Below are 57,671 nucleotides of genomic sequence, written 5' to 3'. Positions count from 1 at the left end.
TGACTCCTAGTTCTTGTTCTTCTGCTAGTAAAGACTCAACCGAATCTTCCATCGCAGCTTTGGGTTCGATATACAACCGCAAAGAACCACCATGAATTTTAGTTCTCTCAATCCGATTGAGATATAGTGAATGACGGCGAAATAATTTGTCTAAAGCTGTAACCGAAAAGTAGCATAAGTGCTGGTGATAGATAGTATCAAACTCACAATGCCGAACTAGATCGACCACGTAAGGAGCTTCAATTACTGCTACGCCACTATCTTTGAGTAAAATAGCAATTCCTGCTACAAAACCGTTAAGGTCTGGTACGTGAGCCAAAACATTATTAGCTAAAAATAGATCTGCTTGCTTGCCCTCGGTTTTGAGTTTGAGTGCTAAATCTTTACCAAAAAAAGTACATAGAGTATCAATTCCTTTATCCAGAGCCACTTTTACTGGTTCGGGAGCGGGATCGATCCCCAATACCCGAATGCCGCGATCGCTAAAGTTTTGTAGCATATAGCCATCGTTACTAGCTGCTTCGACAACCAAGCTGTTATGGTCTAACTTTCTAGTTTCAATTAGATTTCGCGCACTGTTGCCAAAATGCTCTAGCAAAGAGGCGGAAACAGAAGAGAAATAAGGATAATCTTGCCCGAACAGAATCTCTGGCGGCACTATTTCAGTAATTTGTACCAGCGAACAGTTAGGACAAAAAGCTAGATCTAGGGGAGCGGTATATTCTGGCAAACTCAGTTGTTCTTGAGTAAGTAAATTGTCTGCTAGAGGAGTATACCCAAAGGAAATAATATTTTCTAATGCTGCATATCCGCAGGAAAGACAGGTAGCGCGATCGCTATTCATAGTATTTTGTTTACAAGTTATAAAATAGCCAGGTACGGTTTGAGTAGGCTGAAATTAATAGATATAAATAGATATATTTTAACCAGCCTACTTGGCTGTATTTAAGCAATCGTAGTTAAAGTTTCGTGTTGCCAGCGTAAATTGTTATCTAGTAGACCACTACCAATTAAATATTTAATATGTGCGATTCTTTGATACTTAAAACCTTCAAACTCTTCCAAACTCAAACCGACACGTTTATACGCTTGATATAGCTCTTCTGCTCCTTTTCGAGCATCCCATTGAGGTTGAAAGTTTAAAGTATCGGCGATTTTGCTACAGTCAACTCGATAACAGCGTTTATCTGGTCCTGCATTAGGGGCATATTCTACACGGCAGTTAGAAACTGTATTTCTAACAATTTCGGCTAACTCCCGAATCTGATAATTATCTTCATTGCGTCCCACATTAAAAGCTTCATTGTGAATCAGTTCTCGTGGTGCTTCAAGAGCAGCAATAAAAGCTCTAGATATGTCTTCTATATGTACGATCGGTCGCCAGGGGGTACCATCGCTCTTAATATATACCAAACCTTTAGTAAAAGCCCAGGCAACTAAATTGTTGAGTACTAAATCGAAACGCAGTCGAGGCGAAACTCCAAAGGCAGTTGCATTACGCAGAAAAGTAGGACTGAAATTATCGTCAGCTAGCTGGCTGACATCTCGTTCTACATTGACTTTGGAAACACCATAGGGAGTAACGGGATTAAACTCAGAATTTTCGTCAAGCCAGTCTGCGCCACCCGCACCATAATTGCTGCAAGAAGAAGAAAAAATAAAGCGGCTAACACCCGCTTGTTTTGCTAGTTGTGCCAATCTTACCGAAGCTTGATGGTTGATTTCGTGAGTTAATTGGGCATTGAGATTTCCTAAAGGATCGTTAGACAGCCCTGCTAAATGCAGTATCGCTTCAAACCCTGTTAGATCGTCAAGTTCGATATCTCTAATGTCTTTTTTCAATTCGGGAATATCTTTAATTCCCTCACCAAAAGTGCTGCGCTCGTAAAGGTCGCTATCTAAACCGACAACCTCATACTTTCTGTCCATCAACATTGGCACCAGAATCGTGCCGATGTAACCCTTGTGTCCAGTTAATAGTACCTTCATATTTGCTATCCTCCCATGTTTTCCAAGGTGCTTTGCCGCTCGCCCATAAAGCTTCCAAACGTTTTTTGTCTCGCAAGGTATCCATACATTGCCAGAAAGAATTATGCTTGTATGCCATCAATTGACCATCTCTAGCTAATCTTTCTAGAGGTTGTTTTTCCCATTGAGTTTCATCGTCGTCGATGTAGTCGAAAACTTCAGGTTCTAGCACGAAAAAAGCACCATTAATCCAACCTTCTTTAGTTTGAGGCTTCTCCGAAAATTCGACGATTTGTTCGCCGTCAAGTTCCAGGTGTCCGAAGCGTGCTGGAGGGCGAACAGCAGTTAGGGTGGCTAACTTACCATGAGCGCGGTGGAAAGCCAGCAATTCATGCAGATTAATATCGGAAACTCCGTCACCCCAAGTCAGCATAAAAGTTTCATTGCCCAGATAAGGAGCTAGACGCTTAATTCTTCCGCCCGTATTAGTCATCGCTCCCGTATCTATTAAATCTACCGTCCAATCTAGTTGATAACCGCCATGAGTTTTGACTTTGCCGTTACGCAATCCTACTGTCAGGTTACTGTTGAGGGCGCAATAATCTACCATGTATTTTTTAATTACCGCACCTTTATAGCCCAAAGCAATACAAAAATCTTGAAAACCATATTGATAGTAATGCATCATAATGTGCCACAGAATTGGCTGACCGCCAATTTCTACCATTGGTTTGGGTTTATTTTCTGTTTCTTCAGCAATACGAGTTCCCAAACCACCAGCAAGAATAGCTACTTTCATAATTTTCCTTCCCTCAGGAGCATTAATAGCTTGAGTAATTTTACTGACAAATTGTCAAAAATTCATCAGTACTTTATATATTGTAGTTATTAAAGATAGTTTCTAATTTAAAGATTTAATGAAGCAAATTCGCCTGTGTTTGTCGAATACAATGCTTGTCAAAAGAGACAATGTAAGCACAAATAAATGTCTATTTTGCACTATAAAGATAATTATTTTTTTTACAAACTTTAAAAAAAATGTAAAGCGACCTCTTGAATTTTTATCAATTGTTTTAACTTTGCCAAAAAAAAGTCAAATATTACTATAATAATTAGTGGAAGTAGGCGGAAGCAAGAGTGCCAACTCTTATACTGGCACTAGTGTGAGTTTATTGCTTTTTATATGTTTTTAGCATTCGCTAACACGATTAGTGTATAGTATACGTCCTCTGACTTGGATGGAAATATTTTTTTATTAGCAATTGCAAACTGTCGCTTTAAAGCTTGCTTACTAAAGTTATATATAATTTAATGCTAATTAAATAGGTGTTAGCGTATTAGTATAACTAAAAACATCATTTTTTCTTTTTTGAAAAAGCCAAATTAAAATAGCTGTCGTCACTTTTCGATCGAGTTTGCTTAGTATGTCGGTTAATTTCTCTTTAAATCCCAATCGCAAATCGCGCATTTTAGTAGTTTCAGTTCGCGGTTTTCGCTTTCAGGCAGCTAACTGCTGTATTTACGAGCTTGAAGATTTGCTGGTCGAACTAGAAGGGGCAGATTTGTATGCACCCGTGAGAGAATTTGCTTTACCGAGAAAAATTTATCGTACGACTAAATATCTGAGTGTTTCGGATCGTTGGGCTGGAGCGATCGCGCCTTTTCCTAAAGAGCTAACTTTAAACCGAGAATACGATCTTTTGTTTGCCGTTCTCGATAACCCCTGGCAAATGCACTTACTAGATGCGATCGCCAATTGGCGAGAAAAATGTCGTTATTCTGCTTGTTATATTGCCGAGATGTGGCAGCCAGATTTAAACAACTGGCGATTACTTAAAGAACCCTGGCAAAACTTCGATCGTATTTTTCTGGGGGTTACTCACTTAACCAGGCAACTGAGTAAACTTATCGCTCGTCCCGTAACCTATGTGCCTCCTGCTGTAGACACTCTGGCATTTTCACCATATCCAAATCCTCCCCAAAGGGCGATCGATGTTTGTTATGTCGGCAGGCGATCGCCACAAATACATGCTTCTTTATATCGGCATTCACGGGAAAACAACTTTTTTTACTACTACGACACGGTTAAAAAACAGCAGCTATTTATCGAACATTCTCAAGAACATCGGGCTAAGTTAATAAGTCTGTTTAAAAGAAGCCGCTATAACATTACTTACTACGCTAAATTTAACTCTAGCCAGGAAACTGGAGGGACTCAAGAAATTGGCTATCGTTTTTTTGAAGGTGCGGCAGCAGGAACGGTAATGGTAGGAATGCCACCTGCTGGAGAGGCTTTTCCCCGTTATTTTGACTGGGAAGATGCCATAGTTAGAGTCGATCTTTCTGAGCGCGACATTGTAGATGCGCTTGCCGAGCTCGATCGCCAGCCCGAACGACTGGATAAAATTCGCCGTCAAAATGTAGCTAATTCTCTGCTCAAACATGACTGGATGTACCGCTGGCGAGATATGATTGCTACTTTCGATCTCAAACCCACCTCGGCAATGCTGGCAAGAGAAAAATATCTGCAACAGTTAGCAAAAGATATTTTAGCTGAAGTTACTGTTTAATCTGTATTAATAACAGCGTGATTTTTCAGCATTTGAATAAATAATATTTAATTTTAATAAAAAAAATAAGTCCTAAAACTAAGCTTTTGGGCTTATTTTTAGACGTTGTCCCGATTTATTCTCGATTGCATCCCGACTTGTTCTCGCTCGCCGCATAAATTACAAGTCAAGTCGATCTGTATAGGCAAAATTAATTATGGTACGAGTATTAGAATCAAAAAAAAATTTAGACTATCAAACTATTGCTGCCGAAGTTTCTCAAGCCCTAGCTGTTAATGCTTTAGAGCGCGATCGCCTGGGTGGAATTCCTCAAGAGGAAATCGAGCTATTAAAAAAATCGGGACTGCTGTTGCTTTCAGTTCCTCAAGAGTATGGTGGCATTGGTGCAACGTGGACGGAAACATACAAAGTTGTTCAAACCCTGTCCAAAGCGGATGGTTCTTTAGGGCAACTTTATACCAATCACGTTACGTTAGCTGTTTTGGGAGAGGTAATTGGTAGAGCAGGACAAGCAGAAAAGTTCTATCGACTTACTAGCGAACAAAATTTGTTTTGGGCTAATGCCCTTAATGGTCGAGATGCTCGTCTCAAGATTACTCCCGATGGCAATAACTATCTAGTTAACGGGATTAAAAGTTTTGGTACGGGAGTAGCGATAGGCGATCTTAACGTCATTGCTGCCATCCGAGAAGGTGTTGAAGCTCCGATTATATTTGTGCTGCCCAAAGACAGAACGGGTACTACCTACAATTATGATTGGCACAATATGGGACAGCGAAGAACCGTTAGTGGTAGCTATACGTTTAATAATGTCAGTGTCGCTCCAGAAGAGATCTTAGGTCCGCCACTAGCACCAGAAAGTGCCTTCCCAACGCTAATTTTTTTGGTAGCGCAGCTTTCTAAGACTTTTGTTTATCTGGGTATTGCTGAAGGTGCTTTAGAAGCGGCTAGAAAATATACTTTAACTAATACCCGTCCTTGGATGAGTTCTGGAGTCGATAAAGCTGCTAACGATCCTTTTATCCTACATCACTATGGAGAGTTGTGGACGGAACTTCAGGCGGCGATCGCACTAGCCGAACGAGCGGCACAAAAAATCGATCGCGGATGGCAAAAAAGCATTAAATTGACTTTTGAGGAAAGAGGGGAAATTGCGATCGCCGTTTCTGCTGCTAAAGCTTTTGCCGCTAAAGCAGGTTTAGAGGTAACTAATCGTATCTTTGAAGTTACGGGAGCTAGAGCTACTGCGGAGCGTTATGGATTCGATCGCTACTGGCGCGATTTACGTACCTTTACTCTCCACGATCCTGTAGATTACAAACTTCGCGATGTTGGTAACTGGTTGCTCAATGATATTTTTCCCACTCCTTCGCAATATTCGTAGGTATTTTAGCTAAACAGCAATACTTCTTATTTGACGATTCAATTCGATTTATGAAGAATGGGAAAAGGAAAAAGGTAAGGGGTAAAGGTATTAAGTATATTCTTTATTCGTTTTACCGTACACCTTTTCTTTACTAACAATCTCGATTAATTTGCTTATCCAAGAAGTATTGAGCTAAACAGTTAAGTACTTATGCACTAAAGAATCGGTTAGCTCGCTAGTATCGCCCCTAGCCATAATTGCGCCTTTATCCATGATGAAGAACTTTTGAGCTAACTGACGGGCAAAATCGATTTTCTGTTCGACGACGATGACGGTAATGCCCTTTTCGCGGTTAATTCTTAGTAAAGTTTCCTCAATTTCCTGTACGATTGAAGGCTGAATTCCCTCTGTAGGCTCATCAAGTAACATCACCTGGGGATTGCACATCAGTCCTCTGGCGATCGCTAGTTGCTGCTGTTGTCCGCCGCTAAGTAGACCTCCCTGTCGCTTGAGATGTTCTTTGAGCATGGGGAAAAATTCAAAGATCTCTGAAGGAATTCGCTTGCTGCTCTTACCGCTAGCACTAAAGCCTAACTTTAGGTTGTCTAAAACCGAAAGATAGGGAATAATTTCTCTACCCTGGGGAATATAGGCAATACCGTAACGCGCTCTTTTATAAGTAGGTTCTTTAGCAATATTTTTGTCTTTAAAAAACAGGCTACCCTGAGTCAACTTGTTTAGTCCGATGATGCTACGTAACAATGTAGTTTTACCAACACCATTACGACCCAACAAACAAACCATATCACCCTTATTGACAATCATATTGACATCGAACAATACAGGTGTTTGACCGTAGCCAGCAGTAACGTTTTTAAGTTCAAGCAGCGACATCGATTTTTTCTCTTCCTAAATAAACTTTAATTACTTCGGGGTTGTTTTGGATTTCCGTTACCGTACCTTCAGCTAATTTTGCTCCCTGATGCAGCACGATAATACGTTCGGCAATTTGTTTGACAAATTCCATATCGTGTTCGATGACGATAACCGCATGATGATGGGCAATATCGCGAATAATTTCTCCTGTAGCTCTAGTTTCTTCGGGAGTCATACCTGCGGTGGGTTCGTCTAATAAGACCACGGCAGGATCTTGAGCGATAGTCATCCCAATTTCGATCCACTGTTTTTGTCCGTGAGAAAGAGAGCCGACTTTGTTTCCAGCATATTCTAGTAACCTGATGCGATCGAGAATATCGATAATGCGGTCTTTTTTGGCTTTGGTTAATTTGGCAGTAATTGAGGATAAAATACCATGACTGCCTTTGAGAGCCAGTAGGATATTTTCAAAGACGGTCAATTCGTTATAGACGTTGGGGTTTTGAAATTTGCGACCGATACCCATACGGGCAATTTCATAGGGTGTTTTATTAGTGATGTCTTTACCCTGATAGTAAACGTGTCCCGCAGCGACGGGAGATTTAGAGACGATCGCATCGAGAAGAGTACTTTTGCCAGCACCGTTAGGACCGATAATCGTGACAATTTCGCGATCGCTTACTTCTAAGTTGACACCTTTTAGAGCTTTGAAACCCGAAAAGACTACCTGTAAATCTTTAACCGAGAGAATAGAGTTCATAGTTAGTACCTATTGTGCTTATTTTGCTCTAGCAGACTTGCGATCGAACAAGTTAACGATTGAGCCAACCAGACCATCGGGAATAAATAACACTACGATCAACAACAGTATTCCCACAATTAACTGCCAATCTTGAGTAACCTGTTCGGCAGAATTTTGAATTTGTCCCAATAAAATTGCCGCCACTAAAGGTCCAATTAGAGTCCCCCTACCGCCAATTGCTACCCAAATAACTACCTGGGTACCAAAGGCTACGGCTAAATAAACGGGGGAAATAAATCTGTTGAGAGGCACGAATAAACCCCCAGTAATCCCTGCAATTCCTGCCGATAGCGTCCAGATAAAAATTTTGAAGCTAGCAACGTCGTAGCCTAAAAAAGAAATCCGATTTTCGTTTTCTTTAATCGATCGCAAAATTAAGCCAAAGTTAGATTGAGTCAACCACCAGCTACCGATTAACACCGCAGTGGTAAAAATGAGAATCATCCAATACAAGCCAATTAAAGGAATATTGGCACCAAAAATACTCAGTTCGGAAACGTCGGTAATACCGTTGGTACCGCCCGTGTATGCTTGCTGACTGACAAAAAAGGTAGTTAACGCTGAAGAAATCGCCAGGGTAATAATTGTAATGTAAACGCCGCTTACTTTAGAGCGAAAAATAAACCAACCAATTAAATAAGCAAATATAGCAGGAACTGCCACCATAGCGATCGCGGCAACGATAAAATACTGTAAGGGAGCGATAAACCAGGGTAGTTTCTCCAAGCCATTCCAAACCATAAAATCTGGTAACGCCACGCCGTAAGTATTAGCCTCGGCAGAGAGATTTAGCTTGAGATAATAAGCCATAGCGTAGCCACCCAGGGTAAAAAATACCCCGTGAGCAAAACTTAGAATTCCCGTAAAGCCCCAAACCAGATCGAGAGATACTGCTAGAGTACCGAATAGTAATAGCTTAGAGAGTAAAGAAGTTTGAAAATTACCGATAAAAAACGGCAAAATCGCCATAATAATAAAAATAATTGCCGTAACTATGGCTAGCTTGGTAGGGGTTTTAGATTTTTGGGCAACACCGATAGTTTGGGTCATAGTTTCTCTAATAAAAAATTATTTATGGGCAATTCGTAGGGGACGTTTCGCGAAACGCACCCTACAAATAAAAAATTATCCTCGCTTCTGAATGGAAAATAAGCCTTCTGGCTTGTAGCGAATTAAAATAATTACGGCAAAAAGCACGATAACTCTGGCAGTAGGATCGTTGAGCAGATAGGCAATAGTTGCATTCGATTCGCCAATCAGAAAAGCACCTGCTAATACTCCAACCAGACGGTCTACACCTCCTGTTACCACTGTCATCCAGGCATCGACGAGGTAATCTTGTCCCATTGGCGGCGCAACGCTTTTTAAAGAAGAAATAACCGCCCCTGCAACACCTGCCAAACCACAGCCATAAGCAAAGGTAGCCATATCGACCAAACTGGTATTTACACCCAGACATTGCGCCATACTGCGATTTTGAGTCACGGCTCTTACCTGACGACCCAAGTTGGTTCTGTATAGTAAATAACCCGTTAGAGCCAGCAAAGCGAGAGCTACGATTACGATAAATAGGCGGTAATAAGAAATGGCAACGGTAGGAGTACCTTGAGCATCTTTAAGTAAGGTCAAGTTACCCGAAATATAGGAAGGCGATCTAACGTATTTAAGTTGAGCGGTAAAAATTAATTTGATTACCCCTTGTAAAACGATACTCAAACCCCAGGTTGCTAACAAAGTTTCTAAGGGACGACCGTACAAACGCCTGATAATGCTTATTTCTACTAAAGCACCGATCGCCGCAGTAATAATAAAGGCAAAAGGAATTGTCAGCAGCAAATCCAGATTAAAAGCCGACTGCAAGACAAAGGTAGTATACGCTCCCAGCATGATAAATTCGCCGTGTGCCAGGTTAATAATTCGCATTACCCCAAAGGTAATTGCCAAACCCAAACCAGTCAGCAACAAAATACCGACAATACCAATACCGTTAACCAACTGATTGGCTAATGCGACAACGCTAAACCCCTCTGCTGCTTCTTGTGCCAGGTAGTAAACAGGGGATAAATAGAAGTACATATTTTTGAATTATCGATTACTTGGTAAACAATTATTAGTTGTAAGTTTTAAAAAATCGGTTATCAGCAAACATTTTTTCACGGTCGAAGATGTATGGCATTTTTAAGTAATAAATTGCCGATAACCGAAATATTCTAGGTTTTCTCTAGATATTTAGTTTCTAAATCTTTACCCGTTTCCTTAATGGGATTTTCACGACCGTCGGGAGAGCCGTGAACGCAGGTACGACCTTTGTAGAGAACTTGACTCCAGGGAATTGGTTTGACTGCCGCTGGTGTAGAAAAAACAATCTCGGCTTGTCCGTCGGAACCCCACTTTCCGATACGAGAATAGAGATAGGTGTGATAGTTTTCGGGGTCAATTTTTACCAGACCTTGAGGTGCGTTAAAGGTTTGTCCTCTAGTTGCCTCTCTTAAAGTTTTGGTGTTGATTTCTCCGCCCTCTTTGAGAATTTTCTGCATTGCCTGTGCCATAAAGAAGGTTTGCAGATAAGCAGCTTCCATTACCCCGTTGGTAACGCGGCTATCACCAAATTTTTCTTTAAACTGTTGTACAAAAGCTTTATTTTCTGGGGTATCTACAGTTTGGAAATAGTTAAAGCTAGTATAGTGTCCTTCTGCATATTCGGGTCCCATTGCCTGAATCTCTTCTTCGGTAGTGGGATAAGCCATGATGGGAATCTGGTCGGCAGTAATCCCCGCATCTTTATACTGGCGGTAAAAAGCAGGAATACTATCACCTACCAGGTTACTGAGGACAAAATCTGGTTTGGCTTGCTTGATTTTGTTGATGATGGTGATAAATTCGGTAGTTCCCAAAGCTGCATATTCGTCTCCAACTACGGTACCACCTGCGGTTTCTAGTTCTGCTTTAGCGATACGGTTACTTTCTTTAGGATAGATATAGTCCGAACCGATAAAGAATCCTCTAGGACCAAAGTTTTCGTAGCAGTAGGGAATCGAGTCGGTAATTTGCTGGTTTGGCGCGGCACCAGTATAGAAGACGTTGGAGCTACATTCGTTACCCTCGTAATATACGGGATAGTATAAAATTGAATCTTTTTCTTCAAAAACTGGCAATACTGACTTACGGCTGGCAGAAGTATAACAGCCTAAAACGCACACTACCTGATCTTCGTCAATCAGGCGTTTGGACATTTGGTTGTATAAATCCCAGTTGGAGTCTGGATTTACCACTACCTTCTGAATCTTTCTGCCTTCGATTCCTTCACCATTACCTTCCCAGGGACCAGTGTTAGTATTAATTTGTTCTAGTGCGAGGAAAGTGGCATCCTGTAAAGATTTTTCCACAATGGCGATCGTGCCAGTAGTCGAGTACATTACCCCTACTTTAATCGGATTTTCGCCTAAGTCTTCGTCTCCCGTACTGGTAGCACCTCCAGAACAGGCAGCAAGAATACCAGTACCTACCGCTAAAGAACCATATTTAATAAATTTACGACGACTGTAACCGCCAAATATTGGAGAGCGATTTGGTTTGTTCATGAATTTAACTGTTTAAAAAATTAATGATGTTGCGATTGAATAGATGTTAGTTATAAATGTCAAATGTTTGAGTAATTATGGCGATCGCGACTAGCGACTTTATAGATAAGCTAATAGTCACTAACTATGCCTTAATTGACTTTGGTAGAGTTAAAATACGATCGAACTGCATAGATTACACCTCTTTTAAAACACTTGCATCGCAAAATTAGAGACAATTATCTATCTCTAGACAGACAGAATATACTTGCAGCGTTCTTCATTTTGTAACTTTTAATACAAAAAACTCATTTTTATAAGGTCTTTTTTTATGATAATTCTGTTACCAAAGTTTACCTGTATTTAAGGATTACAGTCGATAATAAGCTATTTAACTATTATTTTTGGCTAAAAGTTTGGTTGACGAAGAATTTTGTAGCTATTTTTACTTTTTATTTTCTCAAAAAGAGAAACTATATGTTTTTAAAAGTAATACTGTTGCTCAAAGCTTAAAAAATATTTTTACAATAATAGAGTTAAATTATTAATCTAAATGCAAATTTAATTGTATTTAAGATAAAAGCAACTGTAATTTAGTAAAATGTTATTGATAGAGTGCTATTTTGTACTCAAAAATATTGCTTTAGCAGCTCGATAAACCTACAACAGCAAGTGTCAAAATATGCCAGAAACTCTCTTCAAAGTAGACTTAACCAAACCAATGGCAGAGCAGGATGTTCCAGGACACAATCGCTGGCATCCCGACATTCCCGCAGTAGTTTCAGTCAAACCAGGAGATGTCTTTCGGATTGAGTGCAAGGACTGGACAGACGGGCAGATTGCCAATAATGACGATCCTGGCGACATCGAAAAAGTAGATTTAAACATAGTCCACGTTCTCAGTGGTCCGATTCGCGTCGAAGGTGCAGAACCAGGAGATATTTTAGTTGTAGATTTACTAGATATCGGCGCGTTACCTGGGGATGAGTGGGGTTTTACAGGCATTTTTTCTAGAGAGAACGGCGGCGGGTTTTTAACCGACCACTTCCCCCAAGCTGCTAAAGCCTGCTGGGATCTTCAGGGTATATACACTAGTTCGCGTCATATTCCAGGAGTGCAGTTTGCAGGAATTACCCATCCAGGCTTAATTGGCTGCGCCCCGTCAATGGAATTGTTGCAGACATGGAACAAACGGGAAAAAGCTTTAGTAGACAAAGGTAACGAAGGCGTACCACCTTGGAAACCGCAAATTCCGCCTCTAGCCGCCCTACCAAACCCAGAACAAGCCGTTTTAGGTACCCTTAAAAGTTCGGAATTCGATCGCGTCGCTGCCGAAGCTGCCCGTACAGTCCCTCCTAGAGAACACGGCGGTAACTGCGATATTAAAAATCTGTCTAAGGGTTCTAAAATTTACTTCCCCGTATATGTAGACGGTGCTAACTTGTCAATGGGAGACATTCACTTTTCTCAGGGTGATGGCGAGATTTCTTTCTGTGGCGCGATCGAAATGTCTGGTTATATCGACCTGCACGTAGATATTATCAAAGGCGGTGTGGAAAAATACGGCATGGTTAACCCTATTTTTAAACCAGGTCCCGTAGAACCGCAATACTCAGAATATTTGATTTTTGAAGGCATCTCCGTAGATGAATTTAGTGGCGAACAGTATTATCTCGACGCACACGTTTCCTATCGTCGCGCTTGCTTAAATGCGATCGAATATCTGAAAAAGTTTGGCTTTACTGGAGAACAAGCTTATCTGTTACTCAGTTGTGCGCCAGTAGAAGGAAGGGTTAGCGGTATAGTAGACATTCCCAACGCCTGCTGTACCCTAGCTTTACCTACGGCAATCTTCGATAAGAATATTTTACCGACCTAAATTTTTAGTACGGGCAAGGCACTGCTTTGCCCAACCGACTGCCAATATTAATTAAAAAATATGCCGATATATGAATTTCGCTGTAATAACTGCGGAGAATTTGAGGCTTTACGCAGTTTAGCCGAATATAATTCACCCATAGACTGTCCCAACTGTGGCAAAGCCGCATCTAAAATTTTTTCCGTACCTAACGTCAATCTCAACTCTGGTAGTCTGTCGTCAATTGGAAAATCTAAAGAACCAAGATTAGTCAAACAAGAAGCTAGAGAACCAGCAAAACCCCGTTTGCAGAGTGCGGCTAGCAGTAGACCTTGGATGGTTTCACATTAGTAAAATTACAAGATATTAGTAAGACTTTGTATCATTTCTCTCAGTTCTTTATCCAAATCTACTCTTTATATTAATCTTCGCCAATTATCGTTGCTAATGAATAAGGTCTGCTTTTAGGAAAACGATCGCGTAATTCCGTTTTTTTAATTGCACCCTTTAAAGCTCTGCTGTAGATATAGTCGAGGCGATCGCCCAACGCTTTGGTTAGATTGGTAGTCAGTTTATTGCTTAGTTGAAATTGAAAATTAACTATTTCAGATCGCCAGTGACGGCGGTTCCACTCAGATTCCTCGATCCAGTAATCGATTAACAGTAAATGTAAAATTATTTGGTAGGTAAAGCTTTCTACCGCTGCTTTATCTCCCCTTACCAACTCTTCTAGTTCCTCAATTAAATTTTCTACATCTAATGTATTGAAGGAGCGCGATCGCAAAGCAGCAATCTGCATTTCCAGCCATTCATCGCGCTCAATTTTTATCTTCATCGCTGTTATCTTTAAACAAGTTCGGTCGGCTATGTTTTAAAAAATTAATTTCAATTTACTATAGTTGTATTTGTAAATCTCTAATTAAAATTTGTCGCTGCGCTTCGTTATTTTCGCGATCGCGATCGACGTTATTTTTTAAAGCGACTACAGCCTTGGTCAATAGTTTGAGTTCTTTTTGTGTACATATTATACCAAATTACCTACTCTATCTTTCTTCGCTGACATTAATAAGCTGACATTAATAAATAGGAATAAAAACTACAGCAATCCAAGATCTTGTAAACAGAGTCGAGTAACTTCTATCCTGGCTGCGGGGTCGATTTCCGATTTCATATCTAGATTAGTAGCAAAGAAATAAACGTTATCATCTTGTTCTAAGTAACCTACATACCAACCTACGTTACTTGCCCATCCCGTTTTGCCTCGAAGTGTGTAATTAGGTGTTTGTTCGACAATTGCAATATCTTTAACTATATCTATAGTCCTCTGAGAAAAAGGCAAATTATTTTGATATAGACGACGCAGAAAATCAATTTGCTGCTTGGGAGTAATTCGTAATTCTCCCTCTAGCCAAAAGCGATCGATATCTTCTGGGCTACCAATATTTTGATTGCCGTATTCTATTTGATTGACAAAATTCTGCATTCTTTGATGTCCGATTTTACGTGCTAGCACTTGATAAAACCAGACAGCAGAATATTGAAAAGCCAAACGAATATTTAAATCTTGATTCCATTCTTCTATAAAGGAACCATTAAAACCTCTTTCTATGCCATCCCAAGTAAGAACAGCCACATCGTCTTTTATTACTCCCGTTTCTAAGGCAATTAAAGAATTGGGAATTTTGTAGGTAGATGCAGGTAGAAAAGCAGAATTGTTGCGGTTGGGGTTGTGTTCGTAGACAAAATCGCCATTAAGGTCATAAATAATAATCGAACCATCAATCCCTAATTGCTGGAAATGTCGCCTAAAATTAACCATTTGTTGCAGTTCGGGTTCTTGAGAATAAACTCGATGTTCTGTTACCAACCAACTGCCTAATATAGCCAAGATTGCCAATAATAAAAGACTCAACAGTTTTTTCATAGTTACTCCTCCAATTGAAATAATCTATAAATTTATTTGGGTATTTTGACAAGCTTATCTATTGTGTAGAACAATAAATATTTGTCCTCTGCAACAGATTAACGCGATCGCCATGACTCAACTATCATTTAATGCCATAGCAGCAACTTCTCTCGCTGGCGAATTAATCGATCGCGCCACTGCCAAGGCTATTTTACAGGCACCCGATACGGTGTTGTTAGAACAGTTAGCTGCCGCTTATCAGGTTCGGCATCATTATTGGGGCGATCGCGTCAGACTGCATTTCTTACTTAATGCTCAAAGTGGCTTGTGTCAGGAAGACTGCAACTATTGTTCTCAGTCAAAAATTTCTGGTGCCGAGATTGATAAATATCCTTTACTAGCTAAAGAAAAAATCGTCAAAGCCGCAGATCGCGCAGCCGAACTAAAAGCGGGAACGTTTTGTATGGCGATTTCGGGGCGATCGCCTTCTGAAACGGTATTTGCTAATGTATTAGAGGCATTTAAAGCCGTTAAAGCCAAACATGATTTAAAAATTTGTGCCTGTTTGGGACTATTGAGCGAGTCACAAACGCAGCGTTTGGCAGCAGTAGGAGTAGATCGAGTCAACCATAACCTCAACACCTCCGAAAATCATCACGATAATATTTGCAGCACTCATACCTATCGCGATCGCGTCGCCACGATTAAAAACGTGCAAGCCGCAGGTATTACTACCTGTTCTGGCGGTATTGTCGGCATGAACGAAGCTGACGACGATATTATAGATTTGGCGTATGCCCTCAGAGAGTTAAACGTCACCAGTGTACCGATCAATTTCTTAATTCCCATTGCAGGAACTCCCCTAGCCGATGTCAACCAATTAAATCCCCGTCGCTGTTTGCGAATTTTATGCCTGTTCCGCTTTATTCTGCCCTCTCAGGAAATTAGAATTGCTGGGGGTAGAGAAGTTCACTTGCGATCGCTCCAGCCTTTAGGACTGTATCCAGCCAACTCTATTTTTGTCGGTGACTATCTAACCACCGCAGGACAAGCAGCACGCGCAGACCTAGAAATGATTCACGATGCGGGATTTGTCTTAGAAGCACCAGATGGATCTGTTTTAGAAGAGTATGTTTCGGTAGCAGGTTAAATATTTTTTTAGCGATCGCTAGCTAAAAAACATGGTAATAGGGTGGCTTCAATGTCAGAAAATAAGTATGTCTTTACCGATACTCAACTTAACTCCGAACTAGAACGGCTCAGGTTGCTAGAGAAAGTTTGCGATCCTCTTAGTAAGCGTCTAATTTTAGCTACAGGTATTACAACAGGTTGGCAGTGCTTGGAAGTAGGTGCGGGTGCGGGATCGATAGTTAGATCGATGTCAGAAATTGTTGGCTCGTCTGGTAGAGTTATTGCCGTAGATATCGACACTCGCTTTATAGAAGATATATCACTACCTAATGTAGAAATTATTAGAGATGATATTCGCAATCCAAATTTATCTTTAACTAAAAATTCATTCGATCTAATTCATGTCCGCAACGTTTTAATTCACCTCGCAGATTTTCGGGTAGCTTTATCGAGAATATTAAATTTACTAAAACCTGGAGGTTGGTTAGTAGTTGAAGAACCAGATTTTTCCGCTACCAGAGCGATTTACGGTAATAAGCAAGACTGTCAGGCTGTAGATAGGGTGAATCAAGCTATTCGTCAAATGTTTAGCGATCGCGACTTAAATTATTCTCTAGGTGTTCTATTACCTTCTATGTTTCAGCAACTCGGCTTGCAGATACATACAGTAGAAAATGACGTTCCTATAGTCAATGGTGGTTCTAACGTAGCAACAATGATGAACATGTCGGCAACGCAATTGAGAGAAAAATATCTTGCTACTGGCAAAGCTAGCGAAGAAGATATAAAAAACTATTGTCAATTTGCAGAAGATTCTAGTTTTTGGGCTATTTATGTTGCTACTGTAGGTGTTGTCGGTCAACACTAATTATTTTTTGTAAGTCCAATCGAATTTTACTAATTCTTCTACTACTTCCATACCTTCGGCAACTATGAAGAATAGTATGCGCTTAATACTAGTACTTGTTTCAGCTTCTATACAGTAAACTATGTCTTCTGGATATAAAGCTATTTGCTTGGAAATGTTTGCAATCTCACTTTCATTTGCCACTCTAAATATTGGATAACTAAAATCAGTAGGTAGGGAAATATAACTTACTTCAAAAAAAGTTACTTTGACTTGGTAATAATAAGCAAAATCAAAACTGCCAGTAAGTATCAAATTAACAGAGTTATATTGCTCAATTCTGAAATCATTAATGTTGGTTTGATTAGCAATTTTGTTTATTCGTTCAAAGTCATTATTCATTTAGTAGTTTTTGTTTATATTATGTGCTTGCACGGCTAATTATTTATCTTTATAGCTTTGCTAACTCAAAAACATGTTTATAAGGTATGAGGTACAAAAATGGCTGAAGCGATCGCCAGAACCGATAAAATACAATCTAAGTAACTATAATATTAATATCCAACGGCAAGATCGAGCTATGGTTACAACTCCTTCTAAACCCATAAGTATAGGCGAGTTTCTAGCATTACCAGAAACTAAACCCGCCAGTGAATATATCGATGGGAAAATTTTTCAAAAACCAATGCCGAAAGGAAAACACAGTACGATTCAGACTGAATTATCGAGTGCCATCAATGTTGCTCTTAAACCTCAGAAAACGGCTCGTGCATTTACCGAACTAAGATGTACCTTCGGTGGACGTTCTACTGTACCCGATGTAACTGTATTTACTTGGGACAGAATACCTCGCGATGATAATGGTGCGATAGCAGATTCGTTTCAAGCTGCACCAGACTGGACAATAGAAATTTTATCTCCCGAACAGAGTCAAACCAGAGTCACTAAAAATATTCTTCATTGTTTAGCTAATGGTACACAATTGGGATGGTTAATCGATCCGAAAGAACAGTCAGTATTGGTTTATTTTCAAGGGCAACAGCCAGTATTCTTTGAGGATGCTAAAGATATTTTATCCGTACCCGACTTTGCTAAAGCTTTTAAATTAACTCTAGATGAATTATTTGGTTGGCTATTGGAGTGATAGAGCAATTACGCTCACACTTAGCTTTATTAGACTAGTTTTCGTCTAATTCTACTCTATAGGTAGAGCCTCCTACCGTAACGCGATCGCCTCAAACAATGACGCAATCAAATTAATATATACTAAAAATATATATTAATTTTGGGTAAATTAATAATGGAAACGGCTAAACTTTTTCAAAATGGCAAAAGCCAAGCGGTTCGGCTGCCGAAAAAATATCGTTTTTCAGGAGACAAGGTTTTAATTAAGCGCGTTGGTAATGCTGTGGTGCTTTTACCTTATGAAAATTCTTGGGAAACTTTGTTTGATAGCTTAGAACAGTTTTCTGATGACTTTATGAGCGATCGGCAGCAGCCAGAAGAACAAGAACGAGAAACTGCTTTTGAATGAAATTTTTACTAGATACCAATATTTGTATTTACATCATTAAGCAAAAGCCACTAGAAGTATTGCAAAAATTTAACGCTTACGATTTAGGAGATATTGGTATATCTTCTATTACCGTTGCCGAATTAGAATTTGGCGTTCAAAAAAGTCAGTTTCCAGAAAAAAACAGGCAAGCATTAACACAATTTTTACTACCGTTGACAGTAGTAGATTTCGATCCTGCTGCTGCTGCGATGTATGGTATGGTTCGAGCAATATTAGAAAAACAAGGAACGACTATCGGTTCTTTAGACACTTTGATTGCCGCTCATGCTCTTAGTTTAGAGTTAACGCTAGTAACTAATAACACTAGAGAATTTAGCCGCGTACCTAATTTAAAGTTAGAAAATTGGGTTAGTTAACATTCGCTTTCGTGAATTTATTTATCGTTTAGTTCTACTCTATAGGTAGAGCCTCCTATCGTAACGCGATCGCCCGTTCTTAATTTTTTGCCGCGTCTAGTTTCAACTTCCCCGTTTACCTCAACTTCTCCTTGCTGAATCATAATTTTTGCTTCGCCACCAGTCATGGTAATTGCCTGCCATTTTAAAAACTGGTCGAGTTTGATGTGAGGTTGGGATTGTAAATTTTTATCGGTCAATTTTTGCTTGCTCATAACATAGTATTTCGTTTTCAATTATTACAATCCTAAATCGACAGCGATCCGATGACCGCAACTCATACCAGAAAAAGCAACGGCATTTAAACCCTGTCCTGGAAAAGTGCTATCGCCGACACAATAAAGTCCTGATATAGCAGTACGGTTAAAAGGCATACCGAGCAAACCAGCTAATTTGCGACTGGGTATGGGTCCATAAGTACCATCCTGTCTATTTAAAAAACGGCGATGGGTACGAGGCGTTCCGATTTCCTGGTAGTCTATAGCTGCTTCTAGTTCGGGAAAAATTGCTTCCAGGCGATGGATTAACTTAGCTGCTGCCGCTTCTTTTTTCTCTCGATATGCTTGGGGGGTTAGTCCTTGCCAGTCCTCGATCCAGCTAGGGGTAAAGGTGTGAATGATATGATGTCCTGCGGGAGCCAAACTAGGATCTAATAAAGTAGGAATCGAAACAAAAATAGTCCCTTCTGCTGTTTCCATGTCTTTCCAGTCTTCGAGTAGAATGTGATGACATTCCGTTCCTGTTGGTAAAACTTCGGCTTTTACACCCAAATGTAAGTTTAAAAAACTAGGAGATTTTTGATATCTCTGCTGCCATCTCTTTTCTTTTTGGGGTATTTGTTCGGGGGAGACAAGTTTGCCAAAGGTATCCCAACGAGTGGCATTAGAAACAATGCGTTTGGCGCGGTATTCTTTGCCGTCGGTTAGTTTTACTCCTACTGCTTTGCTATTCTCAATCAAAATCTCTTTTACTCTGGCTTTATAGCGAATTTGTCCTCCTGCTTTTTTTAAACCCTCAACTAATTTTTGAGCGATTTGCCCCACACCACCTTTAGGATAGTTAATACCTCCATAATGGCGATCGCTAAAAACCATACCTGCGTTGATCGTTGGCGTATGGGATGCAGGAACTACCGACCAGCAATAACACTCCATATCGATAAATTTGAGCAGTTTAAGATCGCTAATATAGCGACGGGCTAAATCGCCAACATTTTGAGGTAAATATTTTACTAAGCCCAAGCAGGCAAAAGGATGCTGAAAGAATACTCGCATCAAATAGCGCGGTTCTTCTAAAGAAAGTAGTTCCATCGCGTTGAGACAGTTAAATACTTGCCAGCATTCATCGTAAAAATGTCGAATTCCTTTGGCTTCGTGGGGGAAAATCGCAATTAACTCTTGTAAAAACTGTTCGTAATCTCGATAAACTTTGAGTTCCAGGTTGTCAGGTAGATGGTAGTGAATTTGAACGGGATCGGGTATGGTTTCGATTTCCATATCCACAGCTTGTAAGGCGCGGGTTAATAAATTAGTCGTGCCGCGATCGCCAAAGCCAAAAATCATCGACGCGCCAACGTCGAAGCGATATCCTTCACGCTCGAAATAACCCGCACTACCACCAGGAATTACATAGCTTTCTAAAACTAATACCTTGGCTCCTTTTGCTGCTAATTGGGTAGCCGTCACCAAACCCCCAATACCAGAACCGATAACTATTACATCTAATTTATTAACAGTAGAAGCTGCTGCGATCGCATTCATAAATAGTTAGTTATTAAAATATTGTTCGAGATAAATTCAGATATATAGTTTATCGTCTTATCGGCGAGTGTATTTTTTTGACCGTATGTTTTACATCATTATGGGCGTAGCTGGTTCTGGTAAATCTACTGTAGGGCGGCTACTTAGCGATCGCACTGACATTCCTTTTTACGATGCGGATGATTTTCATCCTCAAGCCAATATCGACAAAATGAGTCAGGGCATCCCTTTGAACGATAAAGATCGCCGAGCTTGGCTACTAAAGCTTAGAGATTTTATTGCTGAGACTTTAGCTGCCGAGCAACAAGGAATTTTAGCATGTTCGGCATTAAAATCGGATTATCGTCAACTACTTGAGAGCGATCGTGGTTGCGTAAGCAAGTCGTTAGACTCAGCGTACCCTTCGGGTAATCGCGCCAACAAAATTACCTGGATTTATCTGCGTGGTGATTATGAGCGCATCAAACAGAGAATTCGCCAGCGTCACGATCATTTTATGAAAGAAGATATGTTACGCAGCCAATTTGAGGCTTTAGAAGAACCCGAAGCAGCTATAACTATCGATATTTCTTACTCTCCAGAAGTTATCGTGGAGCAAATTATAGCTCGGAGCGATCGCCAGCAAAAAAAATAAATTCAATCGGAAACTATTGCCAGATGAACGATCGCATCACCCTGATTGACTAAGGGATTTTGAGTATAGCTAATTACGATACCATCAACGCTAGCGCGAACGATGACCCTTTCTTCGCCAAAAGCATCGGCTATCGAACCTAACTGCTGTTTTTTGCGTACTTTTGCCCCTAGTTCTACTTCCAGATAAAAAATGCCCGCTCGTGATGCTCTTACCCACTTACTCTGACGAGTTTCCTTTGAGGATGTAACGGCAGGAACAGTCTCGAACCGATACATTTCCAGACAGTCCATTACTCGCATAATTCCTGCTACGCCTACTTCTATTGCCTGTCGATCGAAACGCAAAGCCTCTCCTGCTTCATACAGTAAAACGGGTATACCCTTTTTAGTTGCTGCTTGGCGCAGAGAACCATCTCGCGTCGTAGCGTGCATGATTATTGGCGCGCCAAAAGCTCTAGCACAGCGATAAGTATCCTTATCTTTGAGGTTGGCACGAATTTGAGGTAGATTGATGCGATGTACTGCTGCCGTATGTAAATCGATACCGTGAGTACTGCGATTTACTACTTCTCGCATAAATAAATTTGCCAGGCGAGAAGCTAAAGAGCCAGTTTCCGAGCCTGGAAACGAACGGTTTAAATCTCTTCTGTCGGGAAGATAGCGCGACTGTTCGATAAAACCAAAAACGTTGACGATAGAAACAGCAATAATCGTACCTCGTAATTTATCTGGCTGTATCTTTGCTAAAACCTCGCTAATTATTCTGACCCCATTAAGTTCGTCGCCGTGAATTGCCGCACTCAACCACAGTTTGGGTCCTGGTTCGATACCGTTAATAACGGTCACGGGAAGCGACAACAGAGTCTGAGTAGATAAACGACTTACGGGAATATCCAAGCGTCGCAACTGCCCAGGAGGTATTATTTCTTTAGCTATTTCGATCTCGTTAGCTGTCAATCGGTCAATTCCTTAGTTCAGACTAATATTTTATGCGATCGCGAGTTTTATTTGGGGTAGCATTAGCAGCGACGTATTCGATAATTTTCCCCGCTACATCTACATTAGTTGCTTTTTCGATTCCTTCAAGCCCAGGTGAAGAATTAACTTCCATAATTACGGGACCGTGATTGGAACGCAGCAAATCGACTCCTGCAACTCTCAATCCCATAGCTTTAGCTGCTCGAATTGCAGTACTTCTCTCTTCTGGGGTTAGCTTGACTCTCTCTGCCGAACCACCGCGATGGAGGTTAGAACGAAATTCACCTTCTGCACCCTGGCGTTTCATGGCTGCTATTACTTTGCCACCAATGACAAAACAGCGTAAATCTGCTCCCTTGGCTTCTTTGATAAATTCTTGGACGAGAATATTTGCATCTAAACCGCGAAAGGCTTCAATTACCGATTTGGCTGCTTGTTGAGTTTCGGCTAACACTACCCCAATTCCCTGAGTTCCTTCCAACAGTTTAATTACTAAAGGCGCACCACCCACAGTTTCGATTAAGCCGTCAATGTCCTGGGTAGCGTGGGCAAAGCCAGTAACGGGAAGCCCCAACCCTTCTCTAGCTAAAATTTGCAGACATCGCAATTTATCGCGAGAACGAGAAATAGCCTGAGACTCATTAGCACTAAATACTCCCATTACCTCGAACTGTCTGACCACAGCCGTACCGTAGAAAGTTTTGGAAGCACCGATGCGAGGAATAATAGCATCAAAATTTTCTAAAGGTTTGCCGCTATAAACTACTGTCGGTCGCTGTGAAGTAATATTCATGTAGCAACGCAAGTAATTAATTATTTTTACTTCATGTCCGAGTTTCTCTCCTGCTTCTTTCAAACGATTGGTGGAATAGAGGGAAGAATTTTGAGACAGAATTGCTATTTTCATTATCTAGTTACCGATTGCTGTATATAATTCTATTTTTCTCGATGATGACTGCTTTGAATAAAAGATTTACCTGGGTCTACTAAAAATTGACGGCGCAGTGCTTGTCTTCCAAGTAACATCCGAAAGCCCATAACGTCTCTGTTGGTTAAAGTAAGCTCGATTGTCCAAGTCTTTTCTCCTAGCTTTATCCCTGTCAAAATTACTGGTCTGAGTTGGGCAACTCCCCCCGAATTGCGAACTTCTCTGTATTCTAATAGTTCGGCTTCTGTGGTTATCGTAGTTTTACTGTCACGCTGAAGGGGGTGAACCTGAAAACGTATTATCTTCTTATCGTCACGCTCGAAGTTTTCTAGATGAAAGGCGTGTAAAGCTGAAGAACGCGCTCCCGTATCAATTTTGGCTTTGATCTTACCGATTCCCAATTCTGGCAAAGCAATAATTTCTCTCCAGCCGATAATAGATGGTTGTTTGATACTCGAACGTAGTTGTTTTGGATTGAGATTCACAAAAATTTTAGACTATTGCTAAATACTGAATACCTTCAGTATTATGGCTTACTTGCGGCGGTAGAGCCACAATAGATTTTAGAGCTTACCTTTTGAGCTTCAACAGTTTTTAGTAAATACTTTTTATCATAGATAAAGCGATAGAAATAATTTAACTAATCGATTGGCAATGAATTTACCCCCAAAACTAAATAAATCTGCTCTTTGGCAAAAGTTAACTTGGGTAATCGACCCCGTTAAATATTTAGAAACAGCCGCTAGACAATGTCCAGACTTATACGCGGCTGATATAATCGGCTTTGGTGGCAAGTTTATAATTGTCAATCATCCCGAAGCAATTCAAGAAATTCTAACTAGCAATCGTCAAAAGCTGTTTGCTTCCTCTCAAGATAATGCCTTGTTAAAGCCACTTGTAGGCGATCGCTCGGTAATCTTACTAGAAGGCGATCCCCACAGAAAACGGCGCAAGCTGCTGTTACCTCCTTTTCATGGTGAAAGGATGGAAACTTATAGTCAATCTATTGTCGAACTAACTAATGATGTTTTTGGCAAGTTAAACCCTGGCGAGGAATTTACTGCTAGAGATTTAGCTCAAAGTATTTCTCTACAAACTATCTTGAGAGTAGTTTATGGTTTAGCTGACAGCAATCGCTACCAACAATTAAGAGGCTTGATTTCGGAAATGACAGAAGTGTTTCGTTCGCCTCTAACCTCGGCATTTTTGTTTTTTCCCTGGCTGCAACAGGACTGGGGTGCATGGAGTCCCTGGGGCAATTTCGTGCGTGTGAGAGAGGCTGTAGATAAAATAATTTATGCTGAAATTGCCGAGCGGAGAGAAACCAATAATCTTGACGGAGAGGATATTCTTTCAATGCTAATGTCGGCTCGCGACGAAACAGGTCAACCGATGAGCGACGGCGAACTGCGCGATGAATTGATGAGCTTGATGTTTGCAGGACACGAAACTACGGCTACAGCGATCGCCTGGGCATTATATTGGGTTCATCATTTACCAAAAGTAAAAGCTAAGTTACTCGACGAAATCGCTAGTTTGGGAGAGTCACCAGACCTAATGACGATTTCCCAAGTACCTTACCTCGATGCCGTCTGCAAAGAAACCCTGCGAATTTGTCCCGTAGCTATGCTGACTTTTCCCAGAGTAGTAAAGCAATCGATGCAGTTACTAGACTACGATTTGGAACCTGGAAGCGTTTTGATGGGCAATATATATTCAGTGCATCAACGAGAAGACATTTATCCGCAAGCCAAACAATTTAAACCAGAACGCTTTTTGGAACGTCAGTTTACTTCTGGAGAATTCGTTCCCTTTGGCGGTGGAGCGCGTCGCTGTATTGGTGAAGCTTTGGCTAAATTTGAACTAAAATTAGTTGTGGCTACGGTAGTTGCTAATCATCAATTATCTCTAGCCAGCAATCGACCCGAACGACCTCGTAGACGCGGGGTAACTCTGTCTCCTGCCAACGGCGTAAAAATGATGTATCGAGGCAAAAGAACTTCTAGAGCGATCGCCAAGAGCAATGTTGCTGTTTAACTTTCGGTTAGTAGTTAGTAGTTAAAAAATCAAACTAAAAACTAAAAACTTTTTTAACTAAAACTTTTTGCCAATAAAGGTAATAATAAAGTCACAAAATAATAGACCAAAGGGGCAGTAAAAACGTAGCTATCGGTTCGGTCTAAAATCCCTCCGTGACCTGGAATTAACTGTCCCGAATCTTTTACTCCTGCATCCCGTTTCATCATCGACTCGGTTAAATCTCCTAAAAGACTGGTAACACCGATTAGAATACCCAACAGCAAACCGCTAAACTGCCACGCAGGCAAACAAAAATACCAGGCACCTAACTCGGCAACCAATAAACTACCGCCTATACCAAATAAAGCTCCTTCTACAGTTTTCTTTGGACTGATATTAGATAATTGCGTGCGACCAAAACTTTTACCCATCGTGTACGCACCGATATCTGCTGCCCAGATACAGGCCATAACTAAAAAAGTCAGAGTTAAAGCAGCGGGAAACTGACTGGGATTTGCCCAGGATTCTGGCCAGTAACCGTTTAGTGGTAAATTACTCAAACTGGCACTATTAGGCAAACTTACTCGCAAACGCACCCAATATGTAGGTAAATAGCCGCCATAAAACAAACCTAGAATCGAACTGGCAATGTCGGCAATAGTCGCCATTTTGGGCTGAAAAAGTAAATAAAAACAAATTATCGTTCCCCCCAGGCAAAAGGCTGCATCGGTAATGCCTGGAGTAATAATTGCGCTAATTAATAAGATTTGCGATACTACTAAAGTTGTTTTTCCTGCGGGTTCGATCCCTTTAGCGCGAACTAAACGAAAATACTCTAGCTGTCCTAAAAAAATTATAATACCGATACCGATAGCAAAATACCAGCCTCCAAGAATAATCATTCCCAAAGCTAGGGCGATCGCTACTAAACCACTAATAATACGGGTCAATGACATAATGGGTTGCTGTTTATTTCATAAGAAAAAAGAAAAATAAAAATTCAGGTTAAGATAGCCTTATGAAAGGTTAACAAATAAAAATTACTGAGTAAAGCTATATATAAAGGTATCAAAAATCCAGTTTTCAACTCACTTATACTTTATCAGTCAAATCTTTTCTCCACTAAGAATAAACATTGGGTTGACGGCAGCAAAAGTTTGCTGAATACCTCTGGTTTCTAAACGATTGACGGCAGATTGAACTACTTCTATATTACGTGCCTGTAATTCTGCTAAACCTCGAGAAATAACATATAAGTTTTCTAAGTTATTAACGGTGGCAACAATTCGCCCTCCAGTTTCAAGATATTTCCAAGCTTGTTTGAGTATATCCTCGATTGGCTTGCCTCCTTCTAAACAGACCAAATCGGGTTTGGGATTTAAATCTTGCAGACATTCTGGCGCGCTGCCTTCTACTATCCGCACGTTTTTAACGCCAAAAAGTTCGCAATTACGTTCGATTAAGCTAGCAACTTCTTCGTCTCTTTCGATAGCAATAATTTCACCTTCAGGGCAGAGTAAGCCCATTTCTACAGGAATAGTGCCAGTTCCCGCTCCGATATCCCACAGTACCGAGTTTGGCTTCATTCTTAAAGACGAAATTAGCAAAATACGAACCTCTCTCTTACTCAAAGGAATACCAGGAAGGCGAGCAAATAGTTGGTCTGGAATACCAGGCGTTTTATAAGGCCAAAGCATGATCTTTGATTGATAAACAGCTATCGAAACTTAGCAACCGAACAAATTTTTGGCAAACTACGCAACCCTCTTAAACTTTTTGCACGAATCATTCGATTACTTTAATTGTTTTTAGAGTGGGATCGCTTAAACCTGTTATCATACCTCCTAAACTGGCGATTTGCTGTAAATAATCTATAGTTCTAATGGTAATCTTTTCTCCTGGCATAAGTAAGGGAATTCCTGGAGGATAGGGGCAAATTAGTTCGGTACAGATGCGATCGCTTGCTTGTTCGATAGGAACAGCTTTACTCTCAGCAAAGAAAGCCTCTCTAGGAGAAATTGCGGTGCGGGTAATGGGTAATGGGTAATGGGTAATAGGTAATGGGTAATGGGTAATGGGTAGTTGCAATCGCGAAAGGGTTTGAAAACCAGCAATTAGTTTATCGATATCTTCAGTGGTATTACCAAGAGAAATAATAAAAGTAAGATGATTGATAAGCGGTAATTCACAGGTGACTCCTAACTGCTGGTGTAAAATTTCATCGGCAGCAAAGCCAGTCATACCAAGTTGCGAAACGTTAATTGTCAATCTAGTGCGATCGCACCAGGTAACACCAGGCTGTTTAGCTGGTTGAAATACCGAAATCTTAGGAATCATCTCTAGATGACTGCGGGCTGTTGTTGCTAAGTTTAAAGTCCGCTCCATCAATTCGGTTCCTTGAGTTGCCATTTGCTGTCTGGCTGCATCGAGAGAAGCCAGCAAAATATAATTTGGACTGGTAGATTGGACTAACTGCAAGGCTTGGCTAATTCTTTGGGGTGCGATCCGTTTACTTTGAAGATGAAGCATGGAAGCTTGAGACATAGCACTCAAAACCTTATGAGTAGACTGTACGGTTAAATCGGCTCCAGCACTGAGGGCTGAAGGAGGTAGATCTGGGTGAAAAGCAAAGTGCGCTCCGTGAGCTTCATCGACTAATAAGGGTAAATTATATTGATGGGTAATGTTAGCGATCGCTTCAATGTCGCCACACACACCCTGATAGGTTGGATACAGCATCATTACGGCTTTACTATCGGGATGCTTTTCTAAAGCTGCTTTAACAGCTTCTGGAGTAATGCCGTATGCCAAACCTTCTTGACTATCGTAGGCGGGATTGATGAATATAGGTAACGCACCAGAAAGTACTAAGCCCGAAATTGCTGAAGTGTGAATGTTTCTGGGCAGAATAATTTTGTCATTAGGATTGCAAGTTGCTAAAATTGCTGCCGCAATACCACAGGTAGAACCATTAACTAAAAACCAAGTCTTTTCTGCACCAAACGTCTTAGCTGCTAGTTGCTGCGCTTCATTAATTACACCTAGTGGTGCAAATAAATTATCGAGTTCGGGTAATTCTGGTAAATCTGCGGCAAATACCGAGCGATCGCATAATCTTAAAAGTTCGCTATTTATTCCCATTCCTCTTTTATGACCTGGAGCATAGAAAGCAGCATGAGGTTTGTTTGTAGCCTGTAGCAACGCTTTGATTACAGGGGTTTCACTCCAGAATTTTTTAGAAAACAAAGTCATCACTTATTACTTGTAATCGTTTAAATTGCAACGGTTATAGATTTGCAAATAATCGAAGTTTTCGAGCTTTAAATTTATTTGACCTCAGCTTTATATAATTTAGTTTTTGCTTAAAGATTGAGTAAAAATCAGGTTTCGACATCGTATTATAAGTGAATTTTCTGATATCTTTTAGTGAGTAGTTATTCTTAACTTTATCACCTCTTGATAAATACTTCTGAAAATATTATTAATTACGCAAAAGCTCATGCAATTATTAAAAAAGTCTTGTCAAACAATGGCAAACCAGAATGACAGTAATCAAAAAAAAATTTTATTAGTAGATGACGATTTAGCACTAAGAAGTTTAATTTGCCGCTTTTTAATTTATCACAATTATGAAGTCAAAACTGCATCCGATGCTAAAACGGCACGCCAAATTTTCAAAGATACTCAGCCAGAATTGGTAATTTTAGACATTAATTTACCCGACGATACGGGGTTAAATTTATGCCAAGAAATGCATCAACATAATGCTGCCGTTGTCATGCTAACTTCAATGGAAGATAGTAGCTATATTTTAAAAGCATTTGAAAAAGGAGCAGACGATTACATTACCAAGCCTTTTAACCTGGAAATTCTTAAAGCTAGAGTAGATGCTGTAATTAGAAGAAATAATGGTTCTAGTTTCAGTTTAAACAATGCTAATACGATAATTCACGATAATCTTAAAATAGATCTTAGTCGCAGACTAGTAATAGTAAATAATCAAAAAATAGCCTTAACCGCTCTAGAATTCGATCTGCTATATTTTTTAGCCAGTAATCCCAATCAAGTTTGGGATCGAGCCAAACTAATCTCTGCTATTTGGAACAAAAATGATTACGATGGAGAAGATCGTAAAGTAGATATTCACATCGGTCGTATTCGTAAAAAAATTGACGATCTCGAAGGAAAATTCATTAAAACTATCTGGGGTAGAGGTTATATGTTTGAAATTCCCACTTCAGATACACTAGAATTAGCAGACTGAAGCCGTTAATTAAATAAAACTACTGATGTTAAAAGCTGGAATTGTGGGATTGCCTAACGTCGGCAAATCTACTTTGTTTAATGCCTTGGTTGCTAACGCTAAGGCAGATGCTGCCAATTTTCCTTTTTGTACGATCGAACCCAATGTTGGCGTGGTTTCTGTACCCGACGAGCGTTTGGATGTTTTAGCAAAAATTTCCAGTTCGGAAAAAATCGTACCGACGCGAATTGAATTTGTCGATATTGCTGGTTTGGTAGCGGGTGCGAGTAAGGGAGAAGGATTGGGCAATCAATTTCTGGCTAATATCAGAGAAGTCGATGCGATCGTTCATGTCGTTCGCTGTTTTGACGACGATGATATCATTCACGTCGCAGGTTCGGTCGATCCCGTTCGCGATATCGAAATAATTAATTTGGAATTATCTCTAGCAGATCTCGCTCAAATCGAACGACGTATCGAACGAGTCCGCAAACAGGCAAAAAAAGATGAAGGTGCCAAAACCGAACTGGTAGCTTTAGAAAAGCTTGCTGATTTCCTTAATGAAGGTAAATCTGTCAGACAAGTGCAACTGAACGAAGAAGAGTCGGCAGCGATCGCGCCTTTAGGTTTGTTAACTAATAAACCCGTGATTTACGCTACTAATGTTTCCGAAGACGATCTGGCTGAGGGCAACGACTGGGTACAAGCCGTAAAAGAGTTTGCTGCTACTGAAAATTCCAAAGTAGTGGTAGTTTCGGCACAGGTAGAGTCAGAATTAATCGAACTATCAGAAGCTGAAAAAACTGATTATCTTGCCGCTTTAGGTGTTGCCGAAGGAGGACTCAAATCTCTGATTCAAGCTACCTACGAACTTCTTGGTTTGCGTACCTATTTAACTACAGGAGAGAAAGAAACCCGCGCCTGGACAATTGTAGCAGGGCTTAAAGCTCCCCAAGCTGCGGGGGTAATTCATTCTGATTTTGAAAAAAAATTTATCAAAGCCGAAACTATTAGCTATCAAAATTTAGTAGACTCTGGTTCTAAAGTTGCAGCTAGGGAAAAAGGTTTGATTCGTTTTGAAGGTAAAGATTATGTGGTTGAAGAAGGTGATGTAATTGAGTTTCGGGTAGGAGGCTAGTAGTCTGTCAACTCTATAATTAATAGGTTTAGTTAAGCAAGGGAAGCAGGGGTGCAGAAGGAGCAGGGGGAGAAGCGCAACCTCTAAAATCAATCATTTATTTACCCTTATCAAAAGTTTAAAGATAAAATCTGATATCTAGCGGGAAAATCTCTGAACTCAAGCCGTTACCTCTGCTGGTTTATGAAGTCGAGCCTTAAAGTTTTCGACAAGAAGATTTTGTAGCACTTCTTTAAGTTCGTCACAGGGAACTTTTTTCATAATCTCTTTTCCCAGATGGGCATCTTTACCGACTTTGCCTCCCATCCAGATATCTACTGCTTCGACAGTTTCGCCGTCTTTACGGGCTTTGGTACCAATCAAGCCAATGTCGGCAACTTGCGGTTGACCGCAGGAGTTGGGGCAACCAGTCCAGTGGATACGCACTGGCTTGGGTACTTCTATTTCTGCCTCTAACTCTCGAACTAATTGCAGAGCGCGATTTTTAGTTTCGATAATGGCAAAATTACAAAATTCGCTACCCGTACAAGAAACTAAGGATCGCTGCAAAGGTTCTGGTGCGATCGCAAAACGTTTGCCAATTAGCGGTTCTTCTAAAAAAGTTTCCAAACGCGAATCGGGAATGTAGGGAATAATTAAGTTCTGCTCGACCGTAAGTCGAATTTCGCCATTGCCGTAGACTTCTGCCATTCTCGCCAGATCGAACATTTCTTCGGCATACAAACGTCCGATGGGAACGTGCAGTCCTACATAGTTCAATCCTGGCTGTTTTTGCTGGTAAACTCCAATGTGGTCGCGTTTATCCCAGTCTATTTCATCTTTTTCTGCTGCCGTTTCTAAAGAATGTCCTAACTGTGCTTCGAGTTTTACTCGAAACTTGTCTAACCCCCAATCTTCTATCAGATGCATCAGACGAGACTTCATTCTTTTCGAGCGCGAGGCATTATCTCGATAGACAATTAATGCGGCTTCGGCTAGAGGTACGGCAGTTTCAGGAGCGATCCAGGCATTTAAAGGAACTGCTTCAACATAACTATTTGGAGCAAAATATCCGCCAACGAGAATATTAAATCCGAGTTTGCCATTTTTATAGGCAGGAAGATAAGCCAAATCGTTGATTTCGGCATGAACGGAATTATCGCGGCTTCCAGCGACAGCAATATTAAATTTCCGAGGTAGGTTGCTTAGTTCGAGATTACCTTCACCATTACTGGTAATCATATCTTGAAGATTGCGTACCAAACCCCGCGTATCGATTAATTCAGCAGCATCGATTCCTGCTACTGGAGAACCCGTAATGTTGCGAACGTTATCCATCCCCGACTGCATACTCGTTAGACCAGCTTTTCGCAGTCGGTCGATGATTTCGGGAATATGTTCGAGTCTCATTCCCCGCAGTTGAATATTTTGTCTGGTAGTAATGTCTGCATTGCCTCGATCTTGAAATCCCGAACCAGAACAGTAACGCTGTACGATGTCAGCTAGAGTTCGTATTTGTCCGCTAGTTAAAACTCCGTTAGGAGTCCGCATCCGCAGCATAAACTTGCCTGGTGTTACGGGACGATGAAAAAAGCCAAGCCATTTTAAACCGTGTTGCAGGGCAAATTCGTTTTCTTTTTCTAATGCTTCCCAACCGATTTCAGCAAAATGTTTTAAATCTTGTTTGTATAGTAGAGGATGCTTTTCTGCTTTTGCTTGTTCGACTTTGTTGAGTTTGTTTTTACTCACAATTTTGTTCTCCTATGACAGATAAATTTAGTCATTTGGCAAACAGATTGAGAGGAAAAATATTATTTCCTTGCCTTCGCAAACTATGCGCCTGATTTTAAAGTAGGTAAATCTTTTGTGTTTGCTGTTTAAAGCTTGCTGCTTAAATCTGCTTTATCTACGGTTAGTTTAAAAGAACAGGCAAGATAAATATGTAGAAAATAATACAATTCTTAAATTACTTAAATGTCACAAATAAGTTATTTTTGTTTGCTTCTAGTAATATTAAACATCGCTATTTTTCACATAATAAAGCGAGAGATAGATACTATCCAGCGAAAAATCAGAGCAACTTGCATTCGGCAGGCTACTCTGACTTGTGGATAAAATAAGTTGTGGTAATATTAGTCAAATACAATAAATTCGATCGTTTATTGTTTATCGAGCCGTACCTACTACATTACAGCCTTTAGCGCGTCGGGTCGCGGAGCTTGAATCCGCGACAGGAGACGCAGTGATTTCACTTGCCGACTCTGTTGCCGCAGAATCAGTATAGCTTAAGTAGATATGCTCGGTTGTTTTGTCTCCGTAGGTACGCTTGGTCAAACTCCAGCCAGGATTGAGATCGATCTTTAGAGAACCATCAGCTAAACCGTGAGTTTTACCAATAATTAGTTCTGGTTGTTCGGGATCTCTGTGGGTGCCAATTAGATTTAACTCGCCATCTTTTTCTATTACACTCAATAAATAATCCATGCCATAATCCTCACCGTCGAGGCGAATCGAATAGCTGTTGCTATCCGAACTTCTTTTGCAGGCATTGGTGAAATCAAAATTGAGCAATAAAGGGTCGATTATCGTAGGATTAGCTCCTACTTCTTCCCAACACTTTTTTTGATCGGGAATTTGCTCGACGATCATCAAGTTATGACCGTGTCGATAGGGTGCTGCCACAATGGCAAACTTACTCGAATCTACTTCACGTTCGCCAAAAGATACGGCACGGACGGCTTTTGTAGGAACAAAATTGGCAATAGCTGCCGCAACAATAAATAGTTGCAATACTGGTGAAAGCTTCATGAATCTCCTTGAATCTCAATTTTGGGTTCTTAGGAGACGCAAATAACCATTCACTCCTCTCACAAAAAAAAATTTTTAGGTAATTATTACCAAAGTTTAATTACTACTAATTAAACTCGATGACTACTACTGCAATATAGTCTGAATAATTGTCGATCGCGATCGGTAAATTTACTGTTTTTTGGATTTTTAATAAAGTTAAATTGCCGAAGTTTTGCTTAATGTAGCTGTTTTAAGGCTACTTACTACTTTTTACTTAAAGTAAAAATATTTAATATCCGAAAATTACCCAGATAAATTTGTCAGTAGTTGCTAATATTCGATCGCATTATTACTGAAGACAAATCTATGCAATGAGTATAAAAGATAGTTAAATCCCGTTCGCTTGGAAAACTGTAGTTTTATTTTTAATATCCACTCTCTTTAAAAACTCAACTACGTAACTCAAGAGGCAAAATTTTGGCAGTTGGCATTTTAAGATTACTCGATTGAAAATAGTTTTAAGATTTAACTAGCAAGTATTCGATAAATTAGAAGTAGTCGATCACATTTGGTTTAGTTAACGGTAATCACTCCCTAAATAATGCCTTTATTTCGCCTACTGTCTCTATTTTTGGGTCTTAGTGTAATTCTGGGGCTATCGATCTGGCTGGTAACATCTCTGTACAGACTTTATATCCAAATTTCTTTTACCGCGCCGCTGTTGGCAAATTTACTGCTGCTGCTGCTAATTTTGCTAATTGGTTTGTTAATTGCTGGCTTTATCTACTATTTAAATCGATATACTACTAAAAGCCCTAGAAGAAAGAAACGCAAACGCCGCCCCCAGGTTAGAATACCCGAACAAAAAACCCAAGTCGCTGCCGCAAATCTCAAGGCTTTAAGAAAACAAGTCGGGCAAATACAAGATACCATCGCTCAAAAAGCTTTATTAAGCAAATCGCAGCAAATAGAAGCTGACTTACAACGAGGTGAGGTAAAAGTAGTTGTTTTTGGGACGGGATCGGCAGGCAAAACATCTTTAGTCAATTCATTGATTGGCGAAATAGTTGGGGATGTAAATTCGACGATGGGAACTACTACCAAAGGCGAAACTTACAGCCTGAAGTTAAACGGCGTAGCTAGAGAAATTTTAATTACCGACACTCCTGGGATTTTAGAAGCAGGAATAGCAGGAACCGAACGAGGAGAATTAGCCCGGCAGCTAGCAACAGAAGCAGACTTACTGGTGTTTACCGTCGATAACGATTTGCGCTCGTCCGAATACGAACCCTTAAAAACTCTAGCCGAAATTGGCAAGCGATCGCTCTTGGTATTTAATAAAGTCGATCTCTATGCCGATGAAGATAAAGAGATTATCCTGGCGCGACTCCAAGAAAGAGTAAAATCTTTTATCGCTCCTGTTGACGTGATTGCGATCGCTGCTAACCCCCAACCAGTTCAATTACCAACGGGAGAAATAATCGAACCCGAAGCTGAAATCGTGCCTCTAATCAAAAGACTGGTAGCTGTTTTGAGGGCAGAAGGAGAAGATTTAATCGCCGATAACATTCTCTTGCAGTCTCATCGTTTGGGAGAAGAAGCCAGAAAAATTATCGATCGCCAAAGACGTAGAGAAGCCGAAAAGATAATCGTTCGCTATCAGTGGATTGGAGCGGGAGTAATTGCCGTTACACCCTTACCAGTTGTAGATATGTTGGCAACGGCAGCAGTAAACGCTCAAATGGTGGTCGAAATTGGCAGAATTTATGGTGTGGAATTAGATACCGAACGAGGTAAAGAATTAGCCCTGTCTTTGGGAAAAACTTTAGTTAGTTTAGGAGTAGTTAAAGGTGCAGTGGATTTATTAGCTAAAGCCCTACAGTTTCATGTCGCAACCTATGTAGTAGGCAAAGCTATTCAGGCAGTTTCAGCAGCCTATCTAACCCGTATTGCTGGCAAAAGCTTTGTAGAATACTTTAAACGCGATCTTGATTGGGGGGATGGCGGTATAAGTGAAGTCGTACAGCGACAGTTTCAATTGAGTCGCCGCGATGAATTTATTAAATCGTTCGTCAAAGATGCCATTTCTAAAGTAGTTCAGCCAATGTCCGAAGCCTGGGGAGATGAAGAAGATGATGAATTGGCAGAAGAAGAGATAGAAGTTGAAGAAATGCAGGCAGAATTGGCAGATGATTGGGAGTAGTTAATTCAGTTAAGCAGTGAAAGCAGTAAAAGCAAGGAAGCAGGGAGCAGGGAGCAGGGAGCAGGGAGATTTTTTTGTCCGACTTGTTTTATCCTTGTCCTAAGTATCCTGCTCCAATTCTTTAAAGCCTAGTGCCTGGTACCTAGTTCTTAGTACCTAACTTATAAATTATTTCAAAAGTACTGGTTGTGCATTAACTGCAATACGAAACAGGCTATAGGGTTTTCTTCTTAGATCTTTGCCATTGTGAAAACCAGGCTGTCTGTGTAGCTGATTGGCGGTGAAATAAAGATAGCCATCAGTTGCTAGAGATAGAGTATCTGCCCAAAGTACGTGAGGATCGTACACTAAAGTTTCATCACTACCAGCCATTGCCTGGGGCGATCGCCGACGAATAGCATTATGTTCGTAGTCGGTAATATAAATGCGTCCTTGTGAGTCTGACTCTAAACCATCAGAAGCACCTTTTGCACCCAAGTCTTCCACAGTAGCAGCAACTTTTTTATCACCGAAATTTTTATTAGCTAAAGCGTCTAGACTAACGCTATAAAGATGTCTACCAGAGAGAACGCTATAGTAAAGCTTACTCCCATCATTGGCAATTGCAATACCGTCGGCACCAATTGTCATATAGCTGGGTTCGCCATCAGCAGGTCGATTTAGTAACGGTTTGCCTTCTACTATCGGTACAAAATTTGGTTCGGCTAAAGTCGAAGGATGTTTATTTAGCTTTCGCCAGCTTTTACCAGAGGCGAGATCGACGACAATAATTCCATTTGTGCCTTCAGGAGAAGAATCGGTAATAAACGCCATTCCTTCCTTTCCGCGAGTAAGGTCAAAACGTACATCATTAAGATAGGTTGTGGGTAAAGCTACATCTTTTGGAAACAAAATAGTTTTAAAGACGCTATTGCTTTCTAAATCTACACCAATTAACTTCGCTCCTCCATAAGCAGCAGGTTTAAATAAAGGTCTACCAGTATCTAATATCCATAAGCGATTATCAGGATCTACTACTACGCTTTGCACCGATACTAGATAGTTTTGTAGCTGAGGATTATCGGAATTTATTTCGGCATCAGGATATGGAACTACCCCATTGCCAACAACTTCTCCTACCGTAAAAGGAACATCATCTCCCCAGCGGGGAAAGTTGACAAAAATACGCCCTTGCTGAGATACGGTTACACCTGTAGGCATTGCCCCCTCAAAAGTTGCTACTATTTCTAATTCACCAACAGTCTGAGACTGCGGCAATTCGCTCAACTGTGCTGCTACATCTTTTCCGAACCAGAATAGAACCGCAGTTACCGAGAGCAAAACTAGAGAACGCCAAAACTTAACCATAAAATCAGCAATTATTTACTATCGGACACAATACCAGATATACAAGCTATCTTGCCATTTGAATTATTGTCTGAAGAAAGATATTTCTTTTTCTTCCTTCAAGAATTAATAAAGGAGTCTTTTTGGCGATCGCCACACATAAAAATCGAATACAAAATAATTTTGTTTGAGTATTTATACCAAAATCTATATATTTATACGGAGAAAAATTCTTAAGGTTTTTTCACATTTTCGTAAAAACACAGAAGTAAAGTATCTAGAGAGAATTAAAAATAAAGTTAATAGTTTATTTTGTAATTGAGCTTAATTAATCATGAATCAAACAAAAGCATTTGACCTACGCAATCGTTCCGATTGGGATCTTTTTGTAAACCTGTTCAGTGGTTTTGCAGGAGTAGGTATTGGCGTAGTTATTGGTAGTCTATTGGGATGGATTTGAATTTTGCCAGTTACTACTCAAAAAACAAAATTAGACAAAAAAAAGAGATGACACCTCTTTTTTTTTGTCTTTTTTGAAGTTTAAGAATGTATTTATAAGCTGTAAATTATTTTTGAGAATCTTCTGATTTTTGCTTAGAAAACATATCGATTACAAATTCTGGTACGAGGTCGGGCATTAACTTAGTTTCAATCAAAGAACCCAAACCGTGATGGTCTGGAGCTTCGGATGGAGGGAGAGAACTACTTTTAGTTTCAGATACATCTTCGGTGCTATCTGCTGGCAACCATTTTAAAAATGGCAGGGGAAGCAAGGTAGAAAGATTGGTAATTATTACCAGTATCCACATATTGGTAAAATTTGTTTCTGTAACTCCCAACCAAGCAGTCAATATCGCTCCAAATTCGTGGGATAGCAGACCCGATAAATTCCAAATCGACATCAGCAAAGCAAACAAAGTTGCCTCTATTCCCTTCGGACAAAGGCGAGCCGACCATACCATCATTGGCATCCAGGTAATTTGTCCCATTACCGTAAGGATTAAACTGTCGCCTAAACTAAACCAGTGGTCGTCTATTCCCAAAGCCCTGTTGGCATGAGTGACTAATAATAAAGTTGTCATGCCCAAACCAGCGGCAATAACCGTACTCCAACCTAAAATAGAGCGAAAAGGAACAGTTTTTAAATAGCGTTGAAAAATAAAAATACCAATCAGAGAAGCAACGCTAGTTACCAAACGCACTCTGCCCAAAAATTCTGGCTCGAAACCCAACTCATTAGTAGTAAAAAAGAAAAACGCCGAATCTGCCGTAGGAGTGGCTTGCCAAATAAACAAGAAAGCGACGGGCAACCAAATAGTTTTTTGCTTCATCGTTTTCCAGAGTTGCCTTACCTGTACTGTAACTACAGACTCTGTTTCTTCTTCATCATTATCATTTGAAACTATTTTTTCTTCTGAAATTAACCAGGCAACTATTGCTACTAGCAAAGGAAAAGTAGCAGTTATTTCAAACACGGCACTGTTACTAAAATGCTGTAACAACCAACCGCTAAGATAGGCAGTAATTAAACCTCCAATTGCCGAAGTTCCCCAGCACAACGACTGCAAAGATCCCGCTCTTCCTAAAGATTCTTTTCTAACCCTTTCTACAACTAAAGAATCGACGATGACATCACCAATTGCTACAGAAAGAGAGGTCAGCAAAATTACTGCGGTTGCTTGCAAACCACTATGAACGAGGTTGGCTAATGCCCACCAGGAAGCACTACCCAACAACCCCGATAAGATGAGATAGGGGCGACGACGATAGCCAAATAAAGGCAAGCCGTCAGATAAAAAACCAAAAACGGGTTTAATTATCCAGGGCAGAGAAGCAATACCAGTAAGGGCAGCAACTTCAGCAGGAGACAAGCCCAAATCGTCTTTAAGAAAAAAGCTGACTGCCAAACGTGCCAAACCTAAAATTCCTTGAACGAAATAAACCGTCAGAATGCCTATCAGTTCGGGAGTTATCTCGTAACCCAGAAAAACTTTTTCTCGTACTAGTTGTTTGAAATCTTTTAACTCAAAGGAAGAGTCGGTCATGTATTTTGTTAAAGTTTTATATCTATTACTTAATAATAGGCAATTGTACTGGTAACGTCTCTCGGCTATAAGTTGGATTTAAGCTTACAGCAGTTTTCAATTGGGTAGACAATATTAGTTTTTTATTAGGGAATAGGGAACGGGGAACAGATTGAATTTATTCCATAGTCTATTCAACTGAAAAGTTCAGTAAAGGTTTAAAATCAAATTTTGTTCGGGCGATCGCAATATGAGCAATCATTGAACAGTGTTTACCGAGCCGTTGCTCATTGCTCATTACTCATTGCTAAATGAAATGACCTATATCTATAACTATCCACCGCTAATTTCTGGCACGCTCATCAAACGCTACAAACGTTTTTTGGCAGATATCGAGCTAGCTACAGGAGAAATCATTACCGCTCACTGCCCAAATACAGGACCAATGACAGGAGTTTGCACTCCTGAAAGTTCGGTTTTGATATCTAAAAGCGACAATCCCAAACGCAAGCTGGCTTATACTTGGGAAGCAATTTTGGTTGACAATACTTGGGTAGGTATTAATACCGCCTTGCCCAATCGCGTAATTAAATCGGCTCTGCAACAACAACTGTTACCCGAACTAGCAGGAAGGTATACTAAAGTACGATCGGAAGTTCCCTATGGTAAAGATAAAAAAAGCCGTATCGATTTTGTACTTACAGGAAATGATGACCAACTGCCTTTATATGTAGAAGTCAAAAACGTTACCCTTTCAGAAGGCAATCTGGCTTTATTCCCCGATACAGTAACTACTCGCGGACAAAGACACTTACAGGAATTAATGGCACTATTACCTGCTGCCAAACCAGTAATGCTTTACTTTATCAATCGTAGCGACTGCGATAAATTTGCGCCAAGCGATCGCTGCGATCCGCAATATGCCCAATTATTAAGACAAGCAGCAGCAATGGGAGTGGAAATATTACCCTATCGCTTTGAAATTACACCACAAGGAATTAATTATTTAGGATTGGCAGAATTGGTTTTAGATAGACCTTCGGAAGTTATTAAATAAGCCCTTTGAATCCTCCAAATATGGGGGATTTAAATTAATTTGTTAGCTATTTATAATTGAGTTATAAGACGCGATTGCAAAATTAATCTACGCGATTTATTTAAAAGCTCATATAACTATGACTCAGCAAAATAATGATTTTTCTGAAGAACATAATCGCTTAATCCAAGAAGCTAGAAAGCAGTTAGAACGACAAAAATACCAGGAAGCCATCGATCATTTAGATTACATTATCAATAATAGCGATCGCGATGGTTATGCTTTTTTCTTAAGAGGAAAAGCTTACTCACAGCTTAAAGAATATAAACCAGCTTTATTCGATTTTGAAACAGCCTTAGAAATTTATCGAGAAACAGACAATAAAAAGTATCAAGTTTATACTTTGATAGAGCTTGCCTTTGTCTATCCCTTTAACGGTAAAGTTCGCGAAGGATTTTTAGCACAGCAGCAAACGTTCAAAATATCTAAAGAACTCGATCTATCAGAGGACGATCCTTTGTACTCTTACGTCTCTGACGCATCTAAAATGTCTGATGATAGTCTAGAAAAAATGGAATCGAGTTTGCAAAGTATGACCTCAATTCCGCCTTGGGATAAATTTGGTTTTATGGGAAGAATGATGGGATATGTGTCTAAAGGTGAAATACAATCCTATCTAGTTTTTACTATCTGGTTGCCGTTTATAATTCTAGTTTTAGTAGGAGCTATCATATTTTCTCCTTTCTGGCTTCCTCAAACAATTTATCAAATATGGAAAAGAAGAAAAAACACTGAATAAAAGTAATTTTAAAAAAAATAAAAATTTAAATAATAATTTCCGACTCAATAATTCAGCAAAATTATTATTCATAATAAAAAATGAATCAAAACACTTACGATAAAGCATTAGGTTGCTTACTAGGAGCATTAGTAGGAGATGCTGCTGGTGCGACTTTAGAATTTTTAGGACGCGCTCCCAATATAGAAGAGGTTACTTGGGCGATGTCGATGCCTGGTGGCGGAGTTATAGGAGTAGCACCAGGACAAATTACTGACGATGGTGAGTTAACTCTTTGTCAGGCAAAGGCTTTAGCTGAAAGTGAAAAATTTAATTTAGAAGCGATCGCTCGTAATTATGCAAAATGGGTCGATTCCAATCCTTTTGATGTCGGTATAACCACCTCTAACTCTCTCGGTTCGTATTCACAACCTCAATGGCGAGAAATATTTCAGCAACAAGGTTACGCTGCGACAATGAAGACGGCAGCAGCGAAGCAATGTATGGGTTCTAAAGCCAACGGTAGCTTAATGCGAATTACGCCACTGGCTATTTGGGGTAAAGATTTAGCTACAGACGAACTAGCTGATTTTGCTCGACAAGATTCGGCTTTGTCTCATCCTAACCCTAGCTGTGGTTATGCTGTTGCCTGTTACTGTATTGCGATCGCACATTTACTAGATTATTCGGGCGATTGCGTTGGGGCTTTTGAAAGTGCCAAATCCTGGTTAGATTCTCAAAATCCGAAAACGGAAAATAGCTTTTCCGAACGGCATCGAGCAGAAGTCAGCAGTTGGCTCGACGATGCGGCAAATAACCGCAATGTCCCCTATTATCCTCAAGCTGGCTTTATTAAAATTGCCTTTACCCAGGCTTTTAGGCATTTACTTTTAGGTTCGGATTATCAAACTGCGATCGCCGAAACTTTATTAGGAGGAGGCGACACAGATACCAATGCCTGTATCGTCGGTGGCTTAATTGGTGCGGCTTGTGGTGCAGAATCGATTCCCCAAACAATGCGCGATCGCATTTTAAATTGCGATACCAGACAGGGAAAGCATCCCCGTCCAGATTTTTTTCATCCTAAACAGATTCATTCACTGATAGAAAAGTTGTTGAGTAATTAATTATTTTCTCCCCCAGAATTGGGGTTTGGGGGGCAACTATATTAAAAAATCGCGCTACTCAATTCTCAGTCTTTACGTCATATAAAATAATCAGATGCCCGTCATAATCGTGAAAAGCCTGTTCGGTAAAAATCAAATTTGGCGGTGCGGTAAAAGTATTGGCTCGCACTACTTCTAAGCCTAATTGACGAATTTGGGCAATTATCGAAGCTACTTCAGGGACTCGCAGTACCGTACCCTGACGATAGGGAGGACTAGGAGGAGGAAGTTCGATGCCTTTAACTTCTGTAAGTGCCAAAGAGCGCGGTTCGTATTCGGTACTTAATGCCGCAAAAGCAAGTTGAGCATGAGGGGGAAATTTAAATACCGTATACAAATAAGAGTCGGCATCGGCTGCACTACGGTAATCGAGGCGAAACCCCAAAATATCGCAATAAATCTTTAAAGCGCGGTCTAGATCGGATACCGCCAGACAGGGACGTTTGAGATGTAGTGCTGTTTCTGGTAGGCTAACTTGTTTTTCTTTATTATCCATTATTGATGGCGAGCGCTCGGTCTAGTTCCCTCGTTTGGATTGAGATTTGACTGGAGGTTTGCTGGGTTCGATTTGCAGCTTTGGCAATGCCGCAACAGCATAATATAGCTGTTCGGCAAGCTGTTGATTGGCTTCATCAGTTAAATGGGTCGGATCGATAAAGCTGGGAGAGGGATATTTATCGCTAAGATTGTATGAGTCAACGGCTCTAACATTAGAGGGAAAAGTGTTAGCTAATTTTTGACTGGCAGCGATAAATTCAGGATAAATATTTTTGACTGTTTGAATATATTCTCTACCTAACTGAGTAGTAATCGCTCCTTCCGCTTCAGTAAGCCGACTGGGATCTTGTCCCGTGATTTCTGGTTGGGTAGCAACAATCGTGGGAATTTGCGCAGCAGCGCACAGTTTAAGAATTTGCAGGTGATTATTATAGTAGCGATCGACCCTACTTGCTAATTCTGCTTCATCTTCGGGTAAATAGTTTACTAATGCGTCTGGTTCGTCGTTAAGATAAAAGTCTGGTTTTTGAGAATTTTCGGGATCTAACAAATTATTTTGAACGATTTGCACCAGATAGCTGTTTTTTTCTAAAGGCTCCAGCGATCGGCTGACATAAGCTTTAAAATAAGCAAATCCATTATCGAGATACTCTTCTAATTGGGGTATATCTACAGCTTTTTCGTTGCTATTAAGCATGAGATCGCTGTAGCCATCTAAGGCAATAACTATATCTGGATTGTAGTTGAGAATCTGTAAGGCTAACTGTGCCAACTCATTACCAGAAGCATAACCAGGAACGGCAGCATTAATTACTCGATATTGTCCCGATTTAATTTTGGCTGGTTTGACTAAGGCTGCTTCGCGTTGCTTGGGTTCTACTGGTAAGCTATCTGGTTGATAAAATTTTGGCAGATCTTGTTGCTGTTGTATGCGCTGCTGTAATCTGGCTTCTAAATACTCGCCAACTGTAGTTTCGTTGCTAGAACTGCCATAACCAAAAGCTGTCGAACCGCCAATAACAAAAATTCTAATTTCGTCTTTAGGTTTAGTGGTTAAAACTGGTTCGCGATCGCGAAAACCTTGTTGATTGATTTCCCAATACTGACTATTTTGCGATGCTTCTAGTTGATAACCTACAGATAAACTGCGTTTGGCTACCAGAGAGCCTTCGTTTTCCAAAGTTTCGTAAGGTTCACCTGTTTCGCTGACAAACTTTAGCTGATAGGCTCTAGCCAAATCTGGTTCTACTGGAGCTTGAGTAAACTTGGCTCTATTGCCAGTAACATCGACTACAACACGAGTTAAAAGTTCTAAAACCAGAAGAAATAAAATTACCGACGCAATTGTCCACAACCAAGACAATTTTGGCTCTCGCCTAGAGGTACGCTTAGCAAAAATTAGTTGTTTTTTAGGTCGTTTGACCATAGATCGACTTATTTTTATTGTTTACAAGTGTTGATTAAAAATCTGATAGATAAATCTTGTCATGCTCCGACCGTATTACGGTATACTTTTCCCTAACTCGTTTTCGCAGTTTGCTATTAACTCTGTGATACATTTACTCTGACTAGTTATCGTTCGCAAAACAGCCAACTAAAATAACATTTATTGTATTTATGACCTATAAACTACTATTCGTATGTTTGGGTAATATATGCCGCTCTCCCTCCGCAGAAAACATTATGAATCACCTGATCGAAAAATCGGGTTTAGAAAATAAAATTAGCTGTGATTCGGCAGGAACTTCTGGCTATCATATCGGTGCGCCTCCCGACAGCCGTATGAGTGCCGCAGCCAAGCAAAAAGGATTGCAGCTTCAAGGTCATTCTCGCAAATTAAAACCCTCCGATCTTCAACAGTTTGACCTGATTTTAGCTATGGATCGGGAAAATTACCAGGACATTTTATATTTAGACCGTGAAGGTAAATACGAACACAAGATATATCTAATGTGTGATTTTGCCGAAAATCATAGCGAGCGCGAAGTTCCCGATCCTTATTATGGTGGTTCGGAAGGTTTCGAGTGGGTAGTAGATTTATTATTTGATGCTTGTGAAGGTTTATTAAATTATGTAGTTAATTCAGAAGACTACAAAAACAAACAATAGCTTATTTCAATACGTAATGAATCGATTTAATTTCCGAATTTTTTCAAGATTTTGGGGTATTGCCAAACTTTACTGGCTAGGGAACGAGAAAAAAGGCGCGCTAACTCTTATAGGTGTACTTTTTGTTTTACTAATTGCTTATACGCAACTCAGCGTTATCTTGACCCAAACCCAGGGAGAAATAATTTCTTCTTTATCGGCAAAAGATGTAGATCGATTTTGGAATACTGTTAAAACCTTTCTCATCGTACTTATTTTATATGTGCCGTTGTTTGCAGGATTTAATTATTTACAAGAAAGAGTGGGTAATTACTGGCGCAGATGGCTGACCCATCACTTTCTAAATCGTTATTTAAGTAATCGTTCTTTTTACGAACTAGGTAACTTCAACACAGATATAGACAATCCAGATCAGCGTATTGCCGAAGATGTCAGAAGTTTTACTCAAGAGTCTTTATTATTTCTATTAGTTATAATTAACTCTATTTTTCAAGTTCTTGCCTTCAGTATTGTTTTGTGGAATATTTCTTCTAACTTGGTTTTTATCTTGATTGTATATGCAATAGCAGGAACATTAATAACCGTAGGTATATTTGGTAGAAAGCTGGTCAAAATCAACTTCGCTCAGCTTAGAAAAGAAGCAGATTTTAGATTTGGCTTAGTAAGAATTAGAGAAAATTCAGAATCTATTGCTTTTTATCAAGGAGAGACACAAGAAAATAATAAGCTAAAACTTATATTTGCTGAAGTTTTTCGTAATTATAATTTATTAATTATTTGGCGAGAATTGTATTTAGGATTATTTACTAATGCTTATGAATTTTTTCCCTACATTATTCCTGCTATTGTTGTTGCCCCTGGCGTTTTTTCTGGAGAATTTGAAGTAGGAAAAGTAACTGAAGCTCAAATAGCTTTTGCTCGCGTTTTTGCCTCTTTAAACATAATCGTAAATCGCTTCCAAACTCTTACTGCTTTTGCTGCGGGAATCGAACGGCTTGCCGATCTTGAAGATTATTTAAATCGCCATCAACAGCTTACTGCGACTAAACTTCCAGACCGTCCTACTATCGACACTATAAAACAAGACCAACTCGGTACGAGGGATTTGACCCTGCAAACCCCTAATTATCAGCGAACTCTAGTTAGAGACTTGACCGTAAATTTAAATACGGGACAGGGTTTGTTGATTATGGGAGCGAGTGGCTGTGGTAAGAGTTCTCTACTTAGGGCGATCGCTGGTTTGTGGAATTCTGGTACTGGCGAGATTTATCGTCCGCCATTGTCAAAAATGCTGTTTTTACCTCAAAAACCATACATGATTTTGGGGACTCTCCGTAGCCAGTTGACCTATCCCCATCCCAGCTTAGAAATTACCGATGAAGAAATTGCTAGAGTTTTACGGGTAGTCAATCTAGCCGATTTAGCCGAACGTTTTGGCGGACTCGATTTGGAAAGAGACTGGGCTGAAGTTCTTTCTTTAGGAGAACAGCAGCGACTGGCATTTGCCAGAATTTTAATTAACCAACCCCAGTATGCCATTCTCGACGAAGCTACAAGTGCTTTAGACGTTAAAAATGAGGAAGGTTTGTATTCTTATTTACAGCAAAGCAAAACTACTTATGTAAGTGTCGGTCATCGTCCTACCCTAATTAAATATCATCATCTAGTTTTAGAAATGACTGAAGGAGAACATTGGCAGTTAAAAGATGCTTCTCAGTTATCTTCGTAAAACAGAGCTTATTAGATAAGAAGTTGACTATTTACAAGGTGTCACATAAGTTTCAATTGGCTAATAACAGTTAATGTAACTTAGATATCTGTATGATTTTTACTAGCGAGGGCAAACACTTTATTTTTCATTTGAGGTTTCAAGGAATAAGATATGGTGTAAATTGATTTAAAAAATCAAAAGTGAATGAGTGGTCTAAAAAATACGATTAAAGCAGCTAACTTAGTCGATATTCTCCATTATCGGGCGAGCGATCGACCAAACAAACCCATTTACACTCTATTAGTCGATGGAGAAACTGAAGCAATTAGCCTTACATACGGAGAATTAGAGCGAAAAGCTATAGCAATTGCCGCTTATCTTCAATCTTTCTGTCGTCCTCAAGAAAGGGTTTTACTGTTATATCCTCCTGGTCTAGATTATATTGAGGCTTTCTTTGGCTGTCTTTATGCTGGGGTTATTGCTATTCCCGCTTACCCTCCACGACCCAATCGTTCGGCTTCTCGGCTACAGAGCATTATTCAAGATGCTGAAGTTACTGTAGCTCTGACTACTCATTCGATCTTAACCAACTTAGAACGTAAATTAGATAGTTCCCCCAGTCTTAAAAGTTTGCGCTGGCTGGCAAGCGATCGCTTTAACGAAGACTACCAATGGCAAGAACCAGAGTTATCTGCCGATACAATTGCTTTTTTACAGTACACATCTGGTTCTACTGCCGAACCTAAAGGTGTAAAAATAGCCTATGGCAATTTACTACACAACCTAGAAGCAATTTATCGTTCCTTTCGCCATTCGGCTGAGAGCCGAGGTGTGATTTGGCTGCCTCCATATCACGACATGGGGTTAATTGGCGGTATTTTACAGCCTTTGTACGGAGATTTTCCAGTTACGTTGATGTCTCCCCTAATGTTTTTGCAAAACCCCATGCGGTGGTTGGAAGCTATTTCGCGGTATCGAGCTACTACTAGTGGCGGACCTAATTTTGCCTATGACCTCTGTGTGCGCAAATTTAAACCAGAACAAGCCACTGGACTCGATCTCAGCAGTTGGCAGATTGCTTTTAACGGTGCCGAACCAATAAACTACGAAACGATTGCTAAATTCAGTCAGACTTTTGCACCCTATGGATTTCAGAGTTCTGCTTTTTATCCCTGTTATGGTATGGCAGAGGCAACTTTAATCATTTCTGGAGGTTCGACAACAGAGGGGGTAACTACTAAAACAGTAACAGGCAAAGCTTTAGAGCAAAATCAAGTTATTATCGCTCATCCTGATTCGGAAAACGCTCGCGTTATAGTTAGTTGCGGACAAAGTCTGCCAGATCAAAAAATCGCCATTGTCAATCCCGAAACTCATATCGCTTGTCAACCAGGAGAAGTAGGAGAGATTTGGGTAGCTGGTAAGAGTGTAGCTGAAGGCTATTGGAATCAGCCCGTACAAACAGAACGTACTTTTAATGCCTATCTTCAAGATCTCCAGCAGGGAGGATTTCTCCGCACTGGAGATTTAGGTTTCATGGAGAATGGCGAGTTATTTGTTACGGGTCGTCACAAAGATCTAATTATTATTAAAGGTCGCAATCACTATCCGCAAGATATCGAACGTACTGTAGAAGAGAGCAATTCGTCGATCAGACCGAGTTGCGCTGCCAGCTTTTCGGTAAATATTGAAGGTGAAGAAAAGTTAATTATCTTAGCCGAAGTAGACCGTTACTATTGGAGTAGCAATCGTGCTAATGCTAAAGCCAATGGCAAACCAGAAGCCGACAAACATATCGATGCCCGAGAATTAATTCAATCGATTCGTCGCGAGGTTTCTAAAAATCACGATCTACAGGTACATCGTACTCTATTATTAAAACCTGGCAGTATTCCTAAAACGTCCAGCGGCAAGATCCAACGTCACATTTGCCGTAAGGGATTTTTAGCGGGAACTTTAGGTTCGTTACCAGTAGACTGATAGCCACTAATAGCCAATCTCGCTGTTTATCGTTAGAAGCTCATTATCTCATGCACTCATATCTTCTAATTGCTCCTGCTAAGATCAATCTTTATTTAGAAATTATCGGCGATCGCCCTGATGGTTTTCACGAACTGGTAATGATTATGCAAAGCATTACCCTGGCAGATCGCCTGACTATCGAACCGAGCGATAATCAAAAAATTAATTTACGTACTAATTCTTCGGCAATACCAGCAGATGAAACGAATTTAGCGTATCGAGCGGCAAAGCTGATGTGCGATAGCTTTCCCGAAGTTTATGCCAACTATGGCGGCGTGAATATTGCCATTGAAAAAAATATTCCCATTGCTGCTGGTTTGGGTGGCGGTTCGGCAGATGCAGCAGCAGTATTGGTAGGAATTAACTTGATGTGGGAACTAGGTTTGACTTCCCCCGAACTGCACGAATTGGCGGCTCAATTGGGTTCCGATATTCCTTTCTGTATTTCAGGAGGAACGGCGATCGCCACTGGTAGGGGAGAAAAACTAGATGCGATTAAAGATTTGGATAATCTATGGGTAGTGTTAGCTAAGTACAACGGCTTGAGCGTCTCTACACCCTGGGCATATCAAACCTATCGACAAAAGTATGGCGATACTTATGCACGCGATCGCGCCGAAATTAAAGCTCGTAGAGCGCAGGTACACTCCAGTCCGATAGTTAGTGCCATAATAAAAGGGCAGGGAGCAGAAATCGGTAAATTGATGCGTAACGATTTAGAGAAGGTGGTTTTACCCGCACATCCGCAGATAGATAAATTACGCGCTATGTTTGCCGAATCAGGAGTATTAGGGACGATGATGTCGGGTAGTGGTTCTACTGTTTTTGCCCTCTGCGAATCAGAAGCAAGTGCGATATCGATTAAAGACCAAATGCGTTCTAAAATTTCTAATCCCGAACTAAGTTTGTGGGTCACTCAGCTTTTTACTGGCGGTGTTCATCTGGGAAATTAAGAAAAGTCCAACATAATGACCGAACCTGAAGCTATAAAAAATTTATTAGAAGCGATCGCCACAGGGGATATTAGCCCCGAAATTGCTTTAGAAAAACTCAAACATCTGCCATTTGAACCAGTTGCTGACTTTGCTAAAATCGACCGCCATCGTCAGTTAAGAACGGGATTTCCCGAAGTAATTTGGGGTTTGGGTAAAACTCCTTACCAGATAATTAAAATTATCCAGGCGATGCGACAAGATACCCCTGTGGTAATGGCGACTCGCATCACTCCAGAAGTTTACCAGCAGTTAAAAGCTGAGATTGACGACTTAATTTACTACCCTGAAGCCCGAATTTGCGTACTCTCCCAAGCTGAAGTCGCCGTCAGACACCCTGGCAAGATTTCAATTGTGACTGCTGGTACTGCCGATCTTCCCGTTGCTGAAGAAGCTGCTATGACTGCAGAACTTTGTGGCTTTAATGTCAACCGTCTCTGGGATGTGGGAGTAGCGGGAATTCATCGTCTATTGAGTCACCGCGAACTTATTTACGAAGCCGATGTGTTAATTGTCGTTGCAGGAATGGAAGGGGCGTTACCTAGCGTAGTGGCTGGAATGGCAGATTGCCCTGTAATTGGCGTTCCTACCAGTATCGGTTATGGTACTAGTTTCTCTGGGGTGTCAGCACTACTTACTATGCTCAACTCCTGTGCGGTTGGTATTGGTGTCGTAAATATCGATAATGGTTTCGGTGCGGCAGTTTTAGCAGCGCAAATTCTACGTACTGCAAGTAAATTAAATAAAACTAAAGGCGATCGCTTCGAGCGACTATAAATTAAGCACATTTTATTCTTGCCTCAACTAATAAATCATTAAGTTTGGCTTTAGTTGCTTCTGAGGGAGAATCTGGTAAATGACTGTTTGCTGCTGCTGTTTCTAATTCTGCTAACAAGCGATCGCATTCTTGCAAATAAAAATCGACGTTATCACTTTCTAAAATAGATTTTTCTTTACCTTCGGTTTTAATAGCAATTAGATCGCTAAGATAAGAAATTTTAAATTCTTGATTTAACTTTACTAAATTAGCTTCAATGATTCCTGTGTTCATCAAGTAAATACCTGTTAGCAAAACTCGATAAATATACAAAAGTGGTTTGATTTTTTTGATTGTAGATTTCTCAAACAAACGTCTTTGAGTTTTGGCAAAGCCTAAGTAATGATAGCTATGATGACGAGTAATACAATTAGCTGCGATCGCTTTGAGTTCTTTATGCGCTGCTGTGGTATGAACTACTAGCGGTGAATAGAGTTGTTCTAAAACATAACCATTTCTTTTTAGTAACAATAGCAAAAACTTTTTAACATCGTGAGTTACTAAATCTAATTCTAAATTAGCTTCTGTTTTAGAAATTTCTATTGTCTCTCTTACAGGATACAAACTAATAACTTCTGCAACTGGCAAAATATGACTACCCCGCAGATCGTAATCTGAGTCTGAAGACGGAAATCCATACAAATGTGCGCCACTAATCGTAGCAAACAATAAGGTATATGGTTGAGAACTAGATATTTTTTTTAGCTTGTCGATCCTGGTTAACATCTTTTTGAAAGTAAACTTATTTCTAGTGGCGATCGCGATAAAAATTATCTTTAAACTAAATTTCTTTGTTATTTTTAATGTCTGCCGTGTTCAAAAACGATCGCACATTTTTCGTCTAGCTTTAATTAATAGAGAATTAGCTTTTTCATAGTCTGGACGTTCGGGTAAAGTAGAATTAAATTTTGCTCTGTCAAACTTTTGATGCAAATCCAATCGCCATTTATTAACCTCTTCCCAAGACATTTCACCGTTACGAATAGCCAATAGTTCGCTACGATAATCGTCTACTTTTACGGGAACAAAACCACGTTCTAAAATTGTAATTCCCGACAGCAGCAGGCGAATTAGGTGCATGGCATGTTTTGGGCGAATTTCTTGCATATTTCTCAGATCTTGCTCCATTTTTTTGAACTGAGACATTACGTAGCCATTGTATGTTTGATAAACTAACTGAGATAAAAATATTTCTTTATTAGCTAGCAATTTTTCGGCAATCGCTGTTGCTGTTTCCACCATCGGCGTATACAAACATTCCAAAATATTGGGATTAGCTTTTAGTGCCAAAATAATAAACTTTTGTAATTCCCAATAGCATTCTTGACGCTCATTATTTTCTAGCTGTTCGGGAATGCCATATAATGACCAGTGTAAGTCGGCAGGAGGTAGATAAATACCTCTTAAATCTGTATCAGAATCTTCATTATCGAGTCCAAAAGCTTTAGAACCTACTACGCAGCGATAAATAACATAATCGTATAAGTTATATTCTGCCAGCATATCTTGGGCATATTCCAAACCTCGCTGGTAATGCTTACGAATACTAAACTGATGGCGACGTAAAGTAATTTGTCTCTCATTGGGTAAACGAATTTGATATGAATGAGAATTATCCGTAGGTGCTTGAGTTATCACTCCCAAGCCTCCTTGCAAGCACAATATTTGGTTATGTTTATCTCTAACTTCAATTCGACTCACAACCTGTGTACCAACAGGAATTATTAGATGAGGATTCATCGCTCTAATATTTTTTTTCGTATTACATCATTATACAAAAAACTTTTACTGTCTGTAGTTGTCCATCAGTTCCCAAAGCCAAGCTACTCCAGCAGCGATCGCTTCAGCTAAAATACTAATAACGCGAAAAAAAGCCACTGTAGCTAACACTATTGCTGTGGGAAATTGTGTTTTATCTAAAGAGGCAATAATTGTCGCTTCAAATATTCCAATGCCGCCAGGCGCACCAGGAATTACTAAGCCTAACAACCAAGCAAAACTAAAGGCACTAATTAACTGCGGTATTTGTGCGATCGCTACAAATTTAAAAGCGGTAAAAGTTAGTAAAAAACCCGTTCCCCGAAAAGCTAAAAACCCAATTTCTCCCAAAAAAGGCGCGATGGGATAGCGTTCTAACCTGGCATCAATCTTTTCTAATTTGTTTTTACTACGACTCAAACGTAGTAACAAAAAATTAAGAATACGGGGATTAATTCCTACTAAAATTATTAATAAGCAAGCAATTTGCAAACCAATAATTTTGAGTTCAAAACTAGTTGACAGCCAACCAAAACTCATACCAACTAGGTAAACCGATAAAGCTGCCGCAGCTAGTAATAAAGGTTCCAATAAAACACTGAATGTAGCCGTACTTAACGAGCCGCCATTCTGAGTAATAGCGGTAATTCTGCCATAAAAATGCCAGATATTCCCAGGTAAATATTTGGCAATATTGGTAATTAAATAAACTCTTATTCCCTGCCAGGTTGTTATAGACTGCTGAAAAACATCGAGTATCCAAGTCCAAACCCAACCAGACCAAATATGAGCAAGCAAGGTTACACATAAAGCCGCAAATAACAATAGCCAATCAGAAAACACTAATTTAACTGCGGTTATTTCTTGCCAGCGATCTTTAAAAACTTTGACTAGAAAAAATAGCGTTCCTCCCAGAATGAACCAACGTAGATAGGGTTTGATTGCTGAGAGAATTTGCTTCATTAATTAAGAAGTAAGTTAACTATAGGATAGAAATCGATTGAGTTAATTACCTAGTTTCCTTTCTACTCTCTGCAGCGCCTTAATTACAGTTTCCCAATCTGGTTTTAGACTGAAAGCCTTTTGATAAGCCTTTCTAGCTTCCCGATATTGCTGTAATGATTCTTCAACCAAACCCTTGCCATACCATGCTTCATAGGAAGTATCATCAATTTCAATTGCTTTGTTATATGCCTGTAAAGCCTCTGAATACTGTTGCAAGTTTTTTTGAGCATTGCCCAAACCTATTAAAGCAGGAAGATAATCTTCTTTGACCGATAACGCTTGCTGATAGGCTTCGATCGCTCTTTGGTAATCTTGTTGCTGATAGTGTAGCTTACCCAAATTATTCCAGGGCACAAAACTTCGTTCGGCATCTAGTTCGATTGCTTGCTTAAAATCGGAGATCGCTGCTTCGGGATTACCCATTTTGGCATAAACCTCACCGCGATTGTTCCATACCCAGGGAGAATCATTATTTAAGCCGAGGGCGCGATCGTAAGATTTTAAAGCTTCTTCATACTGTTTGAGACTATCTAAAGCTAAAGCCTTACAGTTCCATAACCGATAACTTTGATAATATCTTAAAGCATTGCTACAGGTGTCTATTACCTGTTCGTAGCTATTTAATTGGCTTAAGGCTCTAGCTTTTTTCAACCATACTTGCTCGAAGTTTTTAACTATACCGTAAGTTTTGGGTAGCTTTTGCAAGCCATTGTCATAATATTCAATTGCTTCTCTATATTTTTTGGCTTCTAGTTTGATATCACCTTTATAAAACTCTAAAATAGCCACTCTTTGCGCCCATTGAATCAATCCAAACCAAACTACTCCAGTTAGGACGAGGACAATCGATAAATATTTTGACAAATTATGAAAGCTAGAGCTGTGCTTAATTTTATTTAAGTCTTTAATCAGTTTGGCAGCAGAATGATATCGCTTGCGTTTGTCCAAACAAACCATTTTATTTAAAATTTTGGCAAGCTTGGCATTATAAATTACTTCATTTTTTGATTCCGAAGCTGCTTGAAAATCTTGCCATAATATTTCGCCAGTACGAGGGTTTTTGGGCAAATTAGCAGGAGCAACTCCCGTCAATAGATGAATGGCTGTCATACCCAAACTATAGATATCACTAGCAACGGATTTGCTACCAAAAATTTGTTCGGGAGAGAGATATTCAGCTCGCTCTAAGTTTGAACTAGAAGCTGGATAAGACAAATGCTTTGCTTCGTGTGGCTCGTCAGTGTGAGATTGAGAGCCAGGGAAAACTTGGCTATGACTATTTGAAGACAGAGATATCGCTTCTTGAATCGAGCCAAAATCTACTAGTAATAGCTTGCCGTCGTGTTTGCGCTTAATTATACTTAAAGGATTGATATTGCCGTGAATGATATTTTGCTGGTGAATAGAGACTAAAATCTTAGCAGTGGAAATAACTATATCGATAATTTCTGCTTCTGAAAAAATCTTTTTTCGTTTGATTATTCTTGCTAAAGATTCACCTTCTATGTATTCTTGAATTAAATATAAATTTTTACGATCGGTTAAATATTCAATAATTTTAGGAACCTGCGAGCAAGTTTCTAATTTAGTTAACTCTGTTAGCTCCCTGTTTAACCGTTCGATTACAAAATCCAAACTAGAAGCTGGCGTTTGTTGAGGCTGTAAAATTTTTAAATAATATAAAGAAGGATTATCCGCTCCTAAATTTCTAGATATATAAGTGCTAATTCTGCCTCTGCTACCTATATACTCATCAATATAATATCGTCCTGCAACAGTTTTGCCGACTGCTAACATTGGTTTTAAATCTTGCAAAACTCGGTTGGCATTATGATAGCGCTCGGCTATTTTAGAGGCAGTCAGTCGTTCGATAACTTCGATTAGAGCTTTACTTATAGTAAGATTATCGTACCAGTTGGGTGAGTCTGGAGATTCAGAAAATTCCCATTCAATTGGCGATCGCCCCGTAAGCGCGAAAATAGCGGTTTTTCCCAAAGCGTAAAGATCGCTGCTAAAAATAGGTTTGCCGCTGTTTTGTTCGGGTGGCATATAGCCAGGTGTACCAATGATTTGAGTCTCGATTGGCTGTTTATTTGAGTCAAACGCTAAAGTGCCAATTTCCTTAACTGCACCAAAATCAATTAAGGTAAACTTACCGTCTTTCTTCCGTCTGATCAGGTTAGTTGGTTTGATATCACGATGAATTACAGCCTGTTGATGGACGAAATTTAAGATTTTTAAAATTTCAATTAAAAACTCGACTACTTGAGGTTCCGTTAAAACTTGTCGTTGTACCTCTAGTTCTAGTTCTTCACCTTCAATAAATTCTAAAACTAGGTAAAATTGCCGATCTTCTTCAAAATGAGCTAAAAGTCGAGGAATGCGATCGTGAGTGCCCAACCACTGTAGCACGTTTGCTTCTGTTGCCAGCCTTTCTTTAGCATTAGCCCATACTGCTGGACTATTAAACCTTGGCTGTAGCTGTTTGACAACGCATTTAGTTTGAGGCTTAGACTGGCGATCGACTGCCAGATAAGTAGTAGCAAATCCTCCACTGCCAAGCTCCCTGACAATATAGTATCTCTTCCATAATAAATCGCCCGATCTTAAAATCTTGTAGCCACGCTCTTCCCCAACCTCTGAACTAGAATCGTGAGTATGAGATATTGGAATAGTAAAGTCGGAGTCTGACATAAATTGACACAAATTTCTAAACTGTAGCGAAAATTGGCTAACCTCTTGAGAGCGATTCTTACTATGATAAAAAAAGACTATCGTTGAAACGATTTGTTTGGGAATTTATTTTATTAAAACCCTCTAACCCTTATATCCTAAAAAATCTATTTATTTAAATGAATTTTTTTCGTCAATACATAACTCCTTTAATTGTAGTAGCAATTTTTTTGTTGGCATTGGTAGCGGTAAGCGCGAGAATCTTTTTACCTTCTGATATGGCTGCACCAGCACCAGTTGCCATTATAATAAGTCCATCTGCTTAAAGCCTAACTTTGTTACTTTGTTTTTGCTAGTTAACGGAACTTACAGTTGCCGTGTACGCAGGTGCTGAGGCGAATACACCGTGCTTTTAATACTGAGGGTTTGTAACAAATGCCAAGCTGGCACGATCGTATATAGTACCCACATCAAGATGCCCGAACGTTATCTTTGTCAACTAGACATTCTATGTTTGCTGCCAGCGTAGCCACCCAGACAATGTAGCGTTGAATACACATTAAATATTAAGATAAGAGTGGGATTGGGTTGGAAAAGCTATCGATTCGAGAAAACTAAAGGGCATAGCAATTTTAGTTCGCACCGTTGGTTAATACTTGAGAAATTGGCACTAATAAGATAACTTAAGCAATTATGCAACATGATGAATTGAGCCTGTTATCAACTGAAGAACTCACCAGTCCGCTTGATGAGATGGATACGGTAGCCCCAGCATCAGAAGTTCCCCCTCCCGACCCCGAACAAATGCTAGAGCTACTGCAATCCGAGCAAGCCTCTCAAAGAACGATCGCGGCTAGAGCTTTTTGCGAACTAGAAGATCGACGCTCAATTCCGTTGTTAATTAAACTACTAAAAGATGACTGTCCTTTAGTTAGAGTCAGTACTGCTTACGCTTTGGGAAGAAACACTTCACCCGAAGCAGTAGAACCGCTAATCGAGCTATTAGAGGAAGATTGGAATGGCTACGTGCGTAAAGGTATAGTCTGGGCTCTAGGCAATAGCCGCGATCGCCGCGCTTTGCAGCCACTAATATATACTCTCAAAACCGATATTTCGGCAGTACGTCTGTGGACGGCTAGTGCTCTAGCTCAAGTAGCTACTTTAGAATATGAAGATGTAATTGCCGCTATGCCACCTTTGATTGAAGCTTTAAGAAAAGATGCAATGGCGGCAGTTAGAAGTAATTGCGCCTGGGCAATCGGCCAGCTTTGTCGAGAGCTTCCTTCTAATGTAGTTTATGCTACGGCAATCGATGCCTTAATCGAAGCCTTGGTAGAAGACGATGACTATGGAGTAAAAGATGACTCTAAAACCGCCATTCTTAAAGTCGGCGATCCTAGAGGTTTACAGTTTATCGAAGAATTAGAATTTGAAGGATTAATCTGACTCGACCCTTAAATGACAAAACCTTTAATCATTGGTGTTAGCGGTGCTTCTGGTTTAATTTATACCGTACGCATCCTCAAATTTCTTTTGGCAGCAGATTATGAAGTCGAACTAGTTGCTTCACGGGCTGCTTACATGGTATGGCAGGCTGAAAATCGGGTGAGGATGCCAGTAGAATCAGAGCGACAGGAAGATTTTTGGCGAGTTAGAGCCGAAGAAAGCGATCGCGGCAAACTACGCTGTCACCATTGGGGAGATGTCGGCGCAAATATTGCTAGTGGCTCSTTTAGAACTTTAGGCATGATTATCATCCCCTGTAGCATGAGTACGGTAGCCAAAATAGCTAACGGCTTGAGTGGGGACTTAATCGAACGAGCTGCCGATGTTCAAATAAAGGAGGGCAGACCTTTAGTTGTCGTACCCAGAGAAACGCCATTTAGTTTGATTCATTTGCGCAATCTAACTACTTTAGCTGAAGCAGGAGTCAAAATTGTTCCTGCTATTCCTGCCTGGTACCATCATCCCCAAACCATTGAAGATTTAGTAGATTTTGTAGTTGCTCGTACTTTAGACGTGCTGGATATCGATTGCGTTCCTTTAAAACGCTGGCAAGGACATTAATTTATGTTTAGACGGGCAATAGAGACAGCGATAAAATAACACCATAAGAATCACTAAATATTCGCTCTAAATATATGAATCGCTTCAAATTTCTACTGACATTACTTTTAGCAATTGCCTTTGCGGTACTATTCGTGCAAAATCGAGAGCCTTTATCTTT

Annotated in this window: 55 protein-coding genes (2 of these 55 cut by a window edge); 26 read left to right on the top strand and 29 right to left on the bottom strand. The window is 40.0% G+C overall.

Annotated elements, in window-relative coordinates; genetic code table 11:
- The 3 genes from KV40_RS20045 to rfbF form a co-directional block, all read right to left on the bottom strand.
- Nucleotides 1-844, bottom strand: partial view of a class I SAM-dependent methyltransferase gene (locus KV40_RS20045; RefSeq protein WP_036485374.1) — the 5' portion only. The gene continues 389 nt to the left of window position 1, outside the view; only the first 844 of its 1,233 coding nucleotides appear in the window; it begins with the start codon at nt 842-844; the stop codon falls past the left edge of the window.
- A gap of 101 nt (nt 845-945) precedes the next feature.
- Nucleotides 946-1,989 (bottom strand): NAD(P)-dependent oxidoreductase, encoded by a 1,044-nt coding sequence (locus tag KV40_RS20040; protein ID WP_072013858.1) that lies wholly within the window; start codon nt 1,987-1,989, stop codon nt 946-948.
- Nucleotides 1,913-2,767: a glucose-1-phosphate cytidylyltransferase gene (rfbF, locus tag KV40_RS20035; protein ID WP_036485369.1), complete on the bottom strand. Its 855-nt coding sequence runs from the start codon at nt 2,765-2,767 to the stop codon at nt 1,913-1,915. Before rfbF ends, KV40_RS20040 begins: the two co-directional genes overlap by 77 nt.
- Before the next feature lie 625 nt (nt 2,768-3,392).
- Here rfbF and KV40_RS20030 point away from each other — a divergent pair.
- Together KV40_RS20030 and KV40_RS20025 are read left to right on the top strand one after the other, a co-directional pair.
- On the top strand, nt 3,393-4,538 hold the full coding sequence (locus KV40_RS20030; RefSeq protein ID WP_036485367.1) for a glycosyltransferase: 1,146 nt from the start codon (nt 3,393-3,395) through the stop codon (nt 4,536-4,538).
- Between the two features lie 196 nt (nt 4,539-4,734).
- Nucleotides 4,735-5,922 carry an acyl-CoA dehydrogenase family protein gene (locus KV40_RS20025; protein WP_036485360.1) on the top strand — a complete coding sequence of 396 codons (1,188 nt, stop codon included), beginning with the start codon at nt 4,735-4,737 and terminating at the stop codon, nt 5,920-5,922.
- A 174-nt stretch (nt 5,923-6,096) separates the two neighbouring features.
- On the opposite strand, the gene urtE is transcribed toward KV40_RS20025, so the two are convergent.
- The 5 genes from urtE to KV40_RS20000 all read right to left on the bottom strand — a co-directional run bounded on the left by urtE (nt 6,097) and on the right by KV40_RS20000 (nt 11,163).
- Nucleotides 6,097-6,798: an urea ABC transporter ATP-binding subunit UrtE gene (gene urtE / locus KV40_RS20020; protein ID WP_036485357.1), complete on the bottom strand. Its 702-nt coding sequence runs from the start codon at nt 6,796-6,798 to the stop codon at nt 6,097-6,099.
- Nucleotides 6,785-7,540, bottom strand: coding sequence for an urea ABC transporter ATP-binding protein UrtD (gene urtD, locus KV40_RS20015; protein ID WP_036485355.1), 756 nt, complete (start codon nt 7,538-7,540; stop codon nt 6,785-6,787). The genes urtE and urtD overlap by 14 nt, the downstream gene beginning before the upstream one ends.
- A gap of 18 nt (nt 7,541-7,558) precedes the next feature.
- Nucleotides 7,559-8,632, bottom strand: a complete 1,074-nt coding sequence (gene urtC / locus KV40_RS20010) for an urea ABC transporter permease subunit UrtC (protein WP_036485353.1) — start codon at nt 8,630-8,632, stop codon at nt 7,559-7,561.
- Between the two features lie 75 nt (nt 8,633-8,707).
- On the bottom strand, nt 8,708-9,658 hold the full coding sequence (gene urtB / locus KV40_RS20005; protein WP_036485351.1) for an urea ABC transporter permease subunit UrtB: 951 nt from the start codon (nt 9,656-9,658) through the stop codon (nt 8,708-8,710).
- Between the two features lie 134 nt (nt 9,659-9,792).
- Nucleotides 9,793-11,163: an ABC transporter substrate-binding protein gene (locus tag KV40_RS20000; protein WP_036485348.1), complete on the bottom strand. Its 1,371-nt coding sequence runs from the start codon at nt 11,161-11,163 to the stop codon at nt 9,793-9,795.
- 661 nt (nt 11,164-11,824) lie between these two features.
- Between KV40_RS20000 and fmdA the strand changes: the two genes are divergently transcribed.
- Complete coding sequence (fmdA, locus tag KV40_RS19995; RefSeq protein WP_036485347.1) at nt 11,825-13,021, top strand: formamidase; 1,197 nt, start codon at nt 11,825-11,827, stop codon at nt 13,019-13,021.
- Between the two features lie 60 nt (nt 13,022-13,081).
- Nucleotides 13,082-13,351, top strand: coding sequence for an FmdB family zinc ribbon protein (locus tag KV40_RS19990; protein WP_036485345.1), 270 nt, complete (start codon nt 13,082-13,084; stop codon nt 13,349-13,351).
- 70 nt (nt 13,352-13,421) lie between these two features.
- Here the strand turns inward: KV40_RS19990 and KV40_RS19985 are convergent, their stop codons facing one another.
- Together KV40_RS19985 and blaOXA are read right to left on the bottom strand one after the other, a co-directional pair.
- Nucleotides 13,422-13,835, bottom strand: a complete 414-nt coding sequence (locus KV40_RS19985) for a DUF29 domain-containing protein (RefSeq protein ID WP_036485343.1) — start codon at nt 13,833-13,835, stop codon at nt 13,422-13,424.
- Nucleotides 13,836-14,096: 261 nt separating this feature from the next.
- Nucleotides 14,097-14,924 (bottom strand): class D beta-lactamase, encoded by an 828-nt coding sequence (gene blaOXA, locus KV40_RS19980; RefSeq protein ID WP_036485341.1) that lies wholly within the window; start codon nt 14,922-14,924, stop codon nt 14,097-14,099.
- 112 nt (nt 14,925-15,036) lie between these two features.
- Here blaOXA and bioB point away from each other — a divergent pair, with 112 nt between their 5' ends.
- Nucleotides 15,037-16,056, top strand: coding sequence for a biotin synthase BioB (gene bioB, locus KV40_RS19975; RefSeq protein ID WP_036485339.1), 1,020 nt, complete (start codon nt 15,037-15,039; stop codon nt 16,054-16,056).
- A 51-nt stretch (nt 16,057-16,107) separates the two neighbouring features.
- Nucleotides 16,108-16,905, top strand: coding sequence for a methyltransferase domain-containing protein (locus KV40_RS19970; protein ID WP_036485337.1), 798 nt, complete (start codon nt 16,108-16,110; stop codon nt 16,903-16,905).
- Here the strand turns inward: KV40_RS19970 and KV40_RS19965 are convergent, their stop codons facing one another.
- Nucleotides 16,906-17,286, bottom strand: a complete 381-nt coding sequence (locus KV40_RS19965) for a hypothetical protein (protein WP_036485335.1) — start codon at nt 17,284-17,286, stop codon at nt 16,906-16,908.
- Nucleotides 17,287-17,464: 178 nt separating this feature from the next.
- Between KV40_RS19965 and KV40_RS19960 the strand changes: the two genes are divergently transcribed.
- From KV40_RS19960 to KV40_RS19950, 3 genes are all read left to right on the top strand, one after another.
- Nucleotides 17,465-18,028, top strand: a complete 564-nt coding sequence (locus KV40_RS19960; protein WP_036485333.1) for a Uma2 family endonuclease — start codon at nt 17,465-17,467, stop codon at nt 18,026-18,028.
- A gap of 156 nt (nt 18,029-18,184) precedes the next feature.
- Nucleotides 18,185-18,418: an AbrB/MazE/SpoVT family DNA-binding domain-containing protein gene (locus KV40_RS19955; RefSeq protein WP_036485331.1), complete on the top strand. Its 234-nt coding sequence runs from the start codon at nt 18,185-18,187 to the stop codon at nt 18,416-18,418.
- On the top strand, nt 18,415-18,816 hold the full coding sequence (locus KV40_RS19950; RefSeq protein WP_036485330.1) for a type II toxin-antitoxin system VapC family toxin: 402 nt from the start codon (nt 18,415-18,417) through the stop codon (nt 18,814-18,816). Before KV40_RS19955 ends, KV40_RS19950 begins: the two co-directional genes overlap by 4 nt.
- A gap of 17 nt (nt 18,817-18,833) precedes the next feature.
- Here the strand turns inward: KV40_RS19950 and KV40_RS19945 are convergent, their stop codons facing one another.
- Nucleotides 18,834-19,070, bottom strand: coding sequence for an RNA-binding S4 domain-containing protein (locus KV40_RS19945; RefSeq protein WP_052055788.1), 237 nt, complete (start codon nt 19,068-19,070; stop codon nt 18,834-18,836).
- Between the two features lie 24 nt (nt 19,071-19,094).
- Nucleotides 19,095-20,615 (bottom strand): carotenoid isomerase, encoded by a 1,521-nt coding sequence (gene crtH, locus KV40_RS19940; protein ID WP_036485329.1) that lies wholly within the window; start codon nt 20,613-20,615, stop codon nt 19,095-19,097.
- An 85-nt stretch (nt 20,616-20,700) separates the two neighbouring features.
- Here crtH and KV40_RS19935 point away from each other — a divergent pair, with 85 nt between their 5' ends.
- Nucleotides 20,701-21,249, top strand: coding sequence for a gluconokinase (locus KV40_RS19935; RefSeq protein WP_036485441.1), 549 nt, complete (start codon nt 20,701-20,703; stop codon nt 21,247-21,249).
- Nucleotides 21,250-21,251: 2 nt separating this feature from the next.
- Here the strand turns inward: KV40_RS19935 and KV40_RS19930 are convergent, their stop codons facing one another.
- From KV40_RS19930 to KV40_RS19920, 3 genes are read right to left on the bottom strand one after another with little or no spacing between them, the layout of a single operon-like run.
- A complete protein-coding gene (locus KV40_RS19930) occupies nt 21,252-22,208 on the bottom strand; it encodes a succinylglutamate desuccinylase/aspartoacylase family protein (protein WP_036485327.1) in 957 nt (318 codons plus the stop codon).
- A gap of 22 nt (nt 22,209-22,230) precedes the next feature.
- Nucleotides 22,231-23,136: a 30S ribosomal protein S6--L-glutamate ligase gene (gene rimK, locus KV40_RS19925; protein ID WP_036485325.1), complete on the bottom strand. Its 906-nt coding sequence runs from the start codon at nt 23,134-23,136 to the stop codon at nt 22,231-22,233.
- Between the two features lie 29 nt (nt 23,137-23,165).
- Nucleotides 23,166-23,642, bottom strand: coding sequence for an ATP-dependent zinc protease (locus KV40_RS19920; protein WP_253274327.1), 477 nt, complete (start codon nt 23,640-23,642; stop codon nt 23,166-23,168).
- A 169-nt stretch (nt 23,643-23,811) separates the two neighbouring features.
- Here KV40_RS19920 and KV40_RS19915 point away from each other — a divergent pair, with 169 nt between their 5' ends.
- Nucleotides 23,812-25,194, top strand: coding sequence for a cytochrome P450 (locus tag KV40_RS19915; RefSeq protein WP_036485324.1), 1,383 nt, complete (start codon nt 23,812-23,814; stop codon nt 25,192-25,194).
- 53 nt (nt 25,195-25,247) lie between these two features.
- Here the strand turns inward: KV40_RS19915 and KV40_RS19910 are convergent, their stop codons facing one another.
- The 3 genes from KV40_RS19910 to KV40_RS19900 all read right to left on the bottom strand — a co-directional run bounded on the left by KV40_RS19910 (nt 25,248) and on the right by KV40_RS19900 (nt 28,428).
- Nucleotides 25,248-26,132, bottom strand: a complete 885-nt coding sequence (locus tag KV40_RS19910; protein ID WP_036485323.1) for a phosphatidate cytidylyltransferase — start codon at nt 26,130-26,132, stop codon at nt 25,248-25,250.
- A 150-nt stretch (nt 26,133-26,282) separates the two neighbouring features.
- Complete coding sequence (gene cbiT, locus KV40_RS19905) at nt 26,283-26,873, bottom strand: precorrin-6Y C5,15-methyltransferase subunit CbiT (RefSeq protein WP_036485321.1); 591 nt, start codon at nt 26,871-26,873, stop codon at nt 26,283-26,285.
- An 88-nt stretch (nt 26,874-26,961) separates the two neighbouring features.
- Nucleotides 26,962-28,428, bottom strand: a complete 1,467-nt coding sequence (locus KV40_RS19900) for an aminotransferase class I/II-fold pyridoxal phosphate-dependent enzyme (RefSeq protein WP_036485319.1) — start codon at nt 28,426-28,428, stop codon at nt 26,962-26,964.
- Nucleotides 28,429-28,675: 247 nt separating this feature from the next.
- Here KV40_RS19900 and KV40_RS19895 point away from each other — a divergent pair, with 247 nt between their 5' ends.
- Nucleotides 28,676-29,440 carry a response regulator transcription factor gene (locus KV40_RS19895; RefSeq protein ID WP_036485317.1) on the top strand — a complete coding sequence of 255 codons (765 nt, stop codon included), beginning with the start codon at nt 28,676-28,678 and terminating at the stop codon, nt 29,438-29,440.
- A gap of 25 nt (nt 29,441-29,465) precedes the next feature.
- Nucleotides 29,466-30,557, top strand: coding sequence for a redox-regulated ATPase YchF (gene ychF / locus KV40_RS19890; protein ID WP_036485315.1), 1,092 nt, complete (start codon nt 29,466-29,468; stop codon nt 30,555-30,557).
- A gap of 159 nt (nt 30,558-30,716) precedes the next feature.
- Here ychF and KV40_RS19885 read toward each other — a convergent pair whose 3' ends face one another.
- Together KV40_RS19885 and KV40_RS19880 are read right to left on the bottom strand one after the other, a co-directional pair.
- Nucleotides 30,717-32,285 (bottom strand): ferredoxin--nitrite reductase, encoded by a 1,569-nt coding sequence (locus tag KV40_RS19885; RefSeq protein WP_253274326.1) that lies wholly within the window; start codon nt 32,283-32,285, stop codon nt 30,717-30,719.
- A gap of 417 nt (nt 32,286-32,702) precedes the next feature.
- Complete coding sequence (locus KV40_RS19880) at nt 32,703-33,344, bottom strand: DUF3747 domain-containing protein (protein WP_052055787.1); 642 nt, start codon at nt 33,342-33,344, stop codon at nt 32,703-32,705.
- 583 nt (nt 33,345-33,927) lie between these two features.
- On the opposite strand from KV40_RS19880, the gene KV40_RS19875 reads away from it, so the two are divergent.
- Complete coding sequence (locus KV40_RS19875; RefSeq protein WP_036485311.1) at nt 33,928-35,529, top strand: YcjF family protein; 1,602 nt, start codon at nt 33,928-33,930, stop codon at nt 35,527-35,529.
- Between the two features lie 168 nt (nt 35,530-35,697).
- Here KV40_RS19875 and KV40_RS19870 read toward each other — a convergent pair whose 3' ends face one another.
- Nucleotides 35,698-36,876, bottom strand: coding sequence for an L-dopachrome tautomerase-related protein (locus KV40_RS19870; protein WP_036485308.1), 1,179 nt, complete (start codon nt 36,874-36,876; stop codon nt 35,698-35,700).
- Nucleotides 36,877-37,189: 313 nt separating this feature from the next.
- Here KV40_RS19870 and KV40_RS37010 point away from each other — a divergent pair, with 313 nt between their 5' ends.
- Nucleotides 37,190-37,315: a hypothetical protein gene (locus KV40_RS37010; RefSeq protein ID WP_256381151.1), complete on the top strand. Its 126-nt coding sequence runs from the start codon at nt 37,190-37,192 to the stop codon at nt 37,313-37,315.
- A 106-nt stretch (nt 37,316-37,421) separates the two neighbouring features.
- On the opposite strand, the gene KV40_RS19865 is transcribed toward KV40_RS37010, so the two are convergent.
- Complete coding sequence (locus KV40_RS19865) at nt 37,422-38,900, bottom strand: folate/biopterin family MFS transporter (RefSeq protein WP_036485304.1); 1,479 nt, start codon at nt 38,898-38,900, stop codon at nt 37,422-37,424.
- A 295-nt stretch (nt 38,901-39,195) separates the two neighbouring features.
- On the opposite strand from KV40_RS19865, the gene sfsA reads away from it, so the two are divergent.
- The 3 genes from sfsA to KV40_RS19850 all read left to right on the top strand — a co-directional run bounded on the left by sfsA (nt 39,196) and on the right by KV40_RS19850 (nt 41,820).
- The gene (gene sfsA / locus KV40_RS19860) at nt 39,196-39,936 is read left to right on the top strand and encodes a DNA/RNA nuclease SfsA (RefSeq protein ID WP_036485302.1); all 741 of its coding nucleotides are present in this window, start codon (nt 39,196-39,198) and stop codon (nt 39,934-39,936) included.
- 118 nt (nt 39,937-40,054) lie between these two features.
- The gene (locus KV40_RS19855) at nt 40,055-40,714 is read left to right on the top strand and encodes a hypothetical protein (protein WP_036485299.1); all 660 of its coding nucleotides are present in this window, start codon (nt 40,055-40,057) and stop codon (nt 40,712-40,714) included.
- 80 nt (nt 40,715-40,794) lie between these two features.
- On the top strand, nt 40,795-41,820 hold the full coding sequence (locus KV40_RS19850) for an ADP-ribosylglycohydrolase family protein (RefSeq protein ID WP_036485298.1): 1,026 nt from the start codon (nt 40,795-40,797) through the stop codon (nt 41,818-41,820).
- Between the two features lie 58 nt (nt 41,821-41,878).
- Here the strand turns inward: KV40_RS19850 and KV40_RS19845 are convergent, their stop codons facing one another.
- Together KV40_RS19845 and KV40_RS19840 are read right to left on the bottom strand one after the other, a co-directional pair.
- On the bottom strand, nt 41,879-42,355 hold the full coding sequence (locus tag KV40_RS19845; RefSeq protein ID WP_036485297.1) for a VOC family protein: 477 nt from the start codon (nt 42,353-42,355) through the stop codon (nt 41,879-41,881).
- 21 nt (nt 42,356-42,376) lie between these two features.
- Nucleotides 42,377-43,783 carry a lipolytic protein G-D-S-L family gene (locus tag KV40_RS19840; protein WP_036485296.1) on the bottom strand — a complete coding sequence of 469 codons (1,407 nt, stop codon included), beginning with the start codon at nt 43,781-43,783 and terminating at the stop codon, nt 42,377-42,379.
- Between the two features lie 191 nt (nt 43,784-43,974).
- On the opposite strand from KV40_RS19840, the gene KV40_RS19835 reads away from it, so the two are divergent.
- From KV40_RS19835 to larB, 5 genes are all read left to right on the top strand, one after another.
- Nucleotides 43,975-44,466 (top strand): low molecular weight protein-tyrosine-phosphatase, encoded by a 492-nt coding sequence (locus KV40_RS19835; RefSeq protein ID WP_036485295.1) that lies wholly within the window; start codon nt 43,975-43,977, stop codon nt 44,464-44,466.
- Between the two features lie 16 nt (nt 44,467-44,482).
- On the top strand, nt 44,483-46,195 hold the full coding sequence (locus KV40_RS19830) for an ABC transporter ATP-binding protein/permease (protein WP_036485293.1): 1,713 nt from the start codon (nt 44,483-44,485) through the stop codon (nt 46,193-46,195).
- 186 nt (nt 46,196-46,381) lie between these two features.
- Nucleotides 46,382-48,157, top strand: coding sequence for a fatty acyl-AMP ligase (locus KV40_RS19825; RefSeq protein ID WP_036485290.1), 1,776 nt, complete (start codon nt 46,382-46,384; stop codon nt 48,155-48,157).
- A gap of 50 nt (nt 48,158-48,207) precedes the next feature.
- Entirely contained in the window at nt 48,208-49,152 is a 945-nt protein-coding gene (gene ispE / locus KV40_RS19820; RefSeq protein ID WP_036485288.1) for a 4-(cytidine 5'-diphospho)-2-C-methyl-D-erythritol kinase, read from the top strand.
- Between the two features lie 15 nt (nt 49,153-49,167).
- The gene (gene larB, locus KV40_RS19815) at nt 49,168-49,968 is read left to right on the top strand and encodes a nickel pincer cofactor biosynthesis protein LarB (RefSeq protein WP_036485286.1); all 801 of its coding nucleotides are present in this window, start codon (nt 49,168-49,170) and stop codon (nt 49,966-49,968) included.
- A 1-nt stretch (nt 49,969) separates the two neighbouring features.
- On the opposite strand, the gene KV40_RS19810 is transcribed toward larB, so the two are convergent.
- From KV40_RS19810 to KV40_RS19795, 4 genes are all read right to left on the bottom strand, one after another.
- Nucleotides 49,970-50,734, bottom strand: a complete 765-nt coding sequence (locus KV40_RS19810) for a DNA polymerase beta superfamily protein (RefSeq protein WP_036485284.1) — start codon at nt 50,732-50,734, stop codon at nt 49,970-49,972.
- Between the two features lie 90 nt (nt 50,735-50,824).
- A complete protein-coding gene (locus KV40_RS19805; protein ID WP_036485281.1) occupies nt 50,825-51,748 on the bottom strand; it encodes a DNA polymerase beta superfamily protein in 924 nt (307 codons plus the stop codon).
- A gap of 45 nt (nt 51,749-51,793) precedes the next feature.
- Nucleotides 51,794-52,729 (bottom strand): YbhN family protein, encoded by a 936-nt coding sequence (locus KV40_RS19800; protein WP_036485277.1) that lies wholly within the window; start codon nt 52,727-52,729, stop codon nt 51,794-51,796.
- Nucleotides 52,730-52,771: 42 nt separating this feature from the next.
- Complete coding sequence (locus KV40_RS19795; RefSeq protein WP_036485274.1) at nt 52,772-55,465, bottom strand: tetratricopeptide repeat protein; 2,694 nt, start codon at nt 55,463-55,465, stop codon at nt 52,772-52,774.
- 672 nt (nt 55,466-56,137) lie between these two features.
- Here KV40_RS19795 and KV40_RS19790 point away from each other — a divergent pair.
- The 3 genes from KV40_RS19790 to KV40_RS19780 all read left to right on the top strand — a co-directional run.
- Complete coding sequence (locus KV40_RS19790; RefSeq protein ID WP_036485272.1) at nt 56,138-56,890, top strand: HEAT repeat domain-containing protein; 753 nt, start codon at nt 56,138-56,140, stop codon at nt 56,888-56,890.
- Between the two features lie 12 nt (nt 56,891-56,902).
- Entirely contained in the window at nt 56,903-57,511 is a 609-nt protein-coding gene (locus KV40_RS19785; RefSeq protein WP_036485271.1) for a flavin prenyltransferase UbiX, read from the top strand.
- 74 nt (nt 57,512-57,585) lie between these two features.
- Nucleotides 57,586-57,671, top strand: partial view of a hypothetical protein gene (locus KV40_RS19780; protein WP_036485269.1) — the 5' portion only. It continues 418 nt past the right edge of the window; only the first 86 of its 504 coding nucleotides appear in the window; its start codon is at nt 57,586-57,588; its stop codon lies beyond the right edge, outside the window.

Origin of the sequence: Myxosarcina sp. GI1 (genome assembly GCF_000756305.1) — a bacterium.
Lineage (GTDB): Bacteria > Cyanobacteriota > Cyanobacteriia > Cyanobacteriales > Xenococcaceae > Myxosarcina.
This window is presented reverse-complemented; position numbering and strand designations above follow the sequence as displayed.

Excerpts from the sequence above, each read along its gene's own strand:
- KV40_RS19915 (WP_036485324.1), top strand. The coding sequence starts at position 23,812 with ATGAATTTACCCCCAAAACTAAATAAATCTGCTCTTTGGCAAAAGTTA.
- KV40_RS19850 (WP_036485298.1), top strand. The coding sequence starts at position 40,795 with ATGAATCAAAACACTTACGATAAAGCATTAGGTTGCTTACTAGGAGCA.
- KV40_RS19865 (WP_036485304.1), bottom strand. The coding sequence starts at position 38,900 with ATGACCGACTCTTCCTTTGAGTTAAAAGATTTCAAACAACTAGTACGA.
- KV40_RS19795 (WP_036485274.1), bottom strand. The coding sequence starts at position 55,465 with ATGTCAGACTCCGACTTTACTATTCCAATATCTCATACTCACGATTCT.
- urtE (WP_036485357.1), bottom strand. The coding sequence starts at position 6,798 with ATGTCGCTGCTTGAACTTAAAAACGTTACTGCTGGCTACGGTCAAACA.
- KV40_RS19805 (WP_036485281.1), bottom strand. The coding sequence starts at position 51,748 with ATGAATCCTCATCTAATAATTCCTGTTGGTACACAGGTTGTGAGTCGA.
- urtC (WP_036485353.1), bottom strand. The coding sequence starts at position 8,632 with ATGACCCAAACTATCGGTGTTGCCCAAAAATCTAAAACCCCTACCAAG.
- KV40_RS19985 (WP_036485343.1), bottom strand. The coding sequence starts at position 13,835 with ATGAAGATAAAAATTGAGCGCGATGAATGGCTGGAAATGCAGATTGCT.
- KV40_RS19880 (WP_052055787.1), bottom strand. The coding sequence starts at position 33,344 with ATGAAGCTTTCACCAGTATTGCAACTATTTATTGTTGCGGCAGCTATT.
- blaOXA (WP_036485341.1), bottom strand. The coding sequence starts at position 14,924 with ATGAAAAAACTGTTGAGTCTTTTATTATTGGCAATCTTGGCTATATTA.
- KV40_RS19835 (WP_036485295.1), top strand. The coding sequence starts at position 43,975 with ATGACCTATAAACTACTATTCGTATGTTTGGGTAATATATGCCGCTCT.
- KV40_RS37010 (WP_256381151.1), top strand. The coding sequence starts at position 37,190 with ATGAATCAAACAAAAGCATTTGACCTACGCAATCGTTCCGATTGGGAT.
- KV40_RS19900 (WP_036485319.1), bottom strand. The coding sequence starts at position 28,428 with ATGACTTTGTTTTCTAAAAAATTCTGGAGTGAAACCCCTGTAATCAAA.
- KV40_RS20000 (WP_036485348.1), bottom strand. The coding sequence starts at position 11,163 with ATGAACAAACCAAATCGCTCTCCAATATTTGGCGGTTACAGTCGTCGT.
- KV40_RS19910 (WP_036485323.1), bottom strand. The coding sequence starts at position 26,132 with ATGTCATTGACCCGTATTATTAGTGGTTTAGTAGCGATCGCCCTAGCT.
- KV40_RS19955 (WP_036485331.1), top strand. The coding sequence starts at position 18,185 with ATGGAAACGGCTAAACTTTTTCAAAATGGCAAAAGCCAAGCGGTTCGG.
- crtH (WP_036485329.1), bottom strand. The coding sequence starts at position 20,615 with ATGAATGCGATCGCAGCAGCTTCTACTGTTAATAAATTAGATGTAATA.
- KV40_RS19825 (WP_036485290.1), top strand. The coding sequence starts at position 46,382 with ATGAGTGGTCTAAAAAATACGATTAAAGCAGCTAACTTAGTCGATATT.
- KV40_RS19990 (WP_036485345.1), top strand. The coding sequence starts at position 13,082 with ATGCCGATATATGAATTTCGCTGTAATAACTGCGGAGAATTTGAGGCT.
- KV40_RS19895 (WP_036485317.1), top strand. The coding sequence starts at position 28,676 with ATGCAATTATTAAAAAAGTCTTGTCAAACAATGGCAAACCAGAATGAC.
- KV40_RS19810 (WP_036485284.1), bottom strand. The coding sequence starts at position 50,734 with ATGTTAACCAGGATCGACAAGCTAAAAAAAATATCTAGTTCTCAACCA.
- KV40_RS19855 (WP_036485299.1), top strand. The coding sequence starts at position 40,055 with ATGACTCAGCAAAATAATGATTTTTCTGAAGAACATAATCGCTTAATC.
- KV40_RS19870 (WP_036485308.1), bottom strand. The coding sequence starts at position 36,876 with ATGGTTAAGTTTTGGCGTTCTCTAGTTTTGCTCTCGGTAACTGCGGTT.
- KV40_RS19950 (WP_036485330.1), top strand. The coding sequence starts at position 18,415 with ATGAAATTTTTACTAGATACCAATATTTGTATTTACATCATTAAGCAA.
- fmdA (WP_036485347.1), top strand. The coding sequence starts at position 11,825 with ATGCCAGAAACTCTCTTCAAAGTAGACTTAACCAAACCAATGGCAGAG.
- KV40_RS20040 (WP_072013858.1), bottom strand. The coding sequence starts at position 1,989 with ATGAAGGTACTATTAACTGGACACAAGGGTTACATCGGCACGATTCTG.
- KV40_RS19960 (WP_036485333.1), top strand. The coding sequence starts at position 17,465 with ATGGTTACAACTCCTTCTAAACCCATAAGTATAGGCGAGTTTCTAGCA.
- sfsA (WP_036485302.1), top strand. The coding sequence starts at position 39,196 with ATGACCTATATCTATAACTATCCACCGCTAATTTCTGGCACGCTCATC.
- KV40_RS19840 (WP_036485296.1), bottom strand. The coding sequence starts at position 43,783 with ATGGTCAAACGACCTAAAAAACAACTAATTTTTGCTAAGCGTACCTCT.
- rimK (WP_036485325.1), bottom strand. The coding sequence starts at position 23,136 with ATGAAAATAGCAATTCTGTCTCAAAATTCTTCCCTCTATTCCACCAAT.
- KV40_RS19965 (WP_036485335.1), bottom strand. The coding sequence starts at position 17,286 with ATGAATAATGACTTTGAACGAATAAACAAAATTGCTAATCAAACCAAC.
- KV40_RS19970 (WP_036485337.1), top strand. The coding sequence starts at position 16,108 with ATGTCAGAAAATAAGTATGTCTTTACCGATACTCAACTTAACTCCGAA.
- KV40_RS20025 (WP_036485360.1), top strand. The coding sequence starts at position 4,735 with ATGGTACGAGTATTAGAATCAAAAAAAAATTTAGACTATCAAACTATT.
- KV40_RS19800 (WP_036485277.1), bottom strand. The coding sequence starts at position 52,729 with ATGAAGCAAATTCTCTCAGCAATCAAACCCTATCTACGTTGGTTCATT.
- bioB (WP_036485339.1), top strand. The coding sequence starts at position 15,037 with ATGACTCAACTATCATTTAATGCCATAGCAGCAACTTCTCTCGCTGGC.
- urtB (WP_036485351.1), bottom strand. The coding sequence starts at position 9,658 with ATGTACTTCTATTTATCCCCTGTTTACTACCTGGCACAAGAAGCAGCA.
- KV40_RS19875 (WP_036485311.1), top strand. The coding sequence starts at position 33,928 with ATGCCTTTATTTCGCCTACTGTCTCTATTTTTGGGTCTTAGTGTAATT.
- cbiT (WP_036485321.1), bottom strand. The coding sequence starts at position 26,873 with ATGCTTTGGCCTTATAAAACGCCTGGTATTCCAGACCAACTATTTGCT.
- KV40_RS19845 (WP_036485297.1), bottom strand. The coding sequence starts at position 42,355 with ATGGATAATAAAGAAAAACAAGTTAGCCTACCAGAAACAGCACTACAT.
- KV40_RS19830 (WP_036485293.1), top strand. The coding sequence starts at position 44,483 with ATGAATCGATTTAATTTCCGAATTTTTTCAAGATTTTGGGGTATTGCC.
- ychF (WP_036485315.1), top strand. The coding sequence starts at position 29,466 with ATGTTAAAAGCTGGAATTGTGGGATTGCCTAACGTCGGCAAATCTACT.
- larB (WP_036485286.1), top strand. The coding sequence starts at position 49,168 with ATGACCGAACCTGAAGCTATAAAAAATTTATTAGAAGCGATCGCCACA.
- ispE (WP_036485288.1), top strand. The coding sequence starts at position 48,208 with ATGCACTCATATCTTCTAATTGCTCCTGCTAAGATCAATCTTTATTTA.
- rfbF (WP_036485369.1), bottom strand. The coding sequence starts at position 2,767 with ATGAAAGTAGCTATTCTTGCTGGTGGTTTGGGAACTCGTATTGCTGAA.
- KV40_RS19790 (WP_036485272.1), top strand. The coding sequence starts at position 56,138 with ATGCAACATGATGAATTGAGCCTGTTATCAACTGAAGAACTCACCAGT.
- KV40_RS19945 (WP_052055788.1), bottom strand. The coding sequence starts at position 19,070 with ATGAGCAAGCAAAAATTGACCGATAAAAATTTACAATCCCAACCTCAC.
- urtD (WP_036485355.1), bottom strand. The coding sequence starts at position 7,540 with ATGAACTCTATTCTCTCGGTTAAAGATTTACAGGTAGTCTTTTCGGGT.
- KV40_RS19935 (WP_036485441.1), top strand. The coding sequence starts at position 20,701 with ATGTTTTACATCATTATGGGCGTAGCTGGTTCTGGTAAATCTACTGTA.
- KV40_RS20030 (WP_036485367.1), top strand. The coding sequence starts at position 3,393 with ATGTCGGTTAATTTCTCTTTAAATCCCAATCGCAAATCGCGCATTTTA.